Annotated in this window: 63 protein-coding genes (1 of these 63 running past the window's edge); 24 read left to right on the top strand and 39 right to left on the bottom strand. The window is 68.6% G+C overall.

Annotation, left to right across the window (positions count from 1 at the left end; all coding sequences use genetic code 11):
* Positions 1-199 precede the first annotated feature (199 nt).
* From HUS23_03440 to HUS23_03425, 4 genes are all read left to right on the top strand, one after another.
* A complete protein-coding gene (locus HUS23_03440) occupies positions 200-910 on the top strand; it encodes a hypothetical protein (GenBank protein QKT02928.1) in 711 nt (236 codons plus the stop codon).
* Between the two features lie 101 nt (positions 911-1,011).
* Positions 1,012-2,373: a YihY family inner membrane protein gene (locus HUS23_03435; protein QKT02927.1), complete on the top strand. Its 1,362-nt coding sequence runs from the start codon at positions 1,012-1,014 to the stop codon at positions 2,371-2,373.
* A gap of 145 nt (positions 2,374-2,518) precedes the next feature.
* Positions 2,519-3,721, top strand: coding sequence for a formate-dependent phosphoribosylglycinamide formyltransferase (purT, locus tag HUS23_03430; protein ID QKT04952.1), 1,203 nt, complete (start codon positions 2,519-2,521; stop codon positions 3,719-3,721).
* Positions 3,721-4,068, top strand: coding sequence for a sel1 repeat family protein (locus HUS23_03425; GenBank protein QKT02926.1), 348 nt, complete (start codon positions 3,721-3,723; stop codon positions 4,066-4,068). The genes purT and HUS23_03425 overlap by 1 nt, the downstream gene beginning before the upstream one ends.
* Before the next feature lie 11 nt (positions 4,069-4,079).
* On the opposite strand, the gene HUS23_03420 is transcribed toward HUS23_03425, so the two are convergent.
* Positions 4,080-4,616, bottom strand: a complete 537-nt coding sequence (locus HUS23_03420) for a DsrE family protein (protein ID QKT02925.1) — start codon at positions 4,614-4,616, stop codon at positions 4,080-4,082.
* A 256-nt stretch (positions 4,617-4,872) separates the two neighbouring features.
* Here HUS23_03420 and lpxA point away from each other — a divergent pair, with 256 nt between their 5' ends.
* Together lpxA and HUS23_03410 are read left to right on the top strand one after the other, a co-directional pair.
* Positions 4,873-5,649 carry an acyl-ACP--UDP-N-acetylglucosamine O-acyltransferase gene (lpxA, locus tag HUS23_03415; GenBank protein ID QKT02924.1) on the top strand — a complete coding sequence of 259 codons (777 nt, stop codon included), beginning with the start codon at positions 4,873-4,875 and terminating at the stop codon, positions 5,647-5,649.
* Positions 5,646-6,155 (top strand): DUF615 domain-containing protein, encoded by a 510-nt coding sequence (locus HUS23_03410; GenBank protein ID QKT02923.1) that lies wholly within the window; start codon positions 5,646-5,648, stop codon positions 6,153-6,155. The genes lpxA and HUS23_03410 overlap by 4 nt, the downstream gene beginning before the upstream one ends.
* Before the next feature lie 78 nt (positions 6,156-6,233).
* Here HUS23_03410 and HUS23_03405 read toward each other — a convergent pair whose 3' ends face one another.
* From HUS23_03405 to HUS23_03310, 20 genes are all read right to left on the bottom strand, one after another.
* Complete coding sequence (locus HUS23_03405) at positions 6,234-6,497, bottom strand: hypothetical protein (GenBank protein QKT02922.1); 264 nt, start codon at positions 6,495-6,497, stop codon at positions 6,234-6,236.
* A gap of 78 nt (positions 6,498-6,575) precedes the next feature.
* Positions 6,576-7,976, bottom strand: a complete 1,401-nt coding sequence (locus HUS23_03400) for an NAD(P)/FAD-dependent oxidoreductase (GenBank protein ID QKT02921.1) — start codon at positions 7,974-7,976, stop codon at positions 6,576-6,578.
* Positions 7,977-8,193: 217 nt separating this feature from the next.
* A complete protein-coding gene (ptsP, locus tag HUS23_03395; protein ID QKT02920.1) occupies positions 8,194-9,927 on the bottom strand; it encodes a phosphoenolpyruvate--protein phosphotransferase in 1,734 nt (577 codons plus the stop codon).
* Positions 9,928-9,948: 21 nt separating this feature from the next.
* A complete protein-coding gene (locus tag HUS23_03390; GenBank protein ID QKT02919.1) occupies positions 9,949-10,218 on the bottom strand; it encodes an HPr family phosphocarrier protein in 270 nt (89 codons plus the stop codon).
* 1 nt (position 10,219) lies between these two features.
* Positions 10,220-10,624 carry a PTS sugar transporter subunit IIA gene (locus HUS23_03385; protein ID QKT02918.1) on the bottom strand — a complete coding sequence of 135 codons (405 nt, stop codon included), beginning with the start codon at positions 10,622-10,624 and terminating at the stop codon, positions 10,220-10,222.
* Positions 10,621-11,475, bottom strand: coding sequence for an RNase adapter RapZ (rapZ, locus tag HUS23_03380; protein QKT02917.1), 855 nt, complete (start codon positions 11,473-11,475; stop codon positions 10,621-10,623). Before rapZ ends, HUS23_03385 begins: the two co-directional genes overlap by 4 nt.
* Positions 11,472-12,422, bottom strand: coding sequence for an HPr(Ser) kinase/phosphatase (hprK, locus tag HUS23_03375; GenBank protein QKT02916.1), 951 nt, complete (start codon positions 12,420-12,422; stop codon positions 11,472-11,474). Before hprK ends, rapZ begins: the two co-directional genes overlap by 4 nt.
* A gap of 80 nt (positions 12,423-12,502) precedes the next feature.
* Positions 12,503-12,970, bottom strand: coding sequence for a PTS IIA-like nitrogen regulatory protein PtsN (gene ptsN, locus HUS23_03370; protein QKT02915.1), 468 nt, complete (start codon positions 12,968-12,970; stop codon positions 12,503-12,505).
* 12 nt (positions 12,971-12,982) lie between these two features.
* Entirely contained in the window at positions 12,983-13,312 is a 330-nt protein-coding gene (gene raiA / locus HUS23_03365; protein ID QKT02914.1) for a ribosome-associated translation inhibitor RaiA, read from the bottom strand.
* A 23-nt stretch (positions 13,313-13,335) separates the two neighbouring features.
* Complete coding sequence (locus tag HUS23_03360; protein ID QKT02913.1) at positions 13,336-14,799, bottom strand: RNA polymerase factor sigma-54; 1,464 nt, start codon at positions 14,797-14,799, stop codon at positions 13,336-13,338.
* A gap of 76 nt (positions 14,800-14,875) precedes the next feature.
* A complete protein-coding gene (gene lptB, locus HUS23_03355; protein QKT02912.1) occupies positions 14,876-15,613 on the bottom strand; it encodes an LPS export ABC transporter ATP-binding protein in 738 nt (245 codons plus the stop codon).
* Positions 15,610-16,122, bottom strand: coding sequence for a lipopolysaccharide transport periplasmic protein LptA (lptA, locus tag HUS23_03350; protein ID QKT02911.1), 513 nt, complete (start codon positions 16,120-16,122; stop codon positions 15,610-15,612). Before lptA ends, lptB begins: the two co-directional genes overlap by 4 nt.
* Positions 16,109-16,675, bottom strand: coding sequence for an LPS export ABC transporter periplasmic protein LptC (lptC, locus tag HUS23_03345; GenBank protein QKT02910.1), 567 nt, complete (start codon positions 16,673-16,675; stop codon positions 16,109-16,111). The genes lptA and lptC overlap by 14 nt, the downstream gene beginning before the upstream one ends.
* Positions 16,672-17,193, bottom strand: coding sequence for a 3-deoxy-manno-octulosonate-8-phosphatase KdsC (gene kdsC, locus HUS23_03340; protein QKT02909.1), 522 nt, complete (start codon positions 17,191-17,193; stop codon positions 16,672-16,674). Before kdsC ends, lptC begins: the two co-directional genes overlap by 4 nt.
* Before the next feature lie 79 nt (positions 17,194-17,272).
* Positions 17,273-18,253, bottom strand: a complete 981-nt coding sequence (locus tag HUS23_03335; GenBank protein QKT04951.1) for a KpsF/GutQ family sugar-phosphate isomerase — start codon at positions 18,251-18,253, stop codon at positions 17,273-17,275.
* Positions 18,254-18,310: 57 nt separating this feature from the next.
* Positions 18,311-18,508, bottom strand: coding sequence for a heavy-metal-associated domain-containing protein (locus HUS23_03330; protein QKT02908.1), 198 nt, complete (start codon positions 18,506-18,508; stop codon positions 18,311-18,313).
* Positions 18,509-18,561: 53 nt separating this feature from the next.
* A complete protein-coding gene (locus HUS23_03325; GenBank protein QKT02907.1) occupies positions 18,562-19,518 on the bottom strand; it encodes a calcium/sodium antiporter in 957 nt (318 codons plus the stop codon).
* A 5-nt stretch (positions 19,519-19,523) separates the two neighbouring features.
* The gene (locus HUS23_03320; GenBank protein ID QKT02906.1) at positions 19,524-20,372 is read right to left on the bottom strand and encodes a VacJ family lipoprotein; all 849 of its coding nucleotides are present in this window, start codon (positions 20,370-20,372) and stop codon (positions 19,524-19,526) included.
* Between the two features lie 73 nt (positions 20,373-20,445).
* The gene (locus HUS23_03315; GenBank protein ID QKT02905.1) at positions 20,446-21,378 is read right to left on the bottom strand and encodes an NAD-dependent epimerase/dehydratase family protein; all 933 of its coding nucleotides are present in this window, start codon (positions 21,376-21,378) and stop codon (positions 20,446-20,448) included.
* The gene (locus HUS23_03310) at positions 21,375-22,463 is read right to left on the bottom strand and encodes an LLM class flavin-dependent oxidoreductase (GenBank protein QKT02904.1); all 1,089 of its coding nucleotides are present in this window, start codon (positions 22,461-22,463) and stop codon (positions 21,375-21,377) included. Before HUS23_03310 ends, HUS23_03315 begins: the two co-directional genes overlap by 4 nt.
* Positions 22,464-22,590: 127 nt before the next feature.
* On the opposite strand from HUS23_03310, the gene HUS23_03305 reads away from it, so the two are divergent.
* The 10 genes from HUS23_03305 (at position 22,591) to HUS23_03260 (ending at position 30,708) form a co-directional block, all read left to right on the top strand.
* A complete protein-coding gene (locus tag HUS23_03305) occupies positions 22,591-23,247 on the top strand; it encodes a hypothetical protein (protein ID QKT02903.1) in 657 nt (218 codons plus the stop codon).
* Between the two features lie 250 nt (positions 23,248-23,497).
* Positions 23,498-24,325 carry an ATP-binding cassette domain-containing protein gene (locus tag HUS23_03300; GenBank protein QKT02902.1) on the top strand — a complete coding sequence of 276 codons (828 nt, stop codon included), beginning with the start codon at positions 23,498-23,500 and terminating at the stop codon, positions 24,323-24,325.
* 3 nt (positions 24,326-24,328) lie between these two features.
* Positions 24,329-25,111, top strand: a complete 783-nt coding sequence (gene mlaE, locus HUS23_03295; protein ID QKT02901.1) for a lipid asymmetry maintenance ABC transporter permease subunit MlaE — start codon at positions 24,329-24,331, stop codon at positions 25,109-25,111.
* Position 25,112: 1 nt separating this feature from the next.
* Positions 25,113-25,637: an outer membrane lipid asymmetry maintenance protein MlaD gene (gene mlaD / locus HUS23_03290; GenBank protein QKT02900.1), complete on the top strand. Its 525-nt coding sequence runs from the start codon at positions 25,113-25,115 to the stop codon at positions 25,635-25,637.
* Positions 25,638-25,651: 14 nt separating this feature from the next.
* The gene (locus HUS23_03285) at positions 25,652-25,936 is read left to right on the top strand and encodes an STAS domain-containing protein (protein ID QKT04950.1); all 285 of its coding nucleotides are present in this window, start codon (positions 25,652-25,654) and stop codon (positions 25,934-25,936) included.
* A gap of 155 nt (positions 25,937-26,091) precedes the next feature.
* Positions 26,092-26,343, top strand: coding sequence for a BolA family transcriptional regulator (locus tag HUS23_03280; GenBank protein QKT02899.1), 252 nt, complete (start codon positions 26,092-26,094; stop codon positions 26,341-26,343).
* Positions 26,344-26,386: 43 nt separating this feature from the next.
* Complete coding sequence (gene murA, locus HUS23_03275; GenBank protein QKT02898.1) at positions 26,387-27,646, top strand: UDP-N-acetylglucosamine 1-carboxyvinyltransferase; 1,260 nt, start codon at positions 26,387-26,389, stop codon at positions 27,644-27,646.
* Entirely contained in the window at positions 27,643-28,320 is a 678-nt protein-coding gene (locus tag HUS23_03270; GenBank protein QKT02897.1) for an ATP phosphoribosyltransferase, read from the top strand. Before murA ends, HUS23_03270 begins: the two co-directional genes overlap by 4 nt.
* On the top strand, positions 28,317-29,639 hold the full coding sequence (hisD, locus tag HUS23_03265; GenBank protein ID QKT02896.1) for a histidinol dehydrogenase: 1,323 nt from the start codon (positions 28,317-28,319) through the stop codon (positions 29,637-29,639). The genes HUS23_03270 and hisD overlap by 4 nt, the downstream gene beginning before the upstream one ends.
* The gene (locus HUS23_03260) at positions 29,626-30,708 is read left to right on the top strand and encodes a histidinol-phosphate transaminase (protein ID QKT02895.1); all 1,083 of its coding nucleotides are present in this window, start codon (positions 29,626-29,628) and stop codon (positions 30,706-30,708) included. Before hisD ends, HUS23_03260 begins: the two co-directional genes overlap by 14 nt.
* Before the next feature lie 81 nt (positions 30,709-30,789).
* Here the strand turns inward: HUS23_03260 and HUS23_03255 are convergent, their stop codons facing one another.
* Positions 30,790-31,953, bottom strand: a complete 1,164-nt coding sequence (locus HUS23_03255; GenBank protein ID QKT02894.1) for a Do family serine endopeptidase — start codon at positions 31,951-31,953, stop codon at positions 30,790-30,792.
* Positions 31,954-32,021: 68 nt separating this feature from the next.
* Between HUS23_03255 and HUS23_03250 the strand changes: the two genes are divergently transcribed.
* From HUS23_03250 to HUS23_03225, 6 genes are all read left to right on the top strand, one after another.
* The gene (locus tag HUS23_03250) at positions 32,022-32,780 is read left to right on the top strand and encodes a Nif3-like dinuclear metal center hexameric protein (GenBank protein QKT02893.1); all 759 of its coding nucleotides are present in this window, start codon (positions 32,022-32,024) and stop codon (positions 32,778-32,780) included.
* A gap of 159 nt (positions 32,781-32,939) precedes the next feature.
* Positions 32,940-33,539 (top strand): ubiquinol-cytochrome c reductase iron-sulfur subunit, encoded by a 600-nt coding sequence (petA, locus tag HUS23_03245; GenBank protein QKT02892.1) that lies wholly within the window; start codon positions 32,940-32,942, stop codon positions 33,537-33,539.
* Positions 33,539-34,762 (top strand): cytochrome b N-terminal domain-containing protein, encoded by a 1,224-nt coding sequence (locus HUS23_03240; GenBank protein ID QKT02891.1) that lies wholly within the window; start codon positions 33,539-33,541, stop codon positions 34,760-34,762. Before petA ends, HUS23_03240 begins: the two co-directional genes overlap by 1 nt.
* Positions 34,759-35,499 (top strand): cytochrome c1, encoded by a 741-nt coding sequence (locus HUS23_03235; protein QKT02890.1) that lies wholly within the window; start codon positions 34,759-34,761, stop codon positions 35,497-35,499. The genes HUS23_03240 and HUS23_03235 overlap by 4 nt, the downstream gene beginning before the upstream one ends.
* A gap of 133 nt (positions 35,500-35,632) precedes the next feature.
* Positions 35,633-36,232: a glutathione S-transferase N-terminal domain-containing protein gene (locus tag HUS23_03230; GenBank protein ID QKT04949.1), complete on the top strand. Its 600-nt coding sequence runs from the start codon at positions 35,633-35,635 to the stop codon at positions 36,230-36,232.
* Positions 36,232-36,642 carry a ClpXP protease specificity-enhancing factor gene (locus HUS23_03225; protein ID QKT02889.1) on the top strand — a complete coding sequence of 137 codons (411 nt, stop codon included), beginning with the start codon at positions 36,232-36,234 and terminating at the stop codon, positions 36,640-36,642. The genes HUS23_03230 and HUS23_03225 overlap by 1 nt, the downstream gene beginning before the upstream one ends.
* On the opposite strand, the gene HUS23_03220 is transcribed toward HUS23_03225, so the two are convergent.
* Positions 36,635-37,423 carry a slipin family protein gene (locus tag HUS23_03220; protein ID QKT02888.1) on the bottom strand — a complete coding sequence of 263 codons (789 nt, stop codon included), beginning with the start codon at positions 37,421-37,423 and terminating at the stop codon, positions 36,635-36,637. The two genes, HUS23_03225 and HUS23_03220, sit on opposite strands and share 8 nt — an antisense overlap.
* Entirely contained in the window at positions 37,420-38,865 is a 1,446-nt protein-coding gene (locus HUS23_03215) for a nodulation protein NfeD (GenBank protein QKT02887.1), read from the bottom strand. The genes HUS23_03220 and HUS23_03215 overlap by 4 nt, the downstream gene beginning before the upstream one ends.
* 174 nt (positions 38,866-39,039) lie before the next feature.
* On the opposite strand from HUS23_03215, the gene HUS23_03210 reads away from it, so the two are divergent.
* Entirely contained in the window at positions 39,040-39,498 is a 459-nt protein-coding gene (locus HUS23_03210) for a peptidylprolyl isomerase (protein QKT02886.1), read from the top strand.
* 95 nt (positions 39,499-39,593) lie between these two features.
* On the opposite strand, the gene HUS23_03205 is transcribed toward HUS23_03210, so the two are convergent.
* Both HUS23_03205 and HUS23_03200 read right to left on the bottom strand, forming a co-directional pair.
* A complete protein-coding gene (locus tag HUS23_03205) occupies positions 39,594-40,052 on the bottom strand; it encodes an Rrf2 family transcriptional regulator (protein ID QKT02885.1) in 459 nt (152 codons plus the stop codon).
* A gap of 77 nt (positions 40,053-40,129) precedes the next feature.
* Positions 40,130-41,071: an AEC family transporter gene (locus HUS23_03200; protein ID QKT02884.1), complete on the bottom strand. Its 942-nt coding sequence runs from the start codon at positions 41,069-41,071 to the stop codon at positions 40,130-40,132.
* Positions 41,072-41,184: 113 nt separating this feature from the next.
* Between HUS23_03200 and HUS23_03195 the strand changes: the two genes are divergently transcribed.
* Entirely contained in the window at positions 41,185-42,204 is a 1,020-nt protein-coding gene (locus tag HUS23_03195; protein QKT02883.1) for a succinylglutamate desuccinylase/aspartoacylase family protein, read from the top strand.
* On the opposite strand, the gene HUS23_03190 is transcribed toward HUS23_03195, so the two are convergent.
* The 13 genes from HUS23_03190 to HUS23_03130 all read right to left on the bottom strand — a co-directional run.
* Positions 42,143-42,916 carry a YdcF family protein gene (locus tag HUS23_03190; protein QKT04948.1) on the bottom strand — a complete coding sequence of 258 codons (774 nt, stop codon included), beginning with the start codon at positions 42,914-42,916 and terminating at the stop codon, positions 42,143-42,145. The genes HUS23_03195 and HUS23_03190 overlap by 62 nt on opposite strands.
* Positions 42,917-42,952: 36 nt before the next feature.
* Positions 42,953-43,921: a lipoyl synthase gene (gene lipA, locus HUS23_03185; protein QKT02882.1), complete on the bottom strand. Its 969-nt coding sequence runs from the start codon at positions 43,919-43,921 to the stop codon at positions 42,953-42,955.
* 96 nt (positions 43,922-44,017) lie between these two features.
* Positions 44,018-44,671: a lipoyl(octanoyl) transferase LipB gene (gene lipB / locus HUS23_03180; GenBank protein QKT02881.1), complete on the bottom strand. Its 654-nt coding sequence runs from the start codon at positions 44,669-44,671 to the stop codon at positions 44,018-44,020.
* A 5-nt stretch (positions 44,672-44,676) separates the two neighbouring features.
* A complete protein-coding gene (locus HUS23_03175; GenBank protein ID QKT02880.1) occupies positions 44,677-44,940 on the bottom strand; it encodes a DUF493 domain-containing protein in 264 nt (87 codons plus the stop codon).
* 27 nt (positions 44,941-44,967) lie between these two features.
* A complete protein-coding gene (locus tag HUS23_03170; protein ID QKT04947.1) occupies positions 44,968-45,831 on the bottom strand; it encodes a D-amino acid aminotransferase in 864 nt (287 codons plus the stop codon).
* Positions 45,832-45,853: 22 nt separating this feature from the next.
* On the bottom strand, positions 45,854-46,990 hold the full coding sequence (locus tag HUS23_03165) for a D-alanyl-D-alanine carboxypeptidase (protein ID QKT02879.1): 1,137 nt from the start codon (positions 46,988-46,990) through the stop codon (positions 45,854-45,856).
* A 121-nt stretch (positions 46,991-47,111) separates the two neighbouring features.
* Positions 47,112-48,035, bottom strand: coding sequence for a septal ring lytic transglycosylase RlpA family protein (locus HUS23_03160; GenBank protein QKT02878.1), 924 nt, complete (start codon positions 48,033-48,035; stop codon positions 47,112-47,114).
* A 4-nt stretch (positions 48,036-48,039) separates the two neighbouring features.
* Positions 48,040-48,996 carry a lytic murein transglycosylase B gene (gene mltB, locus HUS23_03155; protein ID QKT04946.1) on the bottom strand — a complete coding sequence of 319 codons (957 nt, stop codon included), beginning with the start codon at positions 48,994-48,996 and terminating at the stop codon, positions 48,040-48,042.
* Between the two features lie 43 nt (positions 48,997-49,039).
* Complete coding sequence (rodA, locus tag HUS23_03150; protein ID QKT02877.1) at positions 49,040-50,176, bottom strand: rod shape-determining protein RodA; 1,137 nt, start codon at positions 50,174-50,176, stop codon at positions 49,040-49,042.
* Complete coding sequence (gene mrdA / locus HUS23_03145; protein ID QKT02876.1) at positions 50,173-52,026, bottom strand: penicillin-binding protein 2; 1,854 nt, start codon at positions 52,024-52,026, stop codon at positions 50,173-50,175. Before mrdA ends, rodA begins: the two co-directional genes overlap by 4 nt.
* 13 nt (positions 52,027-52,039) lie before the next feature.
* Positions 52,040-52,528, bottom strand: a complete 489-nt coding sequence (gene mreD / locus HUS23_03140) for a rod shape-determining protein MreD (GenBank protein ID QKT02875.1) — start codon at positions 52,526-52,528, stop codon at positions 52,040-52,042.
* Positions 52,525-53,454, bottom strand: coding sequence for a rod shape-determining protein MreC (gene mreC / locus HUS23_03135; GenBank protein QKT02874.1), 930 nt, complete (start codon positions 53,452-53,454; stop codon positions 52,525-52,527). The genes mreD and mreC overlap by 4 nt, the downstream gene beginning before the upstream one ends.
* Positions 53,455-53,549: 95 nt before the next feature.
* A protein-coding gene (locus HUS23_03130; protein ID QKT02873.1) for a rod shape-determining protein crosses the window boundary here: on the bottom strand, positions 53,550-53,604 show its 3' end. It continues 992 nt past the right edge of the window; the window shows 55 of its 1,047 coding nt (coding positions 993-1,047); the start codon falls outside the window, past its right edge; its stop codon occupies positions 53,550-53,552.

The following is a 53,604-nucleotide window of genomic DNA, read 5'->3' as shown; positions in this document are numbered from 1 at the left end:
CCACGTAGCAGGGCGAAACGGCACTTTTCGCCTTGCGTGGGCTGAAAGGTCCGGGACGGATTTATCCAGACCATCCGGAGGCAGTAGAAACCGGCCGCCGGGCGCGGCCGACGCGCGGCGCGCAGGCCCGACACCCAGGGGCGGCGGGCATTCGGCTGCGGCAGCGAGGCCGCGGCCCAATTCACAGGGAGAAGCAGTGATGAAGAACAAGCTGATCGGCGGCGTCGTGGGGGGAGCCGCGCTGCTGTGGTCGTCCACGGCGGTGTGGGCGGGTACGGTGATCGAATTGCGCGACGCCGAGGGCGTGGAGCAACGGATACTGGTTGAACAGGAGCTGGGGCGCTTCGAGAGCGACGATGGACGGCGTTATGTGCTGCTGGATGTCTCGGAGAAGCGCTTCCTGCTGGTCGACAACGAACAGCGCGCGGTATTCGACATGAGCGTCATGCTGCAGGAGGCGCCGCCCGAGAGCGTTAACGGTCCGGCCGACGAACCTACCGTGGAGGCGGTGGAGCAGGGCCCGGGGCCTGAGATTGCGGGCTTTGCCACCCAGCATTTCGTGCTTCAGGCCGACGGTCAGCCCTGCCAGGAGGTCTATGTCTCGCGCGAGCTGCTCGAGCAGGCGGGACTGGTGCCCTTCTTGGCGGCCTTCGGCGACCTTGCGCGCTACACGCGCGAGCTGGAAGGCGAGGGAGCCCCGGACACCCATCCCTGCGAGCGCATGGAACCGAGCGTGGAGTTGATGGCGCTCGGCATGCCCTTGCGTACCGTCGGGCCGGGTGGCGAGCTGGAGGAAGAAGTGGTCGAGGTGCGCGCCGACGTGGCTTTGCCCGAGGACGCCTTCGCGCTGCCCCAGGACTACCAGGTGATCGTGTTCGGGAGCCCGGACCCCGGTGCACCCGCTCCTTGATGGCGAGTATGCGAGCGGCTGATACCCTGGGCGCCGCCCGCGCGGCGTCCGGGCGGCGCGCCCGAGGGGCGGGCGCCTAGCGCCCGCCCCTCGTTCTGTCTATGTGGAGCAAGCTGCAGGAACGGTTACTGAACGCGGTGTGGGGCGCGGAGCCCGCACAACTCGCGCCGCTGCGTGCCTTCTGGGTACGCAAGGCGCGGCTGTTCCACGCCACCCTGCAGGTGATGATGGAAGGGCAGCTCACGCTGCGCGCGATGAGCCTGGTCTACACCACCCTGCTGGCATTGGTGCCGCTGCTGGCGGTGAGCTTTTCCGTGCTGATGGCCTTCGGGGTGCACGGGCAGTTGCTGCCGGTGCTGGAGAACTTCCTTGCCCCGCTGGGTCCCGAGGGGCTGCTGCTCGCCGAGCGCATCGTCAACTTCGTCGATAACATCCGCGTGGGCGTGCTGGGCTCGCTCGGCTTGGCCTTCCTGATCTATACGGTCATCACCCTCATCCAGAAGGTGGAGGAGGCATTCAACTTCATCTGGCGCATCCGCCGACCGCGCACCTTGGCGCAGAGCTTCACCGACTACCTCAGCGTGCTCATCGTCGGTCCGGTGCTGGTATTTTCCGCGCTCGGCGTGGCCGCCGCGGTGCGCGGCACGGTGTTCGTGGAGCGCGCGTTGGACATCCACCTGCTGGGCATGACGGCCTACGTGCTCGGTTTGGTGACGCCGTTTCTGGTGGTCATCGCGCTGTTTACCTTCGTGTATGCCTTTTTGCCCAACACCCGGGTGAACGTCCGCGCCGCCCTGGTCGGCGCGATCTCCGCGGGCTTGCTGTGGGAACTCGCGGGCTGGGTTTTCGCCTCGTTCATTGCCGGCTCGGCGCGCTACGAGGCCATCTACTCGGGCTTCGCCATCGTCATCTTCTTCATGATCTGGCTGTACGTGAGTTGGCTGATCCTGCTGTTCGGCGCGCAGCTGTCCTACTACTATCAGCACCCGCGGCTGGTGCGCCCGGGCGGGCGCGAGCCGGTGCTCAGCAACCGCGCCAAGGAACGCCTCGCGCTGATGATCATGTTCCTGCTCGGGTTGCACTACTATCGCGGCCGCGCCCCTTGGACCCTGGACGCGCTGGTCGACCATCTCTACGTGCCGCCGGAGGCGGTCGAGGACGTGGTGGATATCCTGGTGCGCAACGGCCTGGTGGTGGAGACCCAGCCGCGTCAGGGCATACCGACCTACCTTCCGGTGCGCGACATCGCCACCATCACGGTGCGCGAGTTGCTGCACTGCGTGCGCGCCGACGGCGAGCCGCACACGATCGGCTCCGAGCCGCCGGCACCCCTGGAGGGGGTGGTGGCCCAGATGGACGAGGCGCTGGACGTCGCCATGGGGGAGGAAACCATCAAGGATATGGTGCTGGCGCACGAGGGCGAGGCGGACGCTGGTTCGCCGCAACCGGCTATGCCAAGCTAGCCAGCTTGCTATGAGAGGATCGCCGCCGGCGGGCCGGTCGCGGCGGAGCCACGCGGGCCCGCGCGCCGCCCGGCCCGGTCTGGGCAGTGCGAGACGGAGCAGCCTCTTACAGCCCCACTGAGTACTGCGGCGAGGAACAGCCATGTTGGAGATCGGAACGCCCCTCAGCCCGCGTGCGACGCGGGTCATGCTCCTGGGGGCCGGTGAACTGGGCAAGGAGGTCATCATCGCCCTGCAGCGCCTGGGCGTTGAGGTGGTGGCGGTGGATCGCTACGCCGACGCCCCCGGCCAGCAGGTGGCGCACCGCGCGCACGTGATCGACATGACCGACGCCGCCGCGCTGCGGGCCCTGATCGAGCGCGAACGGCCCCAGCTGGTCGTGCCGGAGATCGAGGCCATCGCCACCGAGGCGCTGCTGGAGGTCGAGGCCGACGGGCTCGCGCAGGTCATCCCCACGGCGCGCGCCGCGCGCCTGACCATGGACCGCGAGGGCATCCGCCGCCTCGCCGCCGAGGAACTGGCCCTGCCCACTTCCCGTTACGCCTTCGCGGGCGATCTGGATGCGTTGCTCGCGGCCGTGGAGGGCGAGCAGGGCATCGGCTACCCATGCATCATCAAGCCCGTGATGTCCTCCTCCGGTAAGGGTCAGTCGCGGGTGGACGGGCCCGAGGACCTTGCGGCGGCGTGGGATTACGCGATGAGCGGCGGGCGCGTGCAGCGCGCGCGGGTGATCGTCGAGGAGGTGATCGGGTTCGATTTCGAGATCACGCTGCTCACGGTGCGGGCGGCGGGGGCCGACGGCGGCATCGAGACCCACTTCTGCGCGCCGATCGGCCACCGCCAGGAACAGGGCGATTACGTCGAGAGCTGGCAACCCCAGGCCATGAGCGGGGCGGCCCTGGAGGAGAGTCGGCGCATCGCGCGGGCGGTGACCGACAACCTGGGCGGGCGCGGTATTTTCGGCGTGGAGTTGTTCGTGCGGGGTGACCGCGTGTGGTTCAGTGAGGTGAGTCCGCGGCCGCATGACACGGGGCTCGTTACGCTCGCGACCCAGCGCCTGAGTGAGTTCGAGCTGCACGCGCGCGCCATCCTCGGCTTGCCGGTCGATACGGCACTGGCCGGTCCCGGCGCGAGCGCCGTGATCTACGGCGGCGTGGAGGCCACCGGCGTGGTGTACCAGGGCGTGGCCGAGGCGCTGCAGGTACCCGGTAGCGATCTGCGCCTGTTCGGCAAGCCCGAGAGCTACACGCGGCGGCGCATGGGCGTGGCGCTCGCCCGCGGCAAGGACGTGGCCGAGGCGCGGGAGCGCGCCCGGCAGGTGGCGAGCCGGGTACGGCCGCAGGCCTGATGCCGCGCGACGAGGCCGCTCAGCTCGCGTTGTTGCAAGCCGATGCCGAGGCCGGCGTGGCGCGTGCGCAGCGGCACCTGGCCAACCGCTATCTGCGCGGGCGCGGCATCCAGCGGGACGAGGCCGTGGGCATGATGTGGCTGCGCCGGGCGGCCGAGCAGGGGTTGCCGCAGGCGCAGCGCGAGCTGGGGGAGTATCTGGAACGAGGCGCCGGGGAGCGGGCGGCGGTGTTGGAGGAGGCCGGCCGCTGGTACTATCTGGCGGCACGCAGTGGAGACCGCTTCGCGCGCGAGCACCTCGCACGCCTGGCGGCCCGGCGGCGAGCCGCCGGGCCGGGCAATCCCTGACGGGCGGCTAGCTACTCGATCTTGAGGTACGAGAAGCCTTCCTCGCTCTGCAGTTCGGCGATGCGCACCACGCCCGAGGGCACCAGTTCCACGCCCTCGTAGAAGTCGCCCTCGTCCAGTTGCACGGCGCTGCGCGTGATGTCGCACAGCTCGAACTGCACGTTGTGAACCGAGCGCAGACTGCTGAGGCGCCCGCGCAGGTTATCGCGCGCCTCGCGCAGCGCCTCGTCTTCGGCGAACGGGGTGTTCTCCAACGGGTTGTCGGTAAGGAAGCGGATGCCGTGCGACACGAACACGATCCGCACGTCGTAGTCCATCAGGTTGTCGTTGTAGTGCGTGACCATGTTGTTGATGCTGGTCAGCATCGCGCTGAAGCGGCGCGGGTCGGCGAAGTCGGCGTGGTAGACCACTTTGGCCTCGCCCTCGCCGAAGGCCGCCGCAGGGCGGGGCAGTAGAAAAGCCGCCGCGATCAGCAATGCGACCAGCAGGGTGAGGGCGCGGGCCGGCGCGAGCGGCAGGCGGGTTGTCGATGTGGTTGGCGTTGTCATGGTTTCCTCCTGGGACGGTTGAGAGACGCTTGCGACACGCTCGCCGACCACTTCGACCCCCTGAACGGGCGAGCCGCGCCGGCAGCACCGGCGCCGTCATCTTAGGGAAGGTCTGAATAACTCCAGCCTGGAGTTCTCAGAGCTTCTTTAAAACCTAGCAGGCGCGATGGTGCCGCGGCTGCGCGGGGTGCGCTTTAATTTTTTTAGACGTGCCGGGGACTTCCAAGTTTCCTCGGCGCACGGGAGAGTACGCGCTATGCAGATTCACTCCACCGCCGTGGTGGCGGAGACGGCCCGCGTTGGCGCGGGCACGACCGTCGGTCCCTTCGTCGTCATCGAGGACGACGTGGAGATCGGCCGCGACAACCGCCTGCTGGCGCATTGCGTTATCAAGCGCGGCGTGCGCATAGGCGATGGTAACACCATACATGAACACGCGGTCATAGGCGGCCTGCCGCAGGATCTCGGCTTCACCGAGCGGCCGAGCTTCGTGCGCATCGGCGACCGCAACACCTTGCGCGAGTATGTCACCGTGCACCGCGCCACGCGCGAGGGCGAGGCAACGACGATCGCGAACGATACCTACTTGATGGCCACGGCCCACGTGGCCCATGACTGCCGGCTCGAGTCACGCGTGATCATGGCCAACGGGGCGACGCTGGCGGGATTCGCGCAGGTCGGCGAGCGCGCGTTCCTGTCGGGCGGCGTGATGGTGCACCAGTTCGCGCGCGTGGGCCGCTGCGCCATGATCGGCGGTAACAGCAAGATCACCCAGGACTGTCTGCCGTTCTTCATTACCGACGGGGTGCCCGCGCATGCGCGCGGCATCAACCTGGTGGGGCTGCGGCGGGCGGGCTACGGTGCCGAGGACATCCGCGCCCTGAAACAGGCCTACCGCCTGTTGCTGCGTAGCGGGACGCCTCTGGAGTCGGCCTTGGCGAGCCTCGCGCAAAGCGACGTGGCGGCGGTGCGTGAGTTGCACGCCTTCCTTCTGGACAGCCGGCGCGGTTTCCACCACGCGGAGGGTACATGAGCGATCACGACGAGTGGGCGTCGGGCGAGCGCCCGCCCAGCAAATCGCAGCGCAAGCGCGACAGCCATGCCCTGCAGGCGCTGGGCGAGGAGTTGGTGGAGCTGCCGGCAGCCCAGTACCTGGGCCTGACGCTACCCGAGGAGTTGGACGAGGCGGTGCGCCTGGCGCGCGCCATCCGACAGCGGGGCGGACGCAAGCGCCAGCTTCAGTACATCGGACGTCTGATGCGGGAATTGGACGCCGCGCCGATTCGTGCGCAGCTCGAGGCCTTGCAGGGGCGCGACCAGCGCGCGGTGGCGCTGCATCATGCGGCCGAGCGCTGGCGTGAGCGCCTGTTGGCGGAGGGCGATGCGGCTCTGGCGGCCCTGGTGGAGAAGTACCCGCAGGCCGACCCGCAACGCCTGCGCCAACTGGTGCGCAGCATCCAGGCCGAGCAGCAGGCCGACAAACCACCGCGCGCCTTTCGGGAGCTGTTTCGCGCGTTGCGCGAACTGGTGGAGGAGTGACGCGGTAACCTCGCCGCGGCTACTCAGCGTAGCGAGGCGCCGCGGCGCGTCCTGCGAGGCGACGGAAGGGGGCGGGCCTCAGGTGTCCGTCTTGGCGTGCTTGTTGATGGCGCTCAAGTTGCCCCAGGCGTGCACGTTGTCCACCTGCACGCCGATCCACCAGAGCGCGCCGACGCTGTCGCGGCTGTAACCTCCAACGATGCGCTGGCCCGTGCCCAGTTGGATGGCCGGCAGGTAGTCCCGCGCGGCTTCGCGGTGGCGAAACACCCGCCAGTGCACCACGCCGTCGGCACCCGTGCCATCCGGCAAGGGGCGCTCACGTTCGAGCACATCATCGGTCATACACCCTCCGTCGTCGTTGTGGCGTCCCTTGCGGTGTAGCAGAGCCGGAGGCCCCGTGCAACACGCGGGCCGTTCCACTTAGCCGAAGATGTGGTCGCGTAGCCCCCACTTGCTGGCCATGGTCTCGGCCGCGTTCAGCAACTCCTCGGCGCGGGTGGGGTGGTTGTAGGCGCCGCGCGCGAGCCAGCGCAATGCGGTGTCACGGTCGGGCGCCAGGGCGAGCAGGTGAATCAGTTCCGCGGCCTCGCTGCCCACGATCTCGCCGCCGAGCAGCGCGCCGCTGTCCATGTCGCCGAGCAGGCGCACGAAGCCGGCGGTGTCGCCCTGGCCGAGCGCGCGCGGCGAGGTCTCGAAGGCGGCGAAGCCCACCGCCGGCTCGAGGTCCTCGTCCTCGGCGGTATCCTCGTCCATGCCGATGCGGGCCATCTCCACCGCGCTGTAGATCGCCTCCGGCACCCACAAGGGGTCCTGGGCGCGCGGCGTGTCGCCGAGGATGTTGTCGATCGCCAGCGTGGCATCGGCGAGCGCCTGATTGGCGGTCATCGCCGGGGAGGTGCAGTCGCCGATGGCATACACATTGGCGGCCGCGGTCTGCAGGTGGGCGTTGCGTACCACGAAGCCGGCGGCGTCCGTCTCGATGCCCGCTGCCTCAAGCCCCAGGCCCTCGGTATGGGGCACGCGTCCCGTGCCGAGGCAGACCCAGTCGACCGTCTCTTCGCCGCCGTCCTCCAACGTCAGCGCGACGCCGTCGTCGCCGACGCGCGCGGACTGCACCCGCGCGCCGGTGCGCGGCGCGATGTCGTAGTTGGCCATCGCCTCACGCAGCGTGCGCCGGGCCTGATTGCTGAACAGGCTGCGCGCGAGCGGCTCGCCGCCGCAGATCCACACCACCTCCTTGCCGAGCAGGGTGAGGATGAAGGCGAATTCGGTGCCGATCACGCCACTGCCGATCAGCGCCACGCGCTTGCCTGCCGGCGGCGGCTCGTCGAACAGCGTGTCGGTGGTCAGGACCCGCCCCGGCACCTCGCCGCTCCAGCTCGGTAGGCGGGGCGAGGAGCCGGTGGCGAGGATGATATGGGCGCCCTCGATCGTCTGCACGGTGTCGCCGGCGCTCAGTTCGACGCGCTGCGCGTCGAGCAGTCGGCCGTGGCCGCGCAGCGCGGTGATGCCCAGGCGCTTCATGTAGCTCTCGTAGCTGTCGCGCACCGTGGCGACGACCTCGCGTTGGTGCTCCCAGGCAACGCCGAGATCGGCGGTCACCTTCGCCCGCAGGCCGCGGCTCGCCAGCGCGCGGCTCTGCGCGATCCACTTGGCGCTGTGGTGCCAGGCCTTCTTGGGTACGCAGCCACGGTTCAGGCAGCAACCGCCCCAGTCGCGTCGCTCGATGATGGCGACCTTGAGGCCGCGCAGGGCGCCCAGGACGGCCGCGCGGTAGCCGCCCGGGCCCGAGCCGATGACGATGAGGTCGTAGCGATCCATAAGCGAAACTCTCAATGGGTTGCCGGAAGCGAGGAGCGGCATTATCGGTGTGCGTTCCGGCGATTGCAAAACGGGCCCGCATCCCGGGAAAGGACATCGGGCCTGCGATCTGCCGTAGGTGCCGCGCTGAACGACGGCCAGCCACTGAACGAGCGAGCAGCGGGGCGCCGTCGCGCGTGGCCCCTTTAGAGCCCCGGCTGGCCCTTTCGAACCAGCCTCAGAGGGCGTTGATGCGCCCGAGCAGCGCTTGCATGTCCTCCGGGAAGTCGGCCCGCAGTAGGCGGCGGGTCAGACGGCGTACGCGGCCGATGTCGGCGTGGCGAATGGCGTGTTTGACCTCGGGCAGCGCGCAGGGATGCACCGAAAAGGCCCGCAGCCCCATGCCGAGCAGCAGGCGGGTGTAGCGCGGATCGCCGGCCATCTCGCCGCACATGGCCACCGGTACCTTGGCACGCGCGGCCGCCTCCAGCGTGCGCTGTATGAGTTGCAGCACGCCGGGGTGCAGGGGATCGTAGAGGTAACTGACGGCGTCGTCGACCCGATCCGCCGCCAACGTGTACTGGATCAGGTCGTTGGTGCCGATGGACAGAAAATCCATGTGCCGCGCGAACAGATCGGCCGCCAGCGCCGCCGCCGGCACTTCGATCATGGCGCCAACGGGCAGGCGCGGGTCGAAGGCGTGCCCCTCGGCGCGCAGCTCCGCCCGCACCTCGTCGAGCAGCGCATGTACCTGCAGGATCTCCTGACACGAGGTCATCATCGGGATCATCAGCCGCACCGGGCCGTGTGCCGAGGCGCGCAGCACGGCGCGCAGTTGCGGCCGAAACAGCTCCGGCCGCTTGAGACACAGGCGGATAGCGCGCAAGCCTAGCGCCGGGTTGGGGCCGAGACGCTCTTCACCGTCCCACGGCAGGGGCTTGTCGGCGCCAAGGTCCAGGGTGCGAATGGTAAGCGGCGCACCGCGCAGTGCGCGCAGTACGCGCACAAACACCCGAAACTGCTCCTCCTCGCTCGGCGGGGCGGGGCGGTTCATGAACAGGAACTCGGTGCGGTAGAGGCCCACCGCGGTCGCGCCGCTGCGGCGCATCACCGTCACGTCCTCGGGAAACTCGATGTTGGCCTGCAGGTCGACCGACACCCCGTCCCGCGTGACCGCGGGCGTATCGCGTATCGCCCCCAGTGCCGCGCGGCGCCGGCGCTCGTCGCGCCGGCGCCGCCGGTAGTGGCGCAGGGTGATTTCGTCGGCGCTGGCCAGTACCACCCCCTCGGCGCCGTCGACGATAAGGGGTTCGTCGTTGCGTAGCAGGGCGGCAGCGTGATGCAGCCCCGATACCGCCGGCACGCCCAGGGTGTGGGCGAGGATGGCGGTGTGGGAGGTCGGGCCGCCGAAGGCGGTCACGAAGGCCGCCGCGCCTTGTTGGTGCAGCAGGATGGCGTCGCCCGGGATGAGCTCTTCGGCGACCACTACCCGCCCGGCCAGCAGTCGGTGGTGGTCAGCGTCGGCCGCGCCCGGCTCCTGCAGCAATATCCGCTGCACACGCCGTACCAGCTGCTCGACGTCCACGCGGCGACTGCGTATGTAGTCGTCCTCCATGGCGTCGAACATCTGCATCAGGGAGATACCCTGCTGCTTGAGGGCCCATTCGGCGTTGCACCGGCACTGGCGGATGAGTTCGGCGGGCCCGTGCACCAGGACCTCGTCGCGCAGCATGAGCAGGTCCATCTCGATGAAGGCGGCCACTTCGGCGGCGTCGAGGGGGAGGCCGGCGCGCACCGCTTCGAGCTGCGCGGCAGCCGTGTCAAGCGCCCGCTGCAGGCGCTCGAGCTCGGCGTCGACCTCGTGTTCGGCCACCGGCCGCTCGGCGATCTCGGGCATGCCGGGGTGCAGGATGTACGCCCGGCCCATCACTACGCCGGGCGACACGCCGAGTCCGTGCAGCACGAGGGTCATGTCGCCCCCGCGCCGACGGGCCTACTCCTGTTCGCCGAAGCGGTCGCTGATGAGCGCCTCGAGTTCCTGTGCGGCTTGCCGTTCATCGGTCCCTGAAATGATCAGCTCCAACTCCGTGCCCCGTCCCGCGGCCAGCATCATCACCCCCATGATGCTCTTGCCGTTGACGACCTTGTCCCCGCGGCCGAGTTGAACCTCCGACTGAAAGCGGGACGCCAGCGTGACGAACTTCGCGGCTGCGCGTGCGTGCAGCCCCAGCTTGTTGACGACCTCGACCCGACGCCGCACCACCTCAGCCCTCCACGCTGGGGCGGCATGCCATGATGCCGTCGTGGCCCCCGGACAGCGCCTTGGCGGTGAGTTCTTCCAGGTTCAGGTGGGGGTAGTTCATCACCCGGATGAACATCGGTAAGTTGACGCCCGCCACCACCTGCACCCGGCCCTCCGGATCCAGCAGGCGGCTGGCGATGTTGCTCGGCGTGGAACCGTACATGTCGGTCAGCACCAGAACACCGTCGCCGCGGTTGAGCTTGTGCACCAAGTCGTGCGCGCGCGCTGCCTGCCGCTCGGGATCGCTGTCCTGTGGAATGGGCAGGATCTCTACGTCCAGCGGGCACTGGGTGAGCATGGAACAGGCCGTGTCCATGATCGCCTGTCCGATCTGGCTGTGGGTGATGACCAGGATGCCGACACTCATGACAACTCTCGATGACGGGTGAGGACGCGCTTGCGCGTGGTGCGAAAGTGCCGCGCGAGGCGCTCGATGAGATAGACGGAACGGTGCTGCCCGCCGGTGCAGCCGACGGCAACCGTCATGTAACTGCGGTTGTCGTCCTCGAACTGGGGGATCCACCGCTCCAGGAAGCCGCGTAAGTCCTCGTACATGCGGGTCACGCGCGGGTCGCGCTCGAGAAACTCCACGACCTCCGGCGCCAATCCCGTGAGGGAGCGCAGCTGCGGCTCCCAGTGCGGGTTGGGTATGCAGCGCACGTCGAACACGAAGTCGACGTCGGCCGGGATGCCGTGCTTGTAGCCGAACGACTGAAACAGCAGCGACATCGTGCCGTCCTCGTCGGTCACCCGCTCGCGGATCAGGTCGCGCAACTGGTGTACGGTGGTGCGGCTGGTATCCAGGCGCAGGTCGGCGCGTGAGGAGATGGGCTCCAGCACACGCCGCTCGTCGCGGATGGCCTCGGCCAGCGGTATGCGCTCGTTGGTGAGTGGGTGCTTGCGCCGTGTCTCGGAAAATCGCTTGAGCAGGGTGGGCTCGTCCGCCTCCAGGAAGAAGATTTCGATCTCCAGTCCCTGGGCCTCGAGTTGCTCGAGCATCGCCGGGAAATGGCGCAGGTCCTCGGGCAGTGCGCGGGCGTCGATGCCCACCGCCGCGCGCTGGTGCGCCTGCAGCAGGCCGCCTGTGATCTGCTGGGCGAAGGCGGGCAGCAGCCCCACCGGCAGGTTGTCGATGCAATAGACGTTGAGGTCCTCGAGCACGTGCAGGGCCACGCTCTTGCCGGCTCCCGAGAGCCCGCTGACGATGTATAGCTTCATGCCGGGTTGTCCCGCTGCATCAGGCGCCGCTGGCGTGCGATGAACTCCTCGGTGGCGTCATGGCCGTGGAACCGCAGAATGTGGTCGCGCACGGCGGTCTCGGCCAGCACCGCCAGATTGCTGCCGGGGGTGACCGGCAACAGGATCTCGGGCACGTCCACCTCCAGCAGCGTGCGGTTGCGCTGTGTGCCGCGCAGACGGTCCAAATGCACCGGAACGTCCTGCGCGTGCCTCTCCAAGTTTATGATGAGACGAAGGTTTTTGCTCTGCTTCACGGCGTTGTCGCCGAAGATGGCGCGCACGTCCAGGATGCCCAGGCCGCGGACCTCCAGGAAGCCGCGCAACAACTCGGGACAGGTGCCGCACAGCGTGTCCGGCGAGATGCGCGCCAGTTCGGGGGCGTCGTCCGCCACCAGTTGATGCCCGCGGCTGAGCAACTCCAGCGCCAGCTCGCTCTTGCCCACGCCGCTGGAGCCGGTGATCAGCACGCCGATGCCGCTCACGGACATGAAGACCCCGTGCAAGGTGGTCTTCTCGGCCAGGGCGGTGATCAAGTAGTGCTGCAGGTAGCTGATCAGCTTGAGACTCTGCACGCCCGAGCGCAACACCGGCACTTCGGCCGCCTCCGCGCGCGCAATGATGTCCTCATTCACGCGGCGCCCGTCACACACGATGATGGCCGCCGGACGTTCGCCAAACAGGCGGGTGAGTGCATCATCGTAGGAGTTCTTGCCCAGCCCGTCGAGGTAGCGCAGTTCCGAACTGCCGAGGACCTGGATGCGGTTGGGGCGAATGAGGGTGAGGTGTCCGACCAGCGAATCGGGCGGCGCGCCGCGTTCGGCCGGTCCGGCCACCGCCAGGTCGCCGCCGGCCTGGCCGGCCTCCCAGGTCAGGCGTAGCCGCTGGCGATGCGCCTCGAACAAGGCGCGTACCGTGAGGGTGCTCATGCTCGGCTCCTCGTCGCTAGTCGCAAGCGTGGTCGACGCAACCCAGTGTCACCGCGCGTGGCCGCCGGCCCGGCCGCCGGTCAATGTGACGGCTCCTGCCACTCGGCCAACAAGCGGTACAGCGCCTCGCTGGTGCGCGCCTCGCGCAGGCGCTCGCGGAACTCGCGGCTGGAGAACATCTCGGCGAGCTGCGCGAGCACCCGCAGGTGCTCCTCGGTGGATTCCTCGGGCACCAGCAGCGCGAACAGCAGATCCACCGGCTGCTGATCGATGGCGTCGAAGTCGACGCCCTCGATCAGCTGAATGAAGGCACCGCGGGTCTTGCGGTTATTCTTCACCCGTCCGTGCGGCAGGGCAACGCCGTGGCCGAGGCCGGTGCCGCCGAGGCGTTCACGGGCGATCAGGCTGTCGAACACCTCGGTGCGGCTGATGTCGTCCTCACCCTGCGCGAGCAGCTCGCTGAGTCGCTCGAGCGCCTTCTTCTTGCTCGTGACGTCCTCAGCGTTGGCTGCGACGCGCTCGATGGTGATCAGATCGCCTACTCGCATGGCTACCTCTGGCTACTCTTCTTCGCGCGGCGCCGTCTTGAGGCTCTCGGAGCGTCGGTGGTCGGTCACCTTCTCCTTGTGCTTCTTGATCTGCCGGTCCAGCTTGTCGGCCAAGCCGTCGATGGCGGCGTACATATCCTCCTGCTCGTCGTTGGCATGCAGCGTATTGCCGTCTACGTTGACGGTCGCCTCGGCCGCGTGGCGCAGCTTCTCCACGCTCAGCACCACGTGCACGTTGATCACGTGGTCGAAGTGACGCTCCAGCCGCTCCAGCTTGGACGCGACATAGGCGCGCAGCGGCTCGGTGATGTCCACGTGCTGGCCGGTGATGTCGATATGCATACCTTACTCCTGGTCGTTATGCCTCAGGCGAGGCGTTTGCGCTCGTTGGATGGGGCGATGGCCATGCCTTCCCGGTACTTGGCCACCGTGCGTCGCGCCACGTTGATGCCCTGCTCGGCGAGGATCTTGGCGATCTGGCTGTCGCTCAGCGGCTTACGCGGGTTCTCGGCGGCCACCAGCTTCTTGATCAGGGCGCGAATCGCGGTGGCGGAGCACTCGCCGCCGGACGCGGTGCTGACGTGGCTGGAGAAGAAGTACTTCAACTCGAACACGCCGCGGGGGGTGCGCATGTATTTCTTGGTGGTCACCCGCGAGATGGTGGACTCGTGCATGCCGACCTCCTGCGCCACATCGGCCAGCACCAGCGCTTGCATCGCCTCCTCGCCATGCTGCAGGAAGGCGCGCTGGCGCTCCACGATGCAGGTGGCGACCTTGAGCAGGGTCTCGTTGCGGCTCTGCAGGCTCTTGATGAACCAGCGCGCCTCCTGCAGCTGGGTCTTGAGGTAGCTTGCGTCCTGGCCGCTGGCCTCGCGCGCCATGCCGGCGTAGTAGCTGTTGATGCGCACACGCGGCGCGGCCTCGGCGTTGAGCTCGACGCGCCAGGCGTCGCGGTCGCGCGTCACGATGACGTCGGGGATGATGTAGTCCGTTTCCTCGCTGGCGACCTGTCCGCCCGGACGCGGGTTGAGGGTGCGGATCAGGCCGAGTACCCGCTGCAGCGCCTCCTCGTCGAGCTTCATGCGCCGCATGAGCTGGTTGTAGTCGCGCCCGGCGAGCAGCTGGAAGTGGTGCTCGAGCAGATGCAGCGCCTGCGCGCGCACCGTCTCGGGGGCCTCGCCCTCGCCCTGGCGCAGCTGAATGAGCAGGCTCTCGCGCAGGTCGCGCGCGCCGACGCCGGCGGGGTCGAAGTTCTGGATCTGGTGCAGGACCGCCACGACCTCGTCCAACTCGATCTCGAGTCCGTCGTCCACCAGCCCCTGGTGGATATCCTCGAGCTGGGCGCCCAAGTACCCGTCTTCGTCGATGCTGTCGATCAGCGTGCTGGCGATCACCTGGTCGGTCTCGCTGAACGGCGTGAACCCCAGCTGCCAGAGCAAGTGGTCGCGCAGGCTTTCGCTCGTGCCGCGGCGCGCGGCCAGGTCGCCGTTATCGTCGTCGGGTGGCGGGCCGCTGCTCACTGCCGGCTCGTAGATGTCGTCCCAGGCGCTGTCCACCGGCAGCTCTTCGGGCAATTGCGCCACGTGATCGAGGTCCAGTTCCCTGTCTGCGGTGGAGGAGGCCGTGCCGTTCAGCTCCTCCTGCGACGCTTCGCGCTCGCCGCCTTCTTCGGCCCCCTCGTCGAGCTCCAGCATCAGGTTGGACTCCAGCGCCTGCTGCACCTCGAGCTGCAGGTCCACGGTCGCCAGTTGCAGCAGGCGGATGGCCTGCTGCAGCTGGGGAGTCATGGTGAGCTGTTGACCGAGCTTAAGTTGTAGGGACTGTCTCATTGTTCACGTCGCACGCCTGGCGAAAGCCACCGCGCAGCTGTCCGAAAAAACGCCGCGACGCCGATCGCGGGCGTCCTCACAGGCGAAACTCCTCGCCTAGGTAGACCTTTCTTACCTGTTGATCGTTCAGTAAATCCTCCGGCGTGCCGGTGGCGATGACGCGTCCTTCGCTCATGATGTACCCGCGCTCGCAAATGCGTAAGGTTTCTCGCACATTATGGTCGGTGATCAGGATCCCGATGCCGCGCTCGCGCAGGTGGCGAATGATACCTTGAATATCCAGGACCGAAAGGGGGTCCACCCCCGCGAACGGCTCGTCCAGCAGTATGAAACGCGGCTCCATCGCGAGCGCCCGCGCGATCTCCACGCGCCGCCGCTCGCCGCCCGACAGGCTCATGCCGCGGCTGTCGCGGATATGGCCGATGTGTAACTCCTCGAGCAGCGCCTCCAGCATTTGGGCACGCCGCTCGGGTGGGACGTCGCGCCGCGTCTCAAGAATAGCTTGGACGTTCTGCGCCACGCTGAGCTTGCGGAACACCGAGGCTTCCTGTGGAAGATAGCCTACGCCGAGCTGCGCGCGCTTGTGCATGGGCGCGTCGGTGATGTCCTGCCCATCGAGGGTGATGGAGCCGCGATCGGCCGGGATGAGTCCCACGATCATGTAGAACGAGGTCGTCTTGCCGGCCCCGTTGGGACCGAGCAGGCCGACGATCTCGCCCTCGCTGACGTGCACCGAGACGTCCCGCACCACATCGCGTCCCTGATAGCGCTTGGCCAGGCCTTGCGCGGTGAGGCGGACCGGCGAACGGCTCATTGGTCGGCGTCGCCCGCCTGACGGGGATGCAGCACGGCACGCACGGGCTCGCGACCCTCGCCGCTGGCGCGCACCACGGCGTCCTGGCTGTCGTACTCGATGCGGTGACCGGTGACCGTGTCCTCGCCCTGGCGTAGCTGCGCGTCCCCGAGCAGCACCACCACGCCTTCGCGCGCCCGGTACTCCACGCTCGCCGCCTCGGCATGCAGCGCCGGTTGGTCGGGCGGATTCTCCTGAAAACGCGCCGGTGCTCCGCGGGCGACCATGCGGATCACCTCGCGCCCCTCGCTCTCCACGCGCACCTCGTCCGCCTCGATGCGCAGGGTGGCCTGCGTGAGGACCACGTTGCCCTGGTAGGTACTCACGCCGGCGCGCTCGTCCAGCGTGACCTGGTCCGCCTGCAGGTGGATCGGGGCGTCACGCGCCGGTGATTGCGCGAGGGCCGGCGCGACGCCCAATGCTAGGGCGAGGCCGAGGACCCCGAGTGTCGGGCGGCTAGGGTGCGGCATGGTAAACCCCCCGAACCTCGTGCAACAGCTCCAGCCGTCCGGACTCGAGGTCGGCGCGCATGCCCACCGCCTGCACGCGCTCCTCACCACGGCGCATGTCCAGCGCCTCGTCCGTAGCGGCCAGGCGAGCCCTGGGCTGCAGCACCACCTCGTGCGTCTCCAGGTCCACCGCCGGTTCCTGGTCGAAGGCCGCGCGGTGCAGGGTCACCCGCCCGTGCAGATAGACCCGATCCTCGTCCTCCAGCACCCAACCGCGTTCGGCACGCAGGTGCCACGGCGCCCCGTGCTCCCGATACACCAGTACCGAAGGCTGGGTGAGGTCCAGGGCGTTCTGCGCGCGATAATGTGCCATGTGCTCCGCCTCCAGGCGGTAGTCCGCGCGCCCGCTGGCGTCGAGGCTTACCGCCGAAAAATTCTCCACCGTGTAGGCCGGCCCCTCGGGCCCGTCCCGCGGTCCCGTCGGCGCGGGCCCCCGCTGGTCGAACCACAGCCACAGCCCGGTCAGCAGTGCGCCGGCGGCGACCACCCCGAGCAGTAGGAGGCGACGGCTCACAGGTACTGACCGAGCTGCGCCTCCCAGGTCCCCTGCGCCTGCATGAGCAGCTCGCACACATCGCGCGCCGCGCCGCGCCCGCCGGGGGAAGGCGTGATCCAGTGCGCGTGGTTCTTCACCTCGGGATGGGCGTCCTGCACGGCCACGGCCAAACCCGCATGGCGCAGCACCGGAATGTCCATTACGTCGTCGCCCACGTAGGCCACCGCGTCCGCGGTGTAACCGGTCGCCGCCAGCAGGTGCTCGAAGGCGGGCAGCTTGTCCAGGCGCCCCTGGTAGACGTGGCGCACACCGAGGCCCTCCATGCGCAGCTTGACCACGTTGGAGCTGCGTCCGGTGATGATGCCGATCTCCACCCCGCTGGCCTGCAGCAGCTTCATGCCGTGGCCGTCGCGCGAGTAGAAGGCCTTGTACTCCTGGCCGTCGTCGCCCAGAAACAGACTGCCGTCGGTGAGGACGCCGTCGACGTCGAAGACCACGAGCTTGATCTGCGCCGCCTTGGCGTGGATGTCCTGCATGACCTCGTTCCTCGTTGATCGCCGCGGCCCCGATGCGTCCGCGGCGTACTTGTGGTTCTTTCGCCCGCGGCGCGGGTGGTTAAACGACCCCGGCGCGCAGCAGGTCGTGCATGTTGAGCGCGCCCACCAGGGCGCCCGTGTCGTCGACCACGGGCAGCGCGTTCACGCGTTGCTGCTCCATGATGCGCAGCGCCTCGGCCGCCAGCCGGTCCGGACCGATGGTGCGGCAGCCGCGGGTCATCACCTCGCTGATGGGCAGCGCACGCAGGTCGACCGAGCCGTGGTCGAGCAGGCGGCGCAGGTCGCCGTCGGTGAAGATGCCGCTCAGCGCGCCCTGCGCGTCGACCACCGTGGTCATGCCGAGTCCCTTGCGGGTCATCTCCAGCAGGGCCGCGCTCACGCTCTCCTCCGCCGCGATGCGCGGCACCTGATCGCCGGTGTGCATGATCTCGCTGACGTGCAGCAGCAGGCGCCGGCCGAGGCGCCCGCCCGGATGCGAGCGGGCGAAGTCGTCGGCGGTGAAGCCGCGCGCCTGCAGCAGCGAAACGGCGAGGGCGTCGCCCATCACCAACGTGGCGGTGGTGCTGGAGGTCGGCGCGAGGCCGAGCGGACAGGCCTCGCGCTCCACGCTGATGTCCAGGTGCACGCTGGCTTGGCGGGCCAGGCGCGAACGCGGATTGCCGGTCATGGCCACCAGCGGCACGCCCAGGCGCTTGATGAGCGGGACGATGAGCAGGATTTCCTCGGTTTCACCCGAATTGGACAGGGCGAGCACCACGTCCTTGGCGGTGATCATGCCGAGGTCGCCGTGACTCGCTTCGCCGGGATGCACGAAAAAGGCGGGACTGCCGGTGCTGGCGAGGGTGGCGGCGATCTTGCCGCCGATGTGGCCGGACTTGCCCATGCCCAGCACCACGATCCGGCCCTCGCAGGCCAGCATGAGGCGGCAGGCCTCGCTGAAGTTGCCGTCGATGCGCCCCGCCAGGGCCGACACGGTGGCGGCCTCGGTGTCGATGACGGCAAGGGCGAGCGCGCGAAAATCGGGTTCGTTCATGCTCATTGGGGTGGGGCTGGCGGCGTGGGCCGCGAGTATATCAGACACCGGCGGGTCTCCCGACTAGCGTTCGGGGTAGCCGAGCTCGCGCAGCCGCGCAGCCAGTGCCGCCCGGTCCAGCTGCTCGCCCTGCACCCGCACGGCGCCCTCGACGGTCGCCTTGACCTCCTGCACGCCCGGCACCTCGCGCAGACCTTCGGTGACGGTCGCCACACAGCCGCCGCACTTGATGTTCTGGACGCTGAACTCTTCGGTTTGCATAGCCCACTCCTTGTAACGTTCGTCGTTCATCCAACCACGCGGGCGGTCCCGCTTCAACTCTGGTACAGCACGCCGACGTAGACCCCGTAGGCCGCAAACAGCAGCGCGCCTTCCAGGCGGTTGATGCGCCCCTGACGACGGAAGCCGAAGGCCATCGCGAACAGCGCCAGCGTGAAGCCGGCCATGACGGCGAAATCCCTGGTCAGGACTTGGGGGTCGAGGGTGTGCGGCGCAAGGGCGCCCGCGATCCCGAGCACGGCCAGCAGGTTGAACATATTGGAACCGAGCACGTTACCGATGGCGATGTCATGTTCGCCCTTGAGCGCGCCCACCAGCGAAGCGGCCAGCTCCGGGAGACTGGTGCCGATCGCCACCACCGTCAGGCCGATCACCAGATCGCTGACCCCCAGCGCCTCGGCGATTCCCACCGCGCCCCACACCAGCATGCGTGAGCTGACCAGCAGCAGCGCGAGACCGAGCGCCAGCCATAGCAGGGCGCGCGCCAGCGGCATCGGCGGCGGCAGCTCCTGTTCGTACTCGCCGGCCATGGGGTCGGCCGCCTCGCGCAGGCCCAGGCTCACCATCCAATAGGCCACCCACCCCATGCCGGCCAGCAGCACGAGGCCGTTCCAGCGCGCCATCTCGCCGTCCAGCAGCAACAGCAGCACCACCAGCATGATCGCCAGCAAGATGGGGAATTCGCGGCGCAGGGTCTCCGAGCGTACGGCCAAGGGGGTTACCAGTGCGGTCAGGCCGAGCACCAGTCCCACGTTGGTGATGTTGGAGCCCAGCGCGTTCCCCACCGCGATGCCCGGGCTGCCCTGCCAGGCCGCGACGGCGGAGACCAGCATCTCCGGCGCGGAGGTGCCGAAGCCGACCACGGTCAGCCCGATCACCAGCGGCGAGACCCCGAGCGTGCGCGCCAGTGCCGAAGCCCCGGTGACGAAGCGGTCCGCGCCCCACAGCAGCAGTGCGAAACCGACCCCGATCGCGGCGATGTACGCCAGCATGGCGGTCAGAGTGCGGGCAGGGGCGCGGCGTCGGGCGCGCCGTCCGGCTCGGCCGGGGGCCAGGCCGGGTCATCCGGCCAGCCGTTCGGCTCGTCCCCGGGCCAGCCGGCCGGGTCGTCGGGCCAGGGGGCATCGTCCCACTCGAATGCCTCCTCGGGCGGCTCCCCGTCGTACACCAGGCTCAGGCGCCGCTGCAGGTAGGCATCGCGCAGGAAGGCGTAGCGGTCCAGCGCCATCTCCTCCAGGATGCGCGAGGCGCCGAGCAGCTCGGCGCGGGTGTCCACCCCGCGGATGCCGGCCGCCGAGTAGCGCACCACGCGTGGGTCGGCGTAATACACCGGATCGAGCGTCCAGGCATCCACGCCCACACCGATGCCGTCGCGCACCGTGCTCGGGCCGAGCACCGGCAGCATCAAATAGGGGCCGGGCGGCACCCCCCAGTAGCCCAGGGTCTGGCCGAAGTCCTCGTTGTTCTTCTCGATGCCCATCTCGCTCGCGATGTCGATCAAGCCGAACAGGCCGAAGGTCGAGTTGACCATGATGCGCACGAAATCGTTGGTGGCCTGCTCGCCCTTCAGTTGCAGCACGTTGTTGGCGAAGATCACCACATCGCCCAAGTTGCCGAAGAAGTTGGATACCGCGCTGCGTGCGGGCGAGGGCACCACGCGCACGTATTGCTCGGCCAGCGGCTGCACCACTGTACTGTCCAGCGTATCGTTGAACTGGAACACGGCGCGGTTGTAGCGCTCGAACGGGTCGCGCGGGTCGCGTTCGGCGGCCGGCGGCGTGCTGGCGCAGCCGCTTGCGAGCAGCAGTACGATCAGGCCGAGCAGCCCGCGGTGGGCAAAAGCCATGCAACCGTTCCTCTTTCCAGGGTCCGTTGGGCGCCGCAGTGTACAGATGTGTCGCGCACGGCGCCTCCCCGCGCTAGGCGCGGGGCCGGTCGAACAAGCGCTGCAGGCACTCGTAGGTGGTGACGCGCCCCGTCCAACCGAGCTCGCGCTCGGCACGGCGCGTGTCCAGCACCAGCGAGTGACGCAGGCCGGCGCTCCACGCCGGCTCGCCGCAGGCGGGGGTGAAGCGCCACGCCAGTTGATGGGCGGCCCGCATCAGCCCCAGCGGCACGGGTATCGGCAGGCGGTGCAGCAGCCGCTGCATGTCGCGAAACGACAGCTCCGGGCCGGCCGCCAGATTGTAGGCGCCGCACACGGGGCGCGTGAGCGCGAGGTGTACGGCCTCGGCCACGTCATCCTCCCAGACGCATTGGGTGAGCGGCTGCGGGTCGGCCAGGATGGGGTAGCAGGGCTGGCGCAGCAGCAGACGCAGCAGCGCAAGGGCGTTGGGCCCCAGAATCACGTGCGGGCGCAGGCGCACCAGGCGCGGGCTGTCGCGCCGCTGCTCGTAGGTATCCAGCCATTGTTCCACCGCCGCCTTGTCCTCCGCATAGGCGAAGCCGGGCAGGGGGCGCAGCGGGGCGTCCTCGGCCAGGCGCGGCGGCTGGTCGGCCCAGGCGCCGTACACCGCCGCGCTGGAGAGGTGCACCAGGGTGCCGACGCCGTGGGCGCGAGCCAGCGCAGCGACGTTCTGGGTGCCGCCCACATTGATGGCGCGGGCCTCCTCGCGGCGGCCGCGCGCGGGCAGCAACACGAAGGCCATGTGCACCACGGCGTCGACCCCCGCCATCAAGCGGGCGAGCTCGGGTGCGCGCACGTCCAGCGCGTGCTCGCGCAGCTTGGGGTGGCGCAGGCCGCCGGGGCGCCGGTCCACGCCCACCAGGCGCGTGATCTCGGGGGCGGCCAGCAGGCGGGCGAGCACCACGCGTGCGAGGTGCCCGCCGCTGCCGGTGACCAGCACCTTCATGGCGGGGCGGCGCCGAGGTGGGGCATCACCTCGCTGGCCAGCACCGCCATCGACTCCTGCACCACCTCGGTGGGCAGAGCGCCGGCGCCCACCGCGCACAGCACGTGGTCGACGCCCGCGCGCGCCAGCGCCTCGAAGCGCTTGCGGCAGTGGGCGGGATCGCCGACCACCGCCATGCCCAGCGTCTCCAGCACGGTGAGGTTCACCGCCTTGCCGAGCAGGCTGCGCAGATGGCCCATCTTGCGGTAGTACTCGTAGCTCTCGTAGAGCTGCTCGAGCACCGGATAGGTCTGCCCGAGCAGTTGGCGGTAGAACCAGGTGAGCCCCGGCGCGGCGAGTTCGCGCGCGCGCGCGCCGTCCTCCAGGCACAGCACGCCCAGGGTCATGCCGACGCGCGGGTTCTGGTGCGGGGACGGCGCGCCCGCGCCGTGGTGCTCCCGCCAGGCGCGGCGGTAGCGCTTGATGTCCTCCTTGACCATGAACCACGGCTTGAAGGGGCCGACCAACGCGCCGATCCCGAGGCGCGCGGCCATCTCGAAGCTGTCCGGACTCACCGCCGCGGTCCAGATCGGCGGGTGCGGGTGTTGCACCACTTTGGGGAGCACCTCCACGCCGTCGAGCTGGAAGTGGCGCCCCCGGTAGTGCAGCGGCTCGCCGCTGAAGGACTGTTGGATGATCTCCAGCGCCTCCTGCGTGACGCTGCGGCTGTCGGCCATGGCCACCCCGAATGCGGCGTACTCGGCGGGCGAGAAGCCGCGCCCGAAGCCGAACTCCACGCGCCCGCCGCTCAGTACGTCCAGCGTGGCCAGCCGCTCGGCGGTGCGCACCGGATGCGCGTAGGGCAGCGGAATGATGGCGTGGCCGAGGCGCAGGTGCCGGGTGCGCTGACTGGCGGCGGCGAGGAACAGGTCGGGCGAGGAGCTGTGCGAATACTCGCGCATGAAGTGGTGCTCGACCAGCCAGGCGGTGCTGAAGCCGTGCCGCTCGGCGGCCTCCAGCTCGTTCAGGGTCTGCGCGTAGACGTCCCGTTCGCTGCGGCCGCCGAAGGGGGGCACGGAAAGCTCGTAGAATACGTCGAAGCGCATGCATAGACTCCTGGAGGCTGTCGGAAGGGCGTCGGCCGCGGCTATTATCCCACAGCCCCGCTATCCCACAGCGCCGCGGTTGGTGCGGGCGGGATGCGCGGCGTGTGAAGCGAGCGAGGAGAGGGTAGTGGACGGGCAGCGGCTGTGTTGGGGGGCGTGGGATTGGCGTCATGCGTCGTGGCAGGGGCGCTACTACCCGGACGATCTACCTCAGGACTGGCGCCTGGCGTACTACGCCAACGACTTCGCCTGCCTGGGCGTGCCGCTCGATGCTTGGTATCCCGACGCGGTGGCGGGTGCGCAGGTCTTGCGCGAGGCGGCGGTGGCCGGGTTTCGCTGTGTGGTGGAGGCGCCGCCCGGCCTGGAGGCGGCGGGGCCGGCGCGGGAGGCGCTGCGCGCGCTGGCCGATGGCCTCGGCGAGCACCTGGCGGCGGTGCTGGTGCCGGTCGAGCACACCCACGGGCCGGCTCGCCGCGCCGCGCTCGATTGGGCCGGCACGCTGGCGCCCGCCTTGGCGGCGGCCCCGGTCGATGGGCTGCCCGGCGTGTGGCGTCCGGAGGCGCCGTGCGAGGCGGTCGGGGCAGTGCTGGTCGCGCGGGTGCCGATCGCGGCGCTGCCCGACCTGGCGACCGTGCGCGGTGTGGTGGAGCAGGTGCTGGCGGCGGCGGGCGAGCGGCCCGCCGTGTTGCTGGTGGAGGAGGCCCCGGCCGCGGCCGGGCAGGCCCCCGCCACCGAGCGCCTGCGCGAACTCGGCATCATCGCCCAATTGCTAGGTGTGACTTGACCTTGCGCGGCGCGTCGCCGAGACTGGCTGCCGCGCTGACTTCATAAGGAAGGTCTGCATCAATCCTTCTAGATTTCTCAGGCTACGCAAAGCGAGTGGTGCGGCTGTCGCTTTACTTCGTGATCAACGGCTTGCAGCCTCGATCACGGCGGCACATCCCTGTGCCGTCGGTCGCTCTGAAGTGTTCGGAGCGATTCCGAACGAGACCTACGGTCCGCGCACCGAATAACAACGATTCCAAGGAGCCGGCATGGCAGGCGCACAGGCGCCGCTGGTCGAGATTCGCGGGCTGCGCTTTGCACGCGGCGCACGCGGGATCTTCGACGGCGTCGATATCGATATCCCGCGCGGCAAGGTGACCGCGATCATGGGGCCGAGCGGCACCGGCAAGACGACTTTGCTGCGCCTGATCGGCGGGCAGCTTCGCCCCGACGCCGGTACCGTGCGCGTGGACGGGCAGGAGGTGCCGCGCCTGCGCCACCGCGCGCTGTTCGAGCTGCGCAAGCGCATGGGCATGCTGTTCCAGAACGGCGCACTGCTGACCGACCTGAACGTGTTCGAGAACGTCGCCTTCCCCATTCGCGAGCACACGCGCCTGCCCGAAGATCTGATCCGCGACTTGGTGCTGATCAAGCTCGAGGCGGTGGGGCTGCGCGGGGCGCGGAACCTCATGGCCAACGAGCTCTCCGGCGGTATGGCACGCCGCGTCGCGCTGGCGCGCGCGATCGCCCTGGACCCGATGATGATTATGTACGACGAGCCCTTCACCGGGCAGGACCCGATCTCCATGGGCGTGCTGGTGCAGCTGATCCGGCGCCTGAACGATGCGCTCGGCATGACCAGCATCGTGGTCTCGCACGACGTCGCCGAGGCGGCCAGCATTGCCGATTACATCTATCTCATCTCCGCCGGCAAGGTCGTCGGGCATGGCACGCCCCAGGCGCTGCGTGAGTCCGACTCGCCCTGGGCGCAGCAGTTCCTGCAGGGGCTGCCGGACGGCCCGGTGCCGTTCCACTATCCGGCCGCGCCGCTGGAGAGCGATCTGCTGGCGGGCGGCGAGCGCCCCGAGGTGCACTGAGCCATGCTGAGCGCATTGCAGGCACTCGGCCGCTTCGGCCTGACCTACTTCCAGCGCCTCGGCCGCGCCACCATGCTGCTGTTCGAGGTGCTGGTGCGCATCCCGGGCGCGCTGCCACGCTTCTCGCTGGTGGTACAGCAAGTATTCAGCGTCGGCGTGCTGTCGTTGGTCATCATCCTGGTGTCCGGCCTGTTCGTGGGCATGGTGCTGGGGCTGCAGGGCTACAACACCCTGGTGAACTTCGGCGCCGCCGAGTCGCTGGGCGTGATGGTCGCGCTGTCGTTGGTGCGCGAACTCGGGCCGGTGGTCACCGCGCTGCTGTTCGCGGGGCGCGCCGGCTCGGCGCTGACCGCCGAGATCGGCCTGATGAAGGCGACCGAGCAGCTCTCGGGCATGGAGATGATGGCGGTGGACCCGCTCAAGCGGGTGTTGGCGCCGCGCTTCGTGGCCGTGTTCCTCGCCGTGCCGTTGCTCGCCGCCCTGTTCAGCGCCATCGGCGTGTTGGGCGGCTGGTTCGTGGGGGTAGGCATGCTGGGCGTCGACCACGGCGCCTACTGGTCGCAGATGCAGGCCAGTGTCGATCTGTACGACGACATCCTGAACGGCGTAATCAAGAGCGTCGCGTTCGGTTTCGTGCTGGCTTGGATCGCCCTGTTCGAGGGCATCGACGCCGTGCCGACCTCCGAGGGCGTCAGCCGCGCCACCACGCGCACGGTGGTGCATTCGGCCCTGGCGGTCCTGGCGCTCGACTTCGTATTGACCGCCCTGATGTTTGGAGACTATTGAGATGAGGCAGTCGCGAGCGGTGGAAATTGCGGTGGGCGTGTTCGTCGCCCTGGGGCTGGCGGCATTGCTGATGCTCGCCCTGCGGGTCGCCAACATTACCGCCTATGTGAACGACGACGGCTACCACGTGAGCGCGAGCTTCGCCAGCGTGGCCGGGCTGCGCGAGCGCGCCCCGGTGACGGTGGCCGGCGTGCGGGTGGGGCGCGTCACCGCGATCGAGTTCGACCCGCGCACCTTCGAGGCCGTGGTGACCATGCGCATTGGGGAGCGCTACAAGCTGCCGGAGGACACCCTCGCCAGCGTCTACACCGCCGGCCTGCTGGGCGAGAAGTACATCGCGCTCGAGCCCGGCGGTGCGGACGAGGACTTGGCCGACGGCGGGCGCATCCAGCTGACCCAGTCGGCGGTGGTGCTTGAGCAGTTGATCGGCCAGTTCATCTTCAATCGGCCCGACGGCGATGGCGGCGGCGCGGGCGAGGCCGATCCCTTTGGCGACGACGGGCTGCCGCCGGGCTGGGCCCCGTGACCCAGCCGGCGCGCATCGAGGCGCTCGGCGAGGGGCGTTTCCGTGTGACGGGAGCGCTCGCCTTCGACACCGTGCCCGCCTTGCTGCAGGCCAGCGAGCCGGTGCTGAGCGGCGCCGGACCCTGGCGTATCGACTTGGCCGGCGTGGCGCAGGCCGACAGCGCCGGGCTGGCGCTGCTGTTGCGCTGGATGCGCCGTGCGGCCGCGGCCGGCACCCGCGCGCGGTACGAGAACATGCCCCCCCAGATGCGTGCCATCGCCGCGGCGAGCGGCCTCGAGGAACTTCTGGGCGAGGCCTGACGGCGCGCATCGTCCTCCGGGCCGCCAGCACCGGTCCTCCAGCGCCCGTTATGTCGTCTGGCGCGCAGTCTGCAACCGCGGCGCCATCCGCCGCTTACATCGATCCAGCGCGATCGGTTATCCTAAGCGGTCTTGCCAGTTCTAGAGAGTCAGGCATGCAGCCCAACGAGATCAAACAGCTTATCGAGCAGGGCCTGGACGGCGCCCAGGCGTATGTGTCCGGCGACGGCAGCCACTTCGACGCGGTCGTCGTGGGCGAGATGTTTCGCGACAAATCGCTGTTGCAGAAGCAGCGCTTGGTGAATGCCACCGTCAACGACCGCATCACCAGCGGCGAACTGCACGCGCTCAGCATCAAGTGCTACACCCCCGAGGAGTGGGCGCAGGCCGGCAAGCCGGGCGCCTGAATGACGGGGCGGACCGCTCGCGCGTGCGCCCGCTAGGATCTCGATGGACAAACTCATAATCACCGGCGGGGCCCCGCTGCGGGGCGAAATCCGCATCTCGGGCGCCAAGAATGCCGCCCTGCCGATACTGGCCGGCACTTTGCTGGCCGACGGCTGGTCGACCATCTGCAACGTGCCCCACCTGCACGACATCACCACGACCATGGAGCTGCTCGGTCGCATGGGCGTGGATCTGGTGGTGGACGAGCGCCTCAACGTGGAGGTGAACACCGCCTCCATCAAGGAGTTTTACGCGCCCTACGAGCTGGTGAAGACCATGCGCGCCTCCATTCTGGTGTTGGGGCCGCTGCTGGCGCGCTTCGGCCGGGCCGAGGTGTCACTGCCGGGCGGGTGTGCGATCGGCTCGCGCCCGGTCAACCTGCACATCGACGGGTTGCGCGCCATGGGTGCCGACATCCGCGTGGAGAACGGCTACATCCGTGCCACGGCCGGCCGGTTGCGCGGCGCCAAGCTGGTGATGGAACTGGTGTCGGTGACCGGCACCGAAAACCTGATGATGGCCGCCGCGCTCGCCAAGGGCACCACGGTCATCGAGAACGCGGCGCGCGAGCCGGAGGTGGTGGACCTCGCCAACTTCCTGAACGCGATGGGCGCGCGTGTGGAGGGCGCCGGCACCAGCATGCTGACCATCGAGGGGGTCGAGCGTCTCGAAGGGGTGCGTTACAACGTGCTGCCCGACCGCATCGAGACCGGCACCTACCTCGCCGCGGCGGCGATCACCGGCGGCTCGGTCAAGCTCAAGGACACCCAGCCCGATCTATTGGACGCGGTGCTGGCCAAGCTGCGCGACGCCGGCGCCCAGATCGAGACCGGTCCGGACTGGATTTCGCTCGACATGGGGGGCCGGCGCCCGCGGGCGGTGGACGTGCACACCTCGCCGTATCCGGCGTTCCCCACCGACATGCAGGCGCAGTTCTGCGCCCTGAACGCCGTCGCCGAGGGGTCCTCGGTGATCACCGAGACGGTGTTCGAGAACCGCTTCATGCACGTGCAGGAGCTGCAGCGCATGGGTGCCGACATCCGCCTCGAGGGCAACAACGCCATTTGCAAGGGCGTGCCGCGGCTGACCGCGGCGCCGGTGATGGCGACGGACCTGCGCGCCTCCGCGAGCCTGGTGCTGGCCGGCTTGGTGGCGGAGGGGTCCACTACGGTGGAGCGCATCTACCACATCGACCGCGGCTACGAGTGCATCGAAGAGAAGCTCGCGCAGCTCGGCGCCAGTATCCGGCGGGTGCCGGGATGAGCGCGCGCGACGCCCAGCTCACCATCGCGTTGTCCAAGGGGCGCATCTTCAAGGAGACGCTGCCCCTGCTGGCCGCGGCGGGTATCGAACCGGTCGACGACCCGGAGACCAGTCGCAAGCTGATCCTGGATACCAACCGTCCGGACGTGAAGCTGGTCATCATCCGTGCGTCCGACGTGCCGACCTACGTGCAGTACGGCGCGGCGGACGTGGGTGTGGCGGGCAAGGACGTGTTGATGGAGCACGAGGGCGACGGGCTGTACGAGCCGGTGGACCTCGACATCGCACGCTGCAAACTGATGGTGGCGGGCTTTCCCGACGCGTCGCCGCCCCTCGGCCGGCCGCGCATCGCGACCAAGTACGTCACCTCCACGCGGCGCTACTTCGCACAACAGGGTGTGCAGGTGGAGATCATCAAGCTGTACGGCTCCATGGAGCTTGCCCCGATCGTGGGGCTGGCCGACCGCATCGTGGACGTGGTGGACACCGGCAATACGCTGCGCGCCAACGGGCTGGTGCCGCTGGAGCACATCGCCGACATCAGCTCGCGCCTGATCGTGAACAAGGCCTCGATGAAGATGAAGCACGCCACGGTGAAGGCGCTGATCGGGCATCTGGAGGCGGCGGTGGCGCAGCGGCGCGCCGCGCGTGCAAGCAATGAGGGCAAGCCATGATCGAGATCACCCGGCTGGATACCCGCGCCGACGATTTCTGGCCCAAGCTGGACGCCTTGTTGGCCTGGGAGAGCGTGAGCGATCCGCAGGTGGAGGCCACCGTGCGCGAGGTGTTGCGCGAGGTGCGCCGCCGCGGCGACGCCGCGCTGCTCGACTATACCCGGCGCTTCGACCGCTACGAGGTGACCGAGGCCGCGCAGCTCGAGATCCCGGCCGAGCGGCTGACGGCGGCGCTGGCGCAGATCCCGGCGGCGCAGCGCGAGGCGCTGGAGCTGGCCGCCGAGCGCCTGCGCGCCTATCACGTGCACCAGAAGCAGGAGTCCTGGTCGTACACCGAGGACGACGGCACGCTGCTCGGGCAGCAGGTGACGCCGCTCGACCGGGTGGGGCTGTACGTGCCGGGCGGCAAGGCCGCCTATCCCTCCTCGGTGCTGATGAACGCCATTCCGGCCAAGGTCGCCGGGGTGCGCGAGCTCATCATGGTGGTGCCGACCCCGGACGGCGCGGTGAACGAGTTGGTGCTGGCCGCCGCGGCGGTGGCCGGCGTCGATCGGGTGTTCGCGGTGGGCGGGGCGCAGGCGGTGGCGGCGCTCGCCTACGGCACGGAGACGGTGCCGCGGGTGGACAAGGTCGTCGGTCCGGGCAACATCTATGTGGCGACTGCCAAGGGCATGGTGTTCGGCACCGTCGGCATCGACATGATCGCCGGCCCTTCGGAGATTCTGATCGTGTGTGATGGCGGCACCGATCCCGAATGGATCGCCATGGACCTGTTTTCGCAGGCTGAGCACGACGAGGACGCGCAGGCCATTCTGGTGTCGCCCGACGCGGACTTCCTGGAGCGCGTCGCCGAGGCCATGGCGCGCCTGCTGCCGACACTCGAGCGCGAGAGCATTGCTCGCGCCTCGCTGGCGGCGCGCGGTGCGCTGGTGCAGGTGCGCGACCTCGACGAGGCCGTGGCGGTGGTCAACCACGTCGCCCCCGAACATCTGGAGCTGTCGGTCACCGAGCCGCAGGCGATGGCCGCCCGCGTGCGCCACGCCGGCGCCATCTTCATGGGGCGTTATACAGCCGAGGCGGTGGGCGATTATTGCGCGGGCCCCAACCACGTGCTGCCGACCTCGCGCACGGCGCGTTTCAGTTCGCCGCTCGGCGTGTACGACTTCCAGAAGCGTTCCAGCCTGATCCAGTGCTCGCCGGCGGGTGCCGCCGCGCTCGGACGGGTCGCCTCGGTGTTGGCGCGCGGGGAGGGGCTCACCGCGCACGCGCGCTCGGCCGAGCTGCGCGTGGAGGCGGGCGAGGGCGGTGATGAAGCCTGACGTCGCCCGCTGGGTGCGGCCCGAGATCCGGGCGCTGTCCGCCTACCACGTCCCGCCCGCACAGGGCCTTGTTAAGCTGGATGCGATGGAGAATCCCTACGGCTGGCCGCCCGAGGTCGTGGACGCGTGGTTGGAGCGCCTGCGCGCCGTGCCGCTCAATCGCTACCCCGATCCCGCCGGCGGCGCGCTGAAGGAGGCGTTGCGCGGGGTCATGGCTGTACCGGCCGACATGGCCTTGATGCTCGGCAACGGCTCCGACGAACTGATCCAGATCATCGCGCAGGCGGTGAGCGGCCCCGAGCGGGTGTTGCTCAGCCCCGAGCCGGGCTTCGTGATGTACCGCATGATCGCGAGCTTCACCGGCATGCGCTATGTCGGCGTGCCGTTGGCCGCCGACTTCGCGCTGGACCGCGCGGCGATGCTGGCGGCCATCGAGGAGCACCGTCCTGCCGTCATTTTTCTCGCCTACCCGAACAATCCCACCGGCAATCTGTTTGCGCGCGCCGACGTGGAGGCAGTGTTGGACGCCGCCCCCGGCCTGGTGGTGCTCGACGAGGCCTACCACGCCTTCGCCGACGACAGCTTCATGGGCGATCTGGGTCGCTGGCCGAACCTGCTGGTGATGCGCACCTTGTCCAAGGTCGCCTTGGCGGGGCTGCGCCTGGGATTGCTGGCGGGGCCGCCGGCTTGGCTCGAGGAGTTCGACAAGCTGCGCCTGCCCTACAACGTCAATAGTCTCACGCAGGCAAGCGCGCTGTTCGCGCTGGAGCAGTGGCCCATGCTGGAGCAACAGGCGGCCGCCATCGTGCGTGAGCGGGCCGCGCTGCTGGAGGGGCTGGCGCGCCTGCCGGGCGTCCAGGTCTATCCCAGTCGCGCGAACTTCGTGTTGTTCCGGGTGCCGCCGGGGCGGGCCGACGCGGTGTTCCAGGGGCTGCTGCAGCGCAAGGTGCTGATCAAGAACCTGGCGGGGGCCGGCGGGGTGCTGGCCGACTGCCTGCGCGTGACGGTGGGGACGCCCGAGGAGAACCGCTGTTTCCTCGATGGGCTCAAGGAGGTCCTGGCGGCGTAGCGGCGCGCGGCGGGCACTCGCCGGATAAGAAAAGGCCGCGCACCGCGCGGCCTTTTCTTTAAGCGAGCAGGGTGACCGCCGTCAGCCGGGCTGCTGTGGACGCCGTTGCACCGTGCTCTGGAATGCGATGGGTTTGCCGGCGCGCACACCGTGCAGTTGCAGCGTCTCACCGGGCCGCGCCGCGGTAATGGCCTCCAAGGCCTCGGCCACATCGCGAATCGCCTGCTCCTCGATGCGCACGATGACGTCGCCCGGTTGCAGTCCGGCCCGCTCCGCCGGCCCGCCGCGCAACACGCCGGCCACCACGATCCCGCGCGCCTCGTCCAGGCCGAAAGATTCGGCGAGTTCCGGCGTCACGTCCTGGATCTCGATGCCCAGCCAGCCGCGCGTCACCGAACCGTGTTCCAGGATCTCGCTCAGCACCGTCTTGGCGAGATCGACCGGGATGGCGAAGCCGATGCCCTGCGAGCCGCCGGTACGTGAGAAGATCGCGGTGTTGATGCCGAGCAACTCGCCTTGCGCGTTGACCAGCGCGCCGCCCGAGTTGCCTGGGTTGATGGCCGCGTCGGTCTGGATGAAGTTCTCGAAGGTGCTGAGGCCGAGTCGCGTGCGTCCGGTCGCACTGACGATGCCGGAGGTGACGGTCTGCCCCACGCCGAACGGGTTGCCGATCGCCAGCACCACGTCGCCTACATGGATGCCCGACGAGCGGCCGAGGATGATGCTCGGCAGCTCACTGCCGTTGATCTTGAGCACCGCCAGGTCGGTCTCCGGATCCGAGCCGATCACCGCGGCGCTGAAGGACTGCCCGTCCTGCAGCGCGATCGTGATGTCCTCGGCGCCGTCGATCACGTGGAAGTTGGTGAGGATATAGCCCTGGTGGTTGACGATCACGCCCGAACCGAGACTGGTTTCCTGCTGCGGGCGGGGATTGCCGCGCTGTTCATCCTCGAAGAAGCGGCGCAGGGCCGGGTCCTCGAACATCGGCGGCAGCTGACGGACCACGGCCTTTTCGGTGTGGATATTCACCACCGCGGGCGCCGCGGCGGCCACGGCCCGGGCATAGCTCGGCGGGGCGCCGGCTTCCGCCACCTGTTGCATATCCGTCGCGCGCGCGGGGGCCTCGCGGAACTCGACCACCGTCGGCTGGCCGAGGTCGGCCCGCAACACCAGCGCCAAGGCGCCCAGGGCAATGCCCAGGGTGGCGACGTGCAGCAAAAAGCCGGGAATTCTTCGTAAGCGCATAGTGGGATTTATACTCGCGACGAGACATGCGTCCCAAAGAAATAGTAAACCATGGAGGTGCCTTTGACATGGTAGAGTTACGCACGCTGACCGACTACCTGGCGCGCCTGTTGGCCGTCGAGCGCTTCCAGGACTACGCGCCCAACGGCCTGCAGGTCGAGGGGCGCGGAGAGGTGCAACGGGTGGTCAGCGGAGTCACCGCCAGTCTCGCGCTGATCGAGGCCGCGGTGGAGGCGCAGGCGGATGCGGTGTTGGTCCATCACGGCTATTTCTGGCGTGGCGAGGACCCGCGTGTGGTCGGCATGAAGCGGCGGCGCCTGCAGCGCCTGCTCGCTAACGACATGAGTCTGCTCGCCTATCACCTACCCCTCGATGCTCATCCCCAATTGGGCAACAACGCTCAGCTCGCGTCGCGGCTCGGCCTGGTAAATGCACAACCGCTCGACGGGCGCGACGGGACTGCGCTGGTCTGGCGCGGTGAGTTGGAAGCCCCGATCGAAGGGCAACTCGTTGCCGAGCGGATCGCCCAGGCGCTCGGACGTGTGCCGCTGCACGTCGCGGGACGCGCCGGCCCGGTGCAGCGGGTGGCGCTGTGCACCGGCGGAGCGCAAGGCTATATCGAGGAGGCGGTGGCGGCGGGGGTGGATGCGTACATTACGGGCGAAGTGTCCGAGCAGACGGTCCATGTGGCGCGCGAGGAGGGCATCGATTTCTTCGCCGCCGGGCATCACGCCACCGAACGCTATGGGGTGCAGGCGCTGGGGAGGCACCTGGCCGAGCACTTTGGCATCGAGCACCGCTTCATCGACGTCGAAAATCCGGCGTAGTCGCCGCCTTCTGCGTCCAACTTGACCTCAAAAGGGTAACTGTACGAAACTACCGCCCAGTTTTGGGCGCGACCCTTAGAATATTCTGAATCTCTAACGCGCCCCTTCCCGGATTTTTAGCATCCTAGCGACTTTCGCGCAGCCTTTGGGAGAGCAGTAATGAGCAAAGAAGGCGTAGACGTAAGGCGGCGCCGGTTCCTTACTGCGGCCACCACAGTGGTGGGCGCCGTCGGGGTCGGTTACGTTGCCGTGCCTTTCATCGTGTCCATGCAGCCCAGCGCCCGGGCGCAGGCGGCCGGTGCCCCGGTCGAAGTGGACGTGGGCAAACTGACCCCCGGCCAGATGATGACCGTCGAGTGGCGCGGGCGGCCGGTGTGGATCGTGCACCGCACCGAGCGCAACCTCGACGACCTGCCGCAGCTGAGCGAGCGCATGCGTGACCCCGAGTCGCAGAACGAAGACCAGCAGCCGGCCTACGCGCAGAACGTCACCCGTTCCATCCGCCCCGAGTACCTGGTCGTGATCGGTATCTGCACCCACCTGGGCTGCGCGCCGACCTACCGCCCCGACATTGGCCCCGCCGATCTCGGCGCCGATTGGCGCGGCGGGTTCTTCTGCCCCTGCCACGGTTCGCGCTTCGATCTGGCCGGCCGCGTTTATCAGAACGTCCCCGCGCCCACCAACCTCGAGGTGCCGCCGCATCGTTACCTGTCCGACACGTTGCTCGTGATCGGTGAAGACGAGGAAGGAGCCGCCTAATGGAAAAATACAATAGTGGCCTGCTCGGCTGGCTGGATGCGCGTTTCCCCGTCTCCAAGATGTGGAACGAGCACCTGGCGCAGTACTACGCACCCAAGAACTTCAACTTCTGGTATTACTTCGGCTCGCTGGCGATGCTTATTCTGGTTCTCCAGATCGTCACCGGCATCTTCCTCACCATGCACTACAAGCCCGACGCGGCCCTCGCGTTCGGGTCCGTCGAGTACATCATGCGCGACGTGCCGTGGGGCTGGCTGATCCGCTACATGCATGCGGTGGGCGCCTCGGCGTTCTTCGTGGTGGTGTATCTGCACATGTTCCGCGGCATGATGTACGGCTCGTACAAGCATCCGCGCGAATTGGTGTGGATCTTCGGCATGCTGATCTACCTCGTCCTGATGGCCGAGGCCTTCATGGGCTACCTGCTGCCCTGGGGCCAGATGTCCTACTGGGGCGCGCAGGTGATCATCTCGCTGTTCGGTGCCATTCCCTATGTGGGTGAGCCGCTGGCCCTGTGGGTGCGCGGTGACTACGTGGTGTCCGACGCGACGCTGAACCGCTTCTTCGCCTTCCATGTGATCGCGCTGCCGCTGGTGCTGCTCGCGCTGATCGTCGCGCACATCATCGCGCTGCACGAGGTGGGGTCGAACAACCCCGACGGCGTGGAGATCAAGGCGCACAAGGACGAGAACGGCATTCCGCGCGACGGCATCCCGTTCCACCCGTACTACAGCGTCAAGGACATCGTCGGCGTCGGCGTGTTCCTGATTGTGTTCGCGGTGGTGGTGTTCTTCTTCCCGGACGGTGGCGGTTGGATTCTCGAGCGCGACAACTTCGTGCCCGCCGACCCGCTGGTGACGCCGGAGCACATCGTGCCGCTGTGGTACTTCACCCCGTACTACGCGATCCTGCGTGCGGTGCCGGACAAGTTCTGGGGCGTGGTGGCCATGGGCGCGGCGATCGCGGTGCTGTTCGTGCTGCCGTGGCTGGACCGTAACCCGGTGCGCTCCATCCGCTACCGCGGTTGGCAGTTCAAGTGGGCGCTCGCCATCTTCGTGGTCAGCTTCCTGGTGCTGGGCTTCCTCGGTACGCAGCCGGCGACCCCGACCTACACGCTGTTCGCGCAGATCTTCAGCGTCCTGTACTTCGCGTTCTTCCTGTTCATGCCGATCTACACCCGCATGGAGAAGAACAAGCCCGTTCCGGAGAGGGTGACCCAATGAAGAAATTCGTCATCGCCTTGATCCTGGCGGTCCTCCCCGGATGGGCCGCCGCCGCGGGACCTGCCGTCCCGCTGGACCGCGCCAACGTCAATCTGGAGGACACGGCCTCCCTGCAGCGCGGGGCACGCCTGTTCGTGAACTACTGCCTGTCGTGTCACTCGGCCAACTACATGCGTTACAACCGCATGGGTGAGGACCTTGCGCTCACCGAAAGCCAGGTGACCGAGAACCTGATGTTCACGACCGAGCGCATCGGCGACACCATGAGCGTGGCCATGCCGCGCGCTGAGGCGGCCGAGTGGTTCGGCAAGGCGCCGCCCGACCTCAGCGTGATCGCCCGCGCGCGCGGGGCCGATTGGCTGTACACCTTCCTGCGTACCTTCTACGTGGACGAGGACCGGCCCTTCGGCGTCAACAACGCGGCCTTCCCTGATGTCGGCATGCCGCACGTGCTTTGGGAACTCGAGGGCCTGAAAGCACCGGTCTATCGCACCGAGACCGATGCGAATGGCGATGAGGCCCAGGTCCTGGAAGGCTACCAGATGGCGCGCCGCGGATCGCTCACGCCTGCCGAATACGACGTGGCGGTCAACGACCTGGTAAACTTCATGGTCTACATGGGTGAACCGATGGCCCTCGACCGCCAGCGCTTGGGTCTGTGGGTGCTGCTGTTCCTGGCGATCTTTACGGTGCTCGCCTACGCTCTCAAGAAAGAGTACTGGAAGGATGTGCACTAACGCGGATTGAACCCGCAAGCCGCGGGGGCAGGGATGCCCCCGCAGTTTTATTCAGTACCAGGAGGCGCGTCGCGCCGGGGCGAGGACGGCCGTGGAAGGTTCGCCCCCCTGGATCAATACGGTTGTGAGCGACATGATCCTCTATTCAGGTGATAACTGTCTGCACAGCCATCGCGTGCGCCTGGTGATGGCAGAGAAGGGCGTTAGCGCGCAAGTCCACAACGTCGACGCCGAGCGCAAGCCCGAAGATCTGGCCGACCTGAATCCCTACAACGAAGTCCCCACGCTGGTTGACCGGGATCTGGTGTTGTACGACTCCCGCGTCATCATGGAGTACCTCGACGAGCGCTTCCCGCACCCCCCGCTGATGCCGGTCGATCCGGTGTCGCGTGCGCGCAATCGTCTCATGCTTTACCGCATCGACCGCGACTGGTATCCGCTCGCCGCACAACTCGCGGGGCGCGAGACCAAGGCGAGCGCGGCGGCGCGCCAGGAGTTGCGCGACGGGCTGACCATGCTCGGTCCGGTGCTGAAGCAGAAACCCTTTTTCCTCAGCGACGAGCTGAGCCTGGTGGATTGTGCAATCGCGCCCTTGCTGTGGCGGTTGCCGAGCTTCGGGATCGAGCTGCCGGGATCGGCGGCCAAGTCGGTGGGCGAGTATGCCCAGCGCCTGTTCGAACGCGAGGCCTTTCGCCAAAGCCTCAGCCCGCGCGAGAGCGATCTGCAGTTCTGATGACTTCCACGCGCCCTTACCTGCTGCGCGCGATGTACGAATGGCTGGTGGACAACGACCTCACGCCCTACGTGCTGGTCGACGCAGCCGCCACCGGCGTGAGTGTGCCGCCCCAGTTCGTGCGTGACGGCAAGATCGTCCTCAATCTCGCGCCGGCCGCAGTACACGGCTTGCACCTCGGTAACGACGAGGTGCGGTTCGGTGCCCGCTTCTCCGGCAAGGCGGTGACGGTGAGTTTTCCTCCCGATGCGGCGCTGGCAATTTACGCGCGCGAGAACGGTCGGGGCATGATGTTTCCCAACGACGGGGAAGACGAGGGCGAGGGTGACGGCGACGACGGCCCGGACGGTCCGGACGGCGGTGGCACCGGCCCCGGACGGGGCCGGCCCAAGCTCAGCGTCGTCAAGTAGTTCCGCGTTCGCGACCGGCGCCGGTCTGGTCGTCGAGGAGCCCGCCGCTCAAGCGGTTCAGTAGGTCGATGGGCAAGGGGAACACGATGGTCGAACTCTTGTCGCTGGCCAGCCCCCCGAGCGTTTCCAGGTAACGCAGGGTCAGCGCCTGGGGCTGCTGCGCGAGAACGCGCGCCGCCTCCAGCAGCTTCTCAGACGCTTCCAGTTCGCCCGCCGCGTGGATGATCTTGGCGCGCTTCTCGCGCTCCGCCTCCGCTTGGCGCGCGATGGCCCGCACCATGGAGGGATCGATGTCCACGTGCTTGATCTCCACATTGGCCACCTTCACGCCCCAGGCATCGGTCTGCGCATCCAGTATGTCTTGGATATCGTTGTTCAGCTTGTCGCGTTCGGCCAGCATCTCGTCCAGGTCGTGGCGTCCCAACACCGAGCGCAGCGTGGTCTGGGCGAGCTGGCTGGTGGCGTCGAAGTAGTTTTCCACCTGGATGATCGCCTTTTGGGAGTCCACTACGCGGAAGTAGATCACCGCGTTGACCTTCACGGAGACGTTGTCGCGCGAGATCACGTCCTGACTGGGCACGTCCATCACTACGGTGCGCAGATCCACCCGCACCATCTGCTGGATGCCGGGGATGACGACGATCAGCCCCGGTCCTTTGATCTTCCAGAACCGGCCGAGCTGGAAAATCACGCCGCGCTCGTATTCGCGGAGGATTCGGAATGCGCTCATCAGGATCAGGATGACGGCGCCGATCAGCAGGTACACGAAGTACAGGGTCATGTTGTTCTCTCCTTTGCCGAGTCCGCGGGTTCCACTTCGAGCGACAGGCCGTCCATGCGGATGACGCGGATCGCCTGCCCGCGCCGTACCGGCAGCGCGCTGTGCGCGTGCCAGGCCTCGCCCTGCACGCGCACGTAACCTGGCTGTTCAGCGCCGAAATCACCCAGCGCGACGCCGTGGTCGCCGACCAGCGACTCGGCGCCCGAGACCACGGGGCGACGCCGGGCCCGGACCGCCATGCCGAGCAAGACGGTGAGCATGACGGCGCTGAGCAGGGCTACCGCGCCGATCAGCGGCAGCGCGAGTTCGAAGCCGGGCACGTCGGTGTCGAACAACATCACCGAACCGATGACGAACGCGATCACGCCGCCGATACCCAGGGCGCCGAAACTGGGGACGAAGGCCTCCGCTACCATCAAGGCGATGCCTAGGATGATCAGCCCGAGACCGGCGTAGTTGAGCGGTAACACCTGGAAGGCGAACAGCGCAAGGATCAGGGACACCGCGCCCGCAACCCCGGGTACGATGCTGCCGGGATTGGCGAACTCGAAGATCAGGCCGTAGATGCCGATCAGCATCAAAATGTACGCCACGTTCGGATTGGTGATCACCGCCAGCAGCCGTGTGCGCCAATCGGGCTCGATGTGCTCGATGGCGAGCTCTGCCGTGGCAAGCAGCCGCTCCTGACCCTGTACCTCCACCGTGCGTCCGTCGATTTGCTCCAGCAGATCGCGCAGATCCTTGGCCAATACGTCGATGACGCCCTCGGCCAGCGCCTCCTCCGAGGTTAGCGTCACGCCTTCGCGCACCGCGCGCTCGGCCCACTCCGCGTTGCGGCCGCGTAGGTTGGCCAGCCCCTTGATGTAGGAAACGGCGTCGTTGATGATTTTGCGCTCCATGGCCGTACCGGGTTGCGGCGTGCCTTCGCGTGGCCGTTCCTGGCGCTCCTCCTCGGGCGCATCCCCATCCTCTTCGCGTTCCCGCTCGCGGGGCTGCTCGGGCTCCGGCGCCCCCGGCGCGCCGCCCATCTGCACGGGCGTGGCGGCGCCGATGCTGGTGGCCGGCGCCATCGCGGCAATGTGGCTGGCATAGGTAATGTAGGTGCCGGCGCTGGCACCGCGCGCGCCGGTCGGGGCGATGTAGGTGGCGATGGGGATGGGGGAGCCCAGGATCTCCTGAACGATGGAGCGCATGGAGGCGTCCAGGCCTCCCGGGGTGTTCATGCGTAGCACTACCAGTGGCGCGCCGCGCTCGGCGGCCTCCCGCAGCCCGCGCTGCACGTAGTCGCTGGTCGCGGGACCGATGGCATCCTCGATGTCGAGCACCACCGCCGGACCGGGGCCGGGCGCGATCTCCTGCGCTATCAGCCACGGCACGGCGAGCAGCAGGAGCAGGGTGCTCGCCAACAGACGGAAGCTACGGCGGTTCAAAGGGATATTCATGCGTTCCCCAAGCATAGCCAGCCTCGGGAGTGCGGGCAATGCCCTCCGCCGGACGCAAGTCACTGATCGAATGAGCGTCACGCCGCACTACGCGGGGCACGTCATGGGAGGGGCGACACGCCCGGCACCCTTCGCTATAGTGTGGGTTTTTACGCACACAGGAAGGATTAGGGTATGAAGGCAGCGAATGGCCGAGTGGTTTCGATGGAATACACACTCACGGACGGCAGCGGCCAGGTGCTGGACGCCAGCAACGGCGAGCCCATGGCCTATCTGCACGGCTTCGGCAATATCGTGCCGGGGTTGGAGAAGGCGCTGGATGGGGCGGAAGTCGGACACAAGGCCCGGGTTCACGTGTCCGCCGACGAGGCCTACGGCCCGAAGAATCCCGAGGCCGAGTTCGAGGTCACGCCGGACAAGTTTCCCGAGGACATGACGCCGCAGGTGGGTATGCAGGTGGCAGCCGAGGGCCCCAACGGGCCGATCGTGCTGACGGTGAAGGAGGTCAAGGACGGCGGCGTGGTGCTCGATGCCAATCACCCGCTGGCGGGCATGGATCTGACCTTCGACGTCGAGATCATCGACGTACGCGACGCCACCGAGGAAGAGTTGGCTCACGGCCACGCCCACTGACGCCGATCGACCCTACTCAAACGCGCTGCGCCCGGCGCAAACCGGGCGCAGCGCTGTCAGATCACGGCTGCTCCAGCCGACATCTAGGCCGACCTCTAGGCGGCTGAGCGGGTACGCTCCTCGTGGGCGCGGGTGAGCGTTCGCAGGTCCGCCTTGTGGCGTCCCGGCGCGGGCCGACGCACCAGGTGCCCCAGCGTCATCCCGTCCAGCACGCCGTACAGGGACTGGCTTACCTCTTGCCAAAGCTGTTGCGGAAGGTTCTGGCCCGGCTGGGCGTGTGCCGGCGGCGTGCCGCTTTCGCCCTCCACGGCGCGAATGATCTCGCCGACCGTGATTTCATCGGCCACGCGCGCCAGGCGGTAGCCACCGCCCGGTCCCCGGGTGCCATGTACCACGCCGGCTTGGCGCAGGTGGCGGAACAGCTGCTCGAGGTAAGAGCCGGAGATGTTCTGCCGCGCGGTGATCTCCGCCAGCGGGACGGCCTTCTGGTCCTGATGCAGGGCCAGATCGAGCAAAGCGGTGACCGCATGACGGCCTTTCGGGGACAGACGCATGTTCATTCCTTCCTGCAGGTGCAGACAAACATTGTACCTATAGTAAGCCTGACTAACGCGGTCAACTTTAGTTCCGCTCAGCCGACCAGCGCGTGCCAGAGGGGCAGCGTGAGTGCGCTGCATGCGGTGGACAGCGTCACCGCCGCGGCGTAGGCCCCAGTATCCAGCCCGTGACGATCACAAAAAACCAAACCGATCACCATGCTGGGCATCGCGCTGCCCAAGACCAACACCGCCAGGGTGGCGGATGGCAGGCCGAGCACCGGGCCTGCCCACCAGGCGAACAGCGGCATCAGTGCTAGCTGGATGACCAGCGCGGGCGCCAGCACCGGCAGACGACGCCAGTGCACCACGTCCCAGCGCAGTGCCATCCCGAGCGCGATGAGCATCAGCGGGACGACGCCATTGCCCAACAGCTCCAGCCACCGGTCCAACCCCTCGGGCAGCCCCACGCCGCCGAGGTTGAGCCCGACGGCGGCGATACCGGCCCATAGGGGCGGCACCGCAGCGAAGGCGCGCAGCAGCCGGCGCGGCGTCAGCGGCGTGGTGCCGCGCCGGCCATCGGCGCGTTGCCCATAATGCTGTGCGATCAAGACCCCGACGGTCATCAGCAGCGGGAAGGCGGCGAACAGATCGTACTGGATGATGATGGCTTGCGCCCACGTGCCCAGCGCCTGACCCACCACCGGCAAACCGAGGTAGATGACGTTGGGGAAGGCCGCGGCCAGCACCAGCGCGCCGGCGAGCCGTGGCGGCGTGCGGCCCACGCGGTAGACCGCTGCGGCGGTCGCCAGGGCCAGTAGTATGGTCGCGGCGGCCAGCAGGGCCAGCCGCAGACTGTCGGCGCCAAGCGGCGCCTGCCACAACACCCTGAGTATCAGTGCCGGGAGCAAGATGTAGTACACCAGGGCGGTGAGCGCCGGACGCACCGCGTCGGCCTGCAGGCCTCCCGGTTGCCAAGCGCGCCACAGCACGCCGCACAGGATCAGGCCGCCCATTTGTATCAGCACATCGATCATACGCGGCGTAGCGCTCCGGTGACGCCGACACGCCCGGGCCGCGGCGTGTGTTGGATACAATGAGAGAGCAATGGGATCCGCGCACGCGGCACGACACGGAGAAGGGAACACGCATGTTGACGGTACTGGACGCGCTGCCTGACGGACTGCTGACCCGGGATGCTGCGCGCGTGTGGGAGCTCCTGCGGGGGCCGACGCTGATCCACTTGCCGGGCCGGCGCGAGCCGCCGCTGTTCGTGTCGGTACTGCTGCACGGCAACGAGACCACCGGGTGGGACGCCGTGCGTGCGCTGCTTGCGCGCTACGCCGGGCGGGCGTTGCCGCGCGCGCTGTCGCTGTTCGTCGGCAACGTCGCGGCGGCGCGCGCCGGCGTGCGCCGCCTGCCGGGACAGCCGGACTATAACCGCGTGTGGACGCCGGGGAAGGACTTCGCCCCGGAACGGGCGCTGATGGCCGAGGTGGTGGCGGCGATGGCCGCGCGCGGCGTGTTCGCCAGCGTGGACGTGCACAACAACACCGGCCGCAATCCGCACTACGCCTGCGTGAACCGACTCATGCCCGCGTACCTGCACCTGGCCACGCTGTTCAGCCGCACGGTCGTGTATTTCCGCAAGCCCGACGGCGTGCAGTCCATGGCCTTCGCTGAGCTGTGTCCGGCGGTCACGCTGGAGTGCGGCCAGCCGGGTCAGGCGGGCAGCATGGCTCATGCGCTCGATTATCTGGAGGCCTGCCTGCATCTGAATGAGCTGCCGAGCCATCCGGTGGCGCCGCAGGACATCGGGCTGTTTCACACCGTGGCGGTGGTAAAGGTGCCCCCGCACACGCGCTTTGGTTTCGGAGCGCAGCCCACCGAGGACTGCAGTCTGTGTTTCGCCGAGGACTTGGATCATTACAACTTCCACGAACTGCCGCAGGGTACCGTGCTGGGATACGTCAACGGGTGCCATGTTCGGCTGGAGGCGTGGGACGAGCAGGGCGCCGACGTGGGCGAGCGGTACTTCACGGTGGAGCAGGGCACCTTGCGTACCCGCCTGCCGGTGATGCCGTCCATGCTGACCCGCGACGAGAACATCATTCGCCAGGACTGTCTGTGCTACCTGATGGAGCGCCTGCCGTTGCAGGAGACGGCCTGAAGCGGTAGACCAGCGCGCCGAGCTCCTCGCGCAGCACCCGCCGACTGATGTCCAGCGCCTCGGCGCTCGGCAGGAAGTCCTCGCCGCGCCGGGCCGGATGGCGTAAGCGCGTGTAGCCGGTGGGCGCCGCCACCACCGTCAGGCCGGCGCGCTCGAAGGCGCGCTGCGCGCGCGGCATGTGCCAGGCGGAGGTCACCAGCAGCACGTGCTCGATGCCGTGCGGGGCGAGCAGGCTGGCGCTGTAGGTGCCGTTCTCCCAGGTGGTGCGGCTGTCGCGCTCCAGCCAGCGCGCGCTCACACCGAACTCCTGCAACACCGCCGCCATCAGGTCGGCTTCGGGCTCGCCGCCGAATGGCGCGCCCCCGCTCACCAGCACGGGCAGCCCTGTCGCCCGCGCCAGGTGGGCCGCATAGCGCACCCGCTCAAGCGGCCAGCGCGAGAGGGTATCGGCGCCATACTCGGGCGCATCCACGTAGCGTCCGCCGCCCAGGACCACCACGGCACCCGCGTCGCTGGCGCGTGCCGCCTGTGCCGACACGGCGGGCGCGGTTTCCAGGCGCGCGGCGAGGGCCTGCGCCACCAGGGGCAGGCTGAGCAGATACAGGGCGAACCAGCCGGTGAGCAGCAGTGCGCCGCCGAGCCGCGGGCGCCTGCGCAGCGCCAACAGCCCGATCAGAGCCAGCAGCAGCGGCCCGCCGGGCGGCAGGACCAGCGCTTCGGCGAGGCGGGTGAGGGCTAGCGACAAGGCTTAGCGCACGGCCTCGCCCGCCGCCTGCAGATCGGCGTGGTAGGAGGAGCGCACCATGGGACCGCTGGCCACGTTGTCGAAGCCGAGCGCGCGCGCAGCCTCGCCGAGGCGGGCGAAGCCCTCGGGCGGCAGGTAGCGGGCCACCGGCAGGTGGTGCCGGCTCGGCTGCAGATACTGGCCCAGTGTCAGCATATTGCAGCCGTGGGCGCGCAGGTCGCGCAGCACCTCTTCGATTTCGGCGTCGCTCTCGCCCAGACCGACCATCAGACCCGATTTGGTGGGGATAGCGGGGAATCGCTGCTTGAAGGCCTGCAGCAGGCGCAGCGAACCCTCGTAGCTCGCCCCGGGCCGGGCCTGCTTGTACAGGCGCGGAACGGTCTCCAGGTTGTGATTGAAGACGTCCGGCGGCGCGGCCGCCAAGGCCTCTAGCGCGCGCGCCTCGCGGCCGCGGAAGTCCGGCACCAGCACCTCGATGCGGGTCTGGGGGCTGGCCGCGCGCACGGCCTGGATGCAGGCGGCGAAGTGCGCCGCCCCGCCGTCGCGCAGGTCGTCCCGGTCCACCGAGGTGATGACCACGTAGCGCAGCCCCATGGCCGCCACGGTGCGGGCGAGGTTGGCGGGCTCTTCGGGGTCGGGCGGCTGCGGGCGGCCATGGGCCACGTCGCAGAACGGGCAGCGGCGCGTGCACAACTCGCCGAGGATCATGAACGTCGCCGTGCCGTGACCGAAGCACTCGCCGAGATTGGGGCAGGAGGCCTCCTCGCACACGGTGTGCAGGCGATGTTCGCGCAGGACCTGCTTGAGCCGCACCACCTCGGGATTGTTCGGCGAGCGCGCGCGTATCCAGTGCGGCTTGCGCAGCGGGCGCTCGGCCGGCACCACCTTGATGGGGATGCGGGCCGTCTTCGAGGCCCCTTTTAGGGGATTGGGAGCTACCGGGGGCAGCTCGTCCAGGGGATGATCCGACATGCGCGGCTCCGGGCCGTGGCGGCAAAGGGGGCTATTGTAGGCCCTGTCGGGCCGTGCACAAACCGTGCGGGCCGTGATCGGCCTCGCGCCGAGCGCTCACGCGGCGCGCGAGGCCTCCGCGAGGCGCGCCTGCAAATGCACGAGCAGCCGCTCGGCGGCCGCTTCGACGTCGTTCAGCGCGGTCAGATCGGCCAGCTGGGTAACCGGCAGGCCGGGGTAGCCGCAGGGGTTGATGCGCGCGAAGGGCGCGAGGTCCATGGCGACGTTCAAGGCCAGGCCGTGATAGGCGCAGCCGCGGCGTACGCGCAGGCCGAGCGCGGCGATCTTGGCGCCGCCCACATACACACCCGGTGCCGAGCGGCGGCGCTCACCCGTCACGCCCTCGGCGGCCAGCAAGTCGATCACCGCCAGCTCCAGCCGGTCGACCAGCTCCCTGACCCCCAGGCCGCGGCGGCGCAGGTCCAGCAGCGTGTACACGACCACCTGGCCGGGGCCGTGGTAGGTGACTTGGCCGCCGCGGTCCACGGGGACCAGCGGGATGTCACCCGGGTCGAGCACATGTTCGGGTTTGGCGTTCAGGCCGAGGGTATACACCGGCGGGTGTTCAACGACCCACAGCTCGTCCGGGGAGTCCGGGCCGCGGCTGTCCGTATAGGTCTGCATGGCCTGCCACACGGGACGGTAGTCCCGCCGCCCGAGCCGGCGCACCTGCACGGCGTCCGCCCTGGGCGCCGATGCTGTCATCCGCATCGCGTCTACAGCACGAAACTCGAGCCTTCCCAAGCGGTGAGTGCCTGGTAGATGGCGTCGAGTTGCGCGCGGCTCTGGGCATTGATGGTGACGGTGACAGACAGGTAGCGCCCACCGCTGCTCGCGCGGCAGCGCACGTCGGCGTCGCCGAGGTCCGGCGCCTGGGCGCGCACCAGTCGGCACACCTCCTCGCTGAAGCCGGGCCGCGTGGGCCCCATCACCTTGATGGGGAAACGGCAGGGAAACTGTAGGGGGCTGTCCTCTCCCATGTCACCTCCTGTGTGCGGCGCCGACGCTCAGCCGCCGGCGCGCAGCCGCGCCTTGTAGGCGCGGTAGAGTTCCGTAATGCGGGCCCACATGGGGCCGGGCTTGCCGCTGCCGACCGGATGGCCGTCGAGGCGCGTGACGGCGGTCACTTCGCGGGTGGAACTGGTGAGCCAAATCTCGTCCGCGTCGGGTAGATCGTCCGCTAAGAGGATGTCCTCGCGCAGCGGCAGGTCGTGCTCGCGCGCCAGTTCCACCACTAGGTCGCGGGTAATGCCCGGCAGCAGCAAGGCGCTCTTGGGCGGCGTGACGATGATCCCGTTCAGCACCGCGAACACGTTGCTGGCCGCCGCTTCGGTAACCTGTTCGCCGCGCACCAGAATGGCCTCGGCCGCGCCCGCCTCGACGGCGTGCTGGCGCAGCAGCACGTTGGGGAGCAGGGCGATGGACTTGATATGGCACAGCTTCCAGCGGATGTCTTCCACCGTGATCGCGGCCACGCCCTCGCGCCGCACCTGCTCGGCGGGTTCGAGCAGGGGCGAGGACATCGCGAATACGGTCGGTTCGACAGCGGCCGGAAAGGCATGGTCGCGCTTCGCCACGCCGCGCGTCACCTGCAGGTATAGCGACTGGTCGCCATCGCCGTTGCGGCGCACCAGTTCCTCCAGCAGCGTGCGCCACGCCTCGTGCGACAGCGGGTTGGCCAGGCGGATGCCCGCCAGGCTGTCGTCGAGGCGCTGCAGGTGGTGCTCCAGGCGGAACAGGTGGCCGCCGTACACCGGGATGACCTCATAGACGCCGTCGGCGAACAGAAAGCCGCGGTCGAGCACCGAGACCTTGGCCTCGGTGGCCGGCATGAACGCGCCGTTGAGGTAGACGAGGCTGCTGGGATGCATCGGCTCCGCCATGGGTGCGCGCCTACTGGAACATCAGCTTGACGTTGTCGACCAGGCGCTGCCAGAGGCCGCCCTCGCCGACGTCGTCCAGCGCCACCAGCGGCCGGCTGGCCAGTTCCCGATCGCCCAGCGTCACGTGCACAAAGCCGTGCTCGCGACCCTTCTCGGTCGGCGCGACGATCTGCCCGTCGATGGCCATGGTCGCCTTCAGGTTGTCGTACTGGCCGCGCGGCACGGTGATGTACAGCGGCTCCGTCAGGCCGACCGGCAAGGTCTCGGCGGCACCGCGCCAGATACGGATGTCGGTCAGCGCCTCGTTGGCGGCGTACAGGCGGTGGGTCTCGAAGAAGCGGAAACCGTAGTTGAGCAGCTTGTGCGATTCGGCCGCGCGCGCGTTTTCGTTGGCCGCGCCGAGCAGCACCGAGATCAGACGCATGTCGCCGCGCTGCCCCGACGCCACCAGGCAGTAGCCGGCGGCGTTGGTGTGGCCGGTCTTGAAGCCGTCCACGCTCTCGTCGCGCCACAGCAGGCGGTTGCGGTTGTGCTGCGTGATGCCGTTGTAGGTGAAGCTGCGCTCGGAATACCAGCCGTAGTATTCGGGGAAGCGCTCGATCAGGGCGCGGGCCAGCAGCGCCATGTCGCGCGCCGTGGTGATGTGATCGGCTTGCGGCAGGCCGGTGCTGTTGAGGAAGTTGGAGTGGTTCATGCCGAGTTGGCGCGCGTGATTGTTCATCAACAGCGCAAAGGCGTCCTCGCCGCCGGCCACGTGCTCGGCCAGCGCCACGCTGGCGTCGTTGCCGGATTGGATGATCATGCCCTTCAGCAGGTCCTCGACGGACACGCGGTTGTTGACCTCGATGAACATGCGCGAGCCGGGCATGCGCCAGGCCTTCTCGCTCACCAGCACCTCGTCGTCGAGCGCGATGTTCCCCTGCGCCAGTTCGTGGAATACCACGTAGGCGGTCATGATCTTGGTGAGGCTCGCCGGTTCGAGCGGCGCGTCGGCGTTCTCCTCGGCAAGCACCTGGCCGCTGTGGAAATCCATCAGCAGGTAGCCCTTGGCGGCGATGGCCGGTGCGGCCGGAATGATGCTGCTCGCGCCGACCGGCGCGGTGAGCAGGGCGAGGAGGAGACCGAGGAGTAGGATTCTTGACGTCATGGTGAGTCGACTCGCTGCGCTGTTACGGCATGAACGGAAAGGTGCGGTGCCGGACCGGGGCACCGCCTCGGAAATTGTACGGCCCGCCGAGCGGCCGGGGATAGGTCTGGTTCGCAAAGCGCTACTCCATCACCAGATGCGGGCTGATGATACCCAGCGGCCCGACGCGGCGGGTGAGCGCATCCGCCTCGGTGGTGTCGGCCAGCGGCCCCAAGCGCACCCGGTAAACCGGCTGGTCGTGGGAGCCCCCCTGCGTGACCACCACCTCGCGTTCGAGGTGCTGCGCCAAGTCCTGACGCAGGGCCTCGGCCCGCTCGCGACGCGTGAACGCGCCGACCTGCAGGTACAGGCGCGCGCCGGGGCGCACCTCCACGGGCGGCGCCTCGACCGGGCGGATCAGCCCCGGTGCCTCGGCCTGTAGCGGCGCCTCCGTGGGTACGATGGCCACCACCTCCACCGGCGCGGTGCCCGCCTGCATCATCCCCAGGCGCTTGGCGGCCACGTAGGACAGATCGATGATGCGTCCCTCGTGGAACGGACCGCGGTCGTTGATGCGCACCACGATGCTCTGCCCCGTCTGCAGATGCGTGACGCGGGCGTAGCTCGGCAAGGGCAGGGTCTTGTGGGCGGCGGTCATCTGATACATGTCGTAGATCTCGCCGCTGGAGGTGCGCCGGCCGTGGAACTTGGTGCCGTACCAGGACGCCAGACCGCGTTCGGCGTAGCCCTCGGCGGTGTCCAGCACGTGGTAGGTCTGCCCCATCACGGTATAGCGGGCCGGATTGCCGTAGCGGGCGCGCGGCTCCGGACGGGGCACCGCGTTCGCCACATGGGTAACGTCCACGCGGCCCGCCGGCGCGCCGTCCGGGTCGGGACCGGAGGGCGGAATCGGCCGCGCGACCGAGGTCGGCTTGACGGGTTCCGCGGGCTGCGAGGGTTGGGCCGATTGCACCGGCTCGCGCGGCGAGCTGCACGCCGCGAGCAGTAACGAGAACACGGCCATCCCGGCCCACGGCCACAGGCCGTGCAGAGTGCGACCGCTCATCGGCTTACTTCTCGCGCGCGGCGCGGATGGCCTGGGCGAGGTCGTGCACCGCCATCGCGTACAGCGAACTGTGGTTGTAGCGCGTGATGACGAAGAAGTTCTGCCAACCGACCCAATGCTCGACGCCGTTCTCGGTCTCGAGCTCGATCAGCGCACCGCGCACGCTGTCGGGTACGGCCTGCCCCACACGGATGCCGTGGGCCGTCAGCTCCTCGGCGGTGGAGTGCGGCCGAATGCCGCGCTCGAGCACTTCACGATAGCCGTTGCCGTCCAGCTGGGCGCGGCTGACGATCGGCCCGCCGCGCTGCCACTGATGGGCGCGCAGGTAATTGGCGACGCTGCCGATGGCGTCGGCGGCGCTGTTCCACAGGTCGCGTCGCCCGTCGCCGTCGAAGTCCACCGCGTAGGCCTGGAAGCTGCTGGGCATGAACTGTGCTTTGCCCATGGCACCGGCGTAGGAGCCCATCATGTCCAGCGGGTCGTAGCCTTCCTTGCGCGTCATGAGCAGGTAGTTTTCGAGCTCGCTGGTGAAGAACTGCGCGCGCCGCGGGTAGTCGAGCGCGAGGGTCGCCAGCGCGTCGATCACGCGGTGACTGCCCTTGTGCCGTCCGTAGCGGCTCTCCACGCCGATGATGGCGACGATGATCTCGGCGGGCACGCCGTAGGTCTGCTCGGCGCGGGCCAGCGTGTCGGCGTGCTCGTTCCAGAACGCGACGCCGCCGTTGATGCGGTCGCCGGTGAGGAAAATGGGGCGGTACTGGTGCCAGGGGCGGCGCTCGGCGGGGCGCGTCATGGCGCGGATGATGTCGGGACGCAACTCGGTCTGGCTGAAGACGCGTTCGAGTTCGGGCCGCTCGAAGCTGTGGCGGTCCACCATGTCGTCGATGAAACGTTGCAGCTCCGGGCGCTCGAGCAGCGCCGCGTGGGCGCTGGAGCCGAACAAGAGGAACAACCCAGCCATCAATCCGTAGTGCTTCACGTTCTCCCCCTGGCGTCGCGGCGCGTCACGTGCCCGCGAGCATTTTGCGGTGCGTTTGAATCGACATGAGGATACCGAACCCCGCCATCAGGGTCACCATGGAGGTGCCCCCATAGCTGATCAGCGGTAGCGGGACCCCGACCACCGGCAGCAGGCCCGTGACCATGCCGATGTTCACGAACAGATACACAAAAAACGTCAGCGTCAGGCTGCCGGCCACCAGGCGCCCGAAGTTGTCCTGCGCCCGGACCGCGATGTACAGCCCGCGTCCGATCACGAACAGGTATAGCGCAATCAGCAGCACCACCCCGACGAAGCCGAACTCCTCGCCGAATACGGCGAATATGAAGTCCGTGGAGCGCTCCGGCAGGAAGTCCAGGTGCGACTGCGTGCCGTTCAGCCAGCCCTTGCCGTAGAGCCCGCCCGAGCCGATCGCGATCTTCGATTGGATGATGTGATAACCGGCCCCCAGCGGGTCGTTCTCGGGATTCAGGAACGTCATCACGCGCTGGCGCTGGTAATCGTGCAGGAAGTGCCAGGCCACCGGCGCGGTCGCCGCTCCCAAAGCGGCCAAAATGCCGATGATGCGCGCGCGCAGGCCGGCCAACAGCAGCACGAAGGCCCCCGAGGCGGCAATCAGCAGTGAGGTGCCGAGGTCGGGCTGCTTGACCACCAGCGCGACCGGCACCACGATCAGCAGCGCCGCGCCGAGCAGGCGTCCGAGGGTGGGCGGCAGCGGGCGCTCGGCCAGGAACCAGGCGACCATCATGGGGACGGCGAGCTTCATGAGCTCCGAGGGCTGGAAGCGGACCACGCCGAGGTCCAGCCAGCGCTGCGCGCCCTTGCCGACCTCGCCGAAGAACAACACCGCGAGCAGCAACAGCAGCCCGACGCTGAACACCCAGGGCGACCACGCGCGCAGCGTGGTGGGACGTACCTGTGCCAGTGCGACCAGTACGGCGAAACCGAGCCCCAGGCGCACCACTTGGCGCCAGACCAGGTCCATGTCCTCGCCGCCCGCGCTGTACAGCACTACCAGCCCGGCGCCCGCGATCAGCAGCAGACCGACCAGCAGCGGCAGGTCGATGTGCAGGCGGGCCCACACGCCGGCCTCATGGCGCATTTCGTCTCCCCGCCGGTAGCCTACGGACAGCAGGCTCATGGCTGCGCCTCCAAAAAGTACGCGTCCAGCACCTGGCGTGCGACCGGCGCCGCCACGGCGCCGCCGCTACCGCCGTTCTCCACGATGACCGACACCGCCAGGCGCGGCTCCTCGGCGGGTGCGTAGGCGACGAATAGGGCGTGGTCGCGCAGGTGCTTGGCCACGTTCTCTTCGTCGTACTCCTCGTCCTGGGCGAGCCCGAATACCTGCGCAGTGCCCGTCTTGCCGGCGATGCGGTACTCGGCGTTGGCGATACTGCGGGCGGTGGCGCGCGGGCTGTGCACGGCGCGCATCATCGAGTGCTGCACTTGCTGCCAGTTGGCGGCGCTCCTCGGCGTCATCGTGTCGGTGACCTCCGGCAGACGGGTCTGCATCTCGCCGTTGGCGCGGTTGTACAGGCTGTTGACTACCTGCGGGCGCAGGCGCCGGCCATTGTTGGCCAGGGTGGCGGTGATCGTCGCGAGCTGCAACGGTGTGGAGAGCATGTAGCCCTGGCCGATGCCGGCGATCAGGGTCTCGCCCGGAAACCACGCCTGGCCGCGGGCGCCGCGCTTCCAGTCGCGGGTGGGCATCAGGCCGCGCGCCTCGCCGCTGATGTCGATGCCGGTGTGCTTACCGAAACCGAAGCTCAGCATGTAGTCCGACAGCCGGTCGATACCCATGCGGTGGGCGAGGTCGTAGTAATAGATGTCGCAGGACTCGACGATGGCCTTGTCGAGGTCGGTGTGGCCGTGTCCCTGCCGGCGCCAGTCGCGGTAGCGCCGGTCGTCGTTCGGCAGGGTGTACCAGCCGCGACAGTGCAGCCCCTCGGACGCCGTGTTGAGGCCGAGTTCGATGCCGCCCAGGCCGACGAACGGTTTCACCGTGCTGCCGGGCGGGTACTGGCCGCGCAACGCGCGGTTGAACAGCGGCCGCCCGGGCGAGTTCATCAGCGCGTTGTACGTCTCGCGGTCGATACCGTCCACGAACAGGTTGGGGTCGTAGGTCGGCAGGCTGACCAACGCCTTGACGGCGCCGGTGTGCACGTCCACGGCCACCACGGCGCCGCGGCGGTCATCGAGTGCGCGTTCGGCGGCCACCTGCAGACGCACGTCGATGTTCAGGTGCAGGTCCTTGCCGGGGACGGGGTCGACGCGCTCGAGTACGCGCAAGATGCGCCCGAGGGCGTTGGTCTCGACCTGTTGCAGGCCGACCTGGCCGAGTAGCTCCTGTTCGTAGCGGTGCTCGATGCCGACCTTGCCGATGTGGGTAGTGCCACGGTAGGCGGAGCGGTCGATGCGGGCGAGTTCCTGCGCGTTGATGTGTCCGACGTAGCCCACCACGTGCGCGGTGAGGGCCCCCAGCGGGTAGTGACGCGTGAGCCGCGCTTCGATATCCACACCCGGAAAACGGTGCCGGTTGATGGCGAAGCGCGCCGTCTCCTCCTCGCTGAGGCGGGTGCGTACCGGTACGCCTTCGTAGGGTCGGCGCGCGCGGGCGAGGTTGCGAAAGCGGCGCAGGTCCGCCTCGGTGATCTCGATCAGTTCGCCCAACTCGGCGAGCGTGGCCTCGAGGTCGGGCACGCGCTCGATGACCAGTTCCAGGCTAAAGCTCGGCAGGTTCTCGGCCAGCACCACGCCGTTGCGGTCGTAGATCAGGCCGCGCGTGGGGGGCACGGGCAGGATGTTGACGCGGTTGTTGTGCGACAGGGTGGTGTAATGCCCATGGTCGACGATCTGCAGGAAGCTCAACCGGGCGATCAGCCCCAGCAGCGCCAGCACCACCAGCACGGCAGCAATCAAGGCGCGCGTGCCGATCAGGCGGGCCTCGCCGCCGGCATCCTGGAGTTGCGCATAGGGGCTTCTCGGCATCGGTAGCCGCCCCTCAGCTGATCTGGAAGCGGCGCCGAACGTCGCGCAGGATGAGGAACAGCCATGGCCACAACAGCATGCTGGTGAGCGAGGGCGTCCAGTAATCCCAGCCGGCGGGCGCTTGACCGGTGATGCCGCGAATCCACAACAGAATCATTTGGTGCAATGCGATCAGCACCAGGATGCTCAGCGCCTGCTGCCAGAGCGGGTAGACGCGCACGCGCTGGTGCAGCTTCAGGGTGAGGTAGGCCACGATGGCCAGCGACAGGGCATGCTGACCGAGCACGGCGCCGCGCATCACGTCGAGCAGCAGGCCCACGCCCCAGCCCACCCCCACGCCGACGCGGGAGGGCACCGCCATACACCAGTAAATCAGCACCAGCGCCACCCATTCGGGCCGCGCGGCGCTGGTCCAGCCGGGCAGCGGCAGCACGGTCAGCGCGAGGGCGACGGCAAAGGAGGCGCCGATGACCAGCACGCCTTGGGCGCCGACGCCCTTCATGGTGCGTCGGCGTCCAGCCGCTCCGCGGCGAGCGGTGCGTCCTGGAGGGTCCCGGCCGGCTCGGGCGCTGCGTCCGCCACCGCCTGCGTGGCGCGCTCCTCCAGCCACACCAGCAGGACTTGGCGGCTGCGGTCGAGTTGGGCGGTGGGCTCGGCGACCACGCGCGCGAAGGGCAGCCCCGGCTGGGAGTCGACGCGCACCACCGTACCGACCGGGTAGCCGGCGGGGAACCGGCCCCCGAGGCCCGAGGTGACCAGCAGGTCACCGGGCACGATGTCGGCATTGTTCGGCAAGTGGGGCAATTCCAACTGGTTGTCGGCGCCGGTGCCGACCGCCAGCGCGCGCAGGCCGTTGCGATTGACCTGCACCGGGACCGCGTGCGCGGGGTCGGTGATGAGCAGGGCGGTGCTGGTCAATGCCGAGGTGTGGGTGATCTGCCCCATGACCCCGTAGGCGTCGAGCAGCGGCTGGCCGGCGAACACGCCATGGCGCCCGCCGCGATTGAGCACGACCTTGCGGCGGTACGGATCGAGATCCACCGCCAGTAGCTCGGCGATCAGGGTGCGCTCCGCGACACGCTCTGAGGAGTGCAGCAGGGCGCGCAGGCGCTGGTTTTCGGACTCCAGGGAAGCCATTTTCTGCATCTGCGCCTTGAGCAGCAGGTTCTGGGTGCGCAGACGGTCGTTGTCATCGCGCAGGTGGCGCTGGGTGCTGAAGGCCTCCACCGCCCAGTCGCCCGCGCTCGCCGGCAGATCCACCGCGTACTGCAGGGGGGCGAGCGCGAGGGCGAGGGTGCCACGCACGGCGTCCAAGTGTCCTTCCCGATGGTCCAACGTCATCAGCACCACGGATAGCAGGCTCAGCAGGACGACCCGCGCGGTGAGCGATGGACCCTGGATGAACAGCCGTTTGATGGCGACCTCCACGGATGTTCACAGGCGGAGGACGGCCTTGGCCCCCGCAGTGGATTATTGCGAATACCCCGTCCGTGGATCGAACCGCCCCGCCGGCGCGTGGGCGCTTATTCTGTGCTGAGCAGGTCTCCGCCGTGCTCGTCGATCATCTCGAGCGCCCGC

The sequence above is a fragment of the Ectothiorhodospiraceae bacterium 2226 genome (assembly GCA_013348725.1).
In the GTDB taxonomy this organism is placed as follows: domain Bacteria; phylum Pseudomonadota; class Gammaproteobacteria.
This window is presented reverse-complemented; position numbering and strand designations above follow the sequence as displayed.

What these genes read in the sequence shown, in the direction of transcription:
- HUS23_03400 (QKT02921.1), bottom strand. Translation starts at nt 7,976, where the DNA reads ATGGATCGCTACGACCTCATCGTCATCGGCTCGGGCCCGGGCGGCTAC.
- HUS23_03210 (QKT02886.1), top strand. Translation starts at nt 39,040, where the DNA reads ATGAAGGCAGCGAATGGCCGAGTGGTTTCGATGGAATACACACTCACG.
- HUS23_03225 (QKT02889.1), top strand. Translation starts at nt 36,232, where the DNA reads ATGACTTCCACGCGCCCTTACCTGCTGCGCGCGATGTACGAATGGCTG.
- HUS23_03170 (QKT04947.1), bottom strand. Translation starts at nt 45,831, where the DNA reads ATGCATCCCAGCAGCCTCGTCTACCTCAACGGCGCGTTCATGCCGGCC.
- mlaE (QKT02901.1), top strand. Translation starts at nt 24,329, where the DNA reads ATGCTGAGCGCATTGCAGGCACTCGGCCGCTTCGGCCTGACCTACTTC.
- mrdA (QKT02876.1), bottom strand. Translation starts at nt 52,026, where the DNA reads ATGCCGAGAAGCCCCTATGCGCAACTCCAGGATGCCGGCGGCGAGGCC.
- HUS23_03175 (QKT02880.1), bottom strand. Translation starts at nt 44,940, where the DNA reads ATGGGAGAGGACAGCCCCCTACAGTTTCCCTGCCGTTTCCCCATCAAG.
- HUS23_03360 (QKT02913.1), bottom strand. Translation starts at nt 14,799, where the DNA reads ATGAGACAGTCCCTACAACTTAAGCTCGGTCAACAGCTCACCATGACT.
- HUS23_03280 (QKT02899.1), top strand. Translation starts at nt 26,092, where the DNA reads ATGCAGCCCAACGAGATCAAACAGCTTATCGAGCAGGGCCTGGACGGC.
- HUS23_03195 (QKT02883.1), top strand. Translation starts at nt 41,185, where the DNA reads ATGTTGACGGTACTGGACGCGCTGCCTGACGGACTGCTGACCCGGGAT.
- rodA (QKT02877.1), bottom strand. Translation starts at nt 50,176, where the DNA reads ATGAGCCTGCTGTCCGTAGGCTACCGGCGGGGAGACGAAATGCGCCAT.
- HUS23_03330 (QKT02908.1), bottom strand. Translation starts at nt 18,508, where the DNA reads ATGCAAACCGAAGAGTTCAGCGTCCAGAACATCAAGTGCGGCGGCTGT.
- HUS23_03250 (QKT02893.1), top strand. Translation starts at nt 32,022, where the DNA reads ATGGTAGAGTTACGCACGCTGACCGACTACCTGGCGCGCCTGTTGGCC.
- raiA (QKT02914.1), bottom strand. Translation starts at nt 13,312, where the DNA reads ATGCATATCGACATCACCGGCCAGCACGTGGACATCACCGAGCCGCTG.
- lptA (QKT02911.1), bottom strand. Translation starts at nt 16,122, where the DNA reads ATGCCGCACCCTAGCCGCCCGACACTCGGGGTCCTCGGCCTCGCCCTA.
- HUS23_03315 (QKT02905.1), bottom strand. Translation starts at nt 21,378, where the DNA reads ATGAAGGTGCTGGTCACCGGCAGCGGCGGGCACCTCGCACGCGTGGTG.
- murA (QKT02898.1), top strand. Translation starts at nt 26,387, where the DNA reads ATGGACAAACTCATAATCACCGGCGGGGCCCCGCTGCGGGGCGAAATC.
- HUS23_03255 (QKT02894.1), bottom strand. Translation starts at nt 31,953, where the DNA reads ATGCGCTTACGAAGAATTCCCGGCTTTTTGCTGCACGTCGCCACCCTG.
- HUS23_03435 (QKT02927.1), top strand. Translation starts at nt 1,012, where the DNA reads ATGTGGAGCAAGCTGCAGGAACGGTTACTGAACGCGGTGTGGGGCGCG.
- HUS23_03215 (QKT02887.1), bottom strand. Translation starts at nt 38,865, where the DNA reads ATGAATATCCCTTTGAACCGCCGTAGCTTCCGTCTGTTGGCGAGCACC.
- mltB (QKT04946.1), bottom strand. Translation starts at nt 48,996, where the DNA reads ATGGCTGGGTTGTTCCTCTTGTTCGGCTCCAGCGCCCACGCGGCGCTG.
- HUS23_03440 (QKT02928.1), top strand. Translation starts at nt 200, where the DNA reads ATGAAGAACAAGCTGATCGGCGGCGTCGTGGGGGGAGCCGCGCTGCTG.
- HUS23_03300 (QKT02902.1), top strand. Translation starts at nt 23,498, where the DNA reads ATGGCAGGCGCACAGGCGCCGCTGGTCGAGATTCGCGGGCTGCGCTTT.
- rapZ (QKT02917.1), bottom strand. Translation starts at nt 11,475, where the DNA reads ATGAAGCTATACATCGTCAGCGGGCTCTCGGGAGCCGGCAAGAGCGTG.
- hisD (QKT02896.1), top strand. Translation starts at nt 28,317, where the DNA reads ATGATCGAGATCACCCGGCTGGATACCCGCGCCGACGATTTCTGGCCC.
- HUS23_03160 (QKT02878.1), bottom strand. Translation starts at nt 48,035, where the DNA reads ATGAGCGGTCGCACTCTGCACGGCCTGTGGCCGTGGGCCGGGATGGCC.
- HUS23_03325 (QKT02907.1), bottom strand. Translation starts at nt 19,518, where the DNA reads ATGCTGGCGTACATCGCCGCGATCGGGGTCGGTTTCGCACTGCTGCTG.
- kdsC (QKT02909.1), bottom strand. Translation starts at nt 17,193, where the DNA reads ATGCAGGACATCCACGCCAAGGCGGCGCAGATCAAGCTCGTGGTCTTC.
- ptsP (QKT02920.1), bottom strand. Translation starts at nt 9,927, where the DNA reads ATGACCCTCGTGCTGCACGGACTCGGCGTGTCGCCCGGCGTAGTGATG.
- HUS23_03270 (QKT02897.1), top strand. Translation starts at nt 27,643, where the DNA reads ATGAGCGCGCGCGACGCCCAGCTCACCATCGCGTTGTCCAAGGGGCGC.
- petA (QKT02892.1), top strand. Translation starts at nt 32,940, where the DNA reads ATGAGCAAAGAAGGCGTAGACGTAAGGCGGCGCCGGTTCCTTACTGCG.
- HUS23_03200 (QKT02884.1), bottom strand. Translation starts at nt 41,071, where the DNA reads ATGATCGATGTGCTGATACAAATGGGCGGCCTGATCCTGTGCGGCGTG.
- HUS23_03405 (QKT02922.1), bottom strand. Translation starts at nt 6,497, where the DNA reads ATGACCGATGATGTGCTCGAACGTGAGCGCCCCTTGCCGGATGGCACG.
- HUS23_03230 (QKT04949.1), top strand. Translation starts at nt 35,633, where the DNA reads ATGATCCTCTATTCAGGTGATAACTGTCTGCACAGCCATCGCGTGCGC.
- HUS23_03240 (QKT02891.1), top strand. Translation starts at nt 33,539, where the DNA reads ATGGAAAAATACAATAGTGGCCTGCTCGGCTGGCTGGATGCGCGTTTC.
- HUS23_03205 (QKT02885.1), bottom strand. Translation starts at nt 40,052, where the DNA reads ATGCGTCTGTCCCCGAAAGGCCGTCATGCGGTCACCGCTTTGCTCGAT.
- HUS23_03235 (QKT02890.1), top strand. Translation starts at nt 34,759, where the DNA reads ATGAAGAAATTCGTCATCGCCTTGATCCTGGCGGTCCTCCCCGGATGG.
- HUS23_03310 (QKT02904.1), bottom strand. Translation starts at nt 22,463, where the DNA reads ATGCGCTTCGACGTATTCTACGAGCTTTCCGTGCCCCCCTTCGGCGGC.
- HUS23_03320 (QKT02906.1), bottom strand. Translation starts at nt 20,372, where the DNA reads ATGGCTTTTGCCCACCGCGGGCTGCTCGGCCTGATCGTACTGCTGCTC.
- HUS23_03165 (QKT02879.1), bottom strand. Translation starts at nt 46,990, where the DNA reads ATGACGTCAAGAATCCTACTCCTCGGTCTCCTCCTCGCCCTGCTCACC.
- lptB (QKT02912.1), bottom strand. Translation starts at nt 15,613, where the DNA reads ATGAGCCGTTCGCCGGTCCGCCTCACCGCGCAAGGCCTGGCCAAGCGC.
- mreD (QKT02875.1), bottom strand. Translation starts at nt 52,528, where the DNA reads ATGAAGGGCGTCGGCGCCCAAGGCGTGCTGGTCATCGGCGCCTCCTTT.
- HUS23_03335 (QKT04951.1), bottom strand. Translation starts at nt 18,253, where the DNA reads ATGAGCATGAACGAACCCGATTTTCGCGCGCTCGCCCTTGCCGTCATC.
- lpxA (QKT02924.1), top strand. Translation starts at nt 4,873, where the DNA reads ATGCAGATTCACTCCACCGCCGTGGTGGCGGAGACGGCCCGCGTTGGC.
- lipB (QKT02881.1), bottom strand. Translation starts at nt 44,671, where the DNA reads ATGCGGATGACAGCATCGGCGCCCAGGGCGGACGCCGTGCAGGTGCGC.
- HUS23_03425 (QKT02926.1), top strand. Translation starts at nt 3,721, where the DNA reads ATGCCGCGCGACGAGGCCGCTCAGCTCGCGTTGTTGCAAGCCGATGCC.
- hprK (QKT02916.1), bottom strand. Translation starts at nt 12,422, where the DNA reads ATGAGCACCCTCACGGTACGCGCCTTGTTCGAGGCGCATCGCCAGCGG.
- HUS23_03385 (QKT02918.1), bottom strand. Translation starts at nt 10,624, where the DNA reads ATGAGTGTCGGCATCCTGGTCATCACCCACAGCCAGATCGGACAGGCG.
- HUS23_03220 (QKT02888.1), bottom strand. Translation starts at nt 37,423, where the DNA reads ATGACCCTGTACTTCGTGTACCTGCTGATCGGCGCCGTCATCCTGATC.
- HUS23_03410 (QKT02923.1), top strand. Translation starts at nt 5,646, where the DNA reads ATGAGCGATCACGACGAGTGGGCGTCGGGCGAGCGCCCGCCCAGCAAA.
- lipA (QKT02882.1), bottom strand. Translation starts at nt 43,921, where the DNA reads ATGTCGGATCATCCCCTGGACGAGCTGCCCCCGGTAGCTCCCAATCCC.
- HUS23_03420 (QKT02925.1), bottom strand. Translation starts at nt 4,616, where the DNA reads ATGACAACGCCAACCACATCGACAACCCGCCTGCCGCTCGCGCCGGCC.
- ptsN (QKT02915.1), bottom strand. Translation starts at nt 12,970, where the DNA reads ATGCGAGTAGGCGATCTGATCACCATCGAGCGCGTCGCAGCCAACGCT.
- mlaD (QKT02900.1), top strand. Translation starts at nt 25,113, where the DNA reads ATGAGGCAGTCGCGAGCGGTGGAAATTGCGGTGGGCGTGTTCGTCGCC.